Annotated in this window: 32 protein-coding genes; 18 read left to right on the forward strand and 14 right to left on the reverse strand. The window is 69.1% G+C overall.

Translation table 11 applies throughout. From position 1 onward, the window contains the following. Nucleotides 1-342 precede the first annotated feature (342 nt). The 12 genes from ABE488_RS15235 to ABE488_RS15290 all read left to right on the forward strand — a co-directional run bounded on the left by ABE488_RS15235 (nt 343) and on the right by ABE488_RS15290 (nt 16,762). Nucleotides 343-2,313: a serine hydrolase domain-containing protein gene (locus tag ABE488_RS15235; RefSeq protein WP_346442464.1), complete on the forward strand. Its 1,971-nt coding sequence runs from the start codon at nt 343-345 to the stop codon at nt 2,311-2,313. Nucleotides 2,314-2,343: 30 nt separating this feature from the next. Further along, nucleotides 2,344-3,342: a dipeptide epimerase gene (locus tag ABE488_RS15240; protein ID WP_346442462.1), complete on the forward strand. Its 999-nt coding sequence runs from the start codon at nt 2,344-2,346 to the stop codon at nt 3,340-3,342. Then, complete coding sequence (locus ABE488_RS15245) at nt 3,339-5,354, forward strand: serine hydrolase domain-containing protein (protein WP_346449232.1); 2,016 nt, start codon at nt 3,339-3,341, stop codon at nt 5,352-5,354. Before ABE488_RS15240 ends, ABE488_RS15245 begins: the two co-directional genes overlap by 4 nt. A 19-nt stretch (nt 5,355-5,373) precedes the next feature. Then, entirely contained in the window at nt 5,374-6,675 is a 1,302-nt protein-coding gene (locus ABE488_RS15250) for a peptide MFS transporter (protein ID WP_346442459.1), read from the forward strand. Between the two features lie 183 nt (nt 6,676-6,858). Further along, a complete protein-coding gene (locus ABE488_RS15255; protein ID WP_346442458.1) occupies nt 6,859-8,037 on the forward strand; it encodes a membrane dipeptidase in 1,179 nt (392 codons plus the stop codon). A gap of 23 nt (nt 8,038-8,060) precedes the next feature. Next, entirely contained in the window at nt 8,061-10,271 is a 2,211-nt protein-coding gene (locus ABE488_RS15260; protein ID WP_346449233.1) for a TonB-dependent receptor, read from the forward strand. 118 nt (nt 10,272-10,389) lie between these two features. Continuing rightward, nucleotides 10,390-11,433 (forward strand): DUF1611 domain-containing protein, encoded by a 1,044-nt coding sequence (locus ABE488_RS15265; RefSeq protein WP_346449269.1) that lies wholly within the window; start codon nt 10,390-10,392, stop codon nt 11,431-11,433. Then, nucleotides 11,430-12,431, forward strand: coding sequence for a class A beta-lactamase (gene bla, locus ABE488_RS15270; protein ID WP_346449235.1), 1,002 nt, complete (start codon nt 11,430-11,432; stop codon nt 12,429-12,431). The genes ABE488_RS15265 and bla overlap by 4 nt, the downstream gene beginning before the upstream one ends. Next, nucleotides 12,428-13,576, forward strand: a complete 1,149-nt coding sequence (locus ABE488_RS15275; protein WP_346449236.1) for a hypothetical protein — start codon at nt 12,428-12,430, stop codon at nt 13,574-13,576. Before bla ends, ABE488_RS15275 begins: the two co-directional genes overlap by 4 nt. Before the next feature lie 130 nt (nt 13,577-13,706). After that, entirely contained in the window at nt 13,707-14,741 is a 1,035-nt protein-coding gene (gene dgcN, locus ABE488_RS15280; protein WP_346449238.1) for an N-acetyltransferase DgcN, read from the forward strand. Further along, nucleotides 14,726-15,799 carry an N-acetyl-D-Glu racemase DgcA gene (gene dgcA / locus ABE488_RS15285; protein WP_346449240.1) on the forward strand — a complete coding sequence of 358 codons (1,074 nt, stop codon included), beginning with the start codon at nt 14,726-14,728 and terminating at the stop codon, nt 15,797-15,799. The genes dgcN and dgcA overlap by 16 nt, the downstream gene beginning before the upstream one ends. A 60-nt stretch (nt 15,800-15,859) precedes the next feature. Continuing rightward, nucleotides 15,860-16,762 carry a LysR substrate-binding domain-containing protein gene (locus ABE488_RS15290; RefSeq protein WP_346449241.1) on the forward strand — a complete coding sequence of 301 codons (903 nt, stop codon included), beginning with the start codon at nt 15,860-15,862 and terminating at the stop codon, nt 16,760-16,762. Here the strand turns inward: ABE488_RS15290 and ABE488_RS15295 are convergent. The 4 genes from ABE488_RS15295 to ABE488_RS15310 form a co-directional block, all read right to left on the reverse strand. Then, the gene (locus ABE488_RS15295) at nt 16,688-17,686 is read right to left on the reverse strand and encodes an alpha/beta fold hydrolase (RefSeq protein ID WP_346449243.1); all 999 of its coding nucleotides are present in this window, start codon (nt 17,684-17,686) and stop codon (nt 16,688-16,690) included. The two genes, ABE488_RS15290 and ABE488_RS15295, sit on opposite strands and share 75 nt — an antisense overlap. Next, on the reverse strand, nt 17,686-19,083 hold the full coding sequence (locus ABE488_RS15300) for a serine hydrolase domain-containing protein (protein WP_346449245.1): 1,398 nt from the start codon (nt 19,081-19,083) through the stop codon (nt 17,686-17,688). Before ABE488_RS15300 ends, ABE488_RS15295 begins: the two co-directional genes overlap by 1 nt. A gap of 4 nt (nt 19,084-19,087) precedes the next feature. After that, nucleotides 19,088-21,313, reverse strand: a complete 2,226-nt coding sequence (locus tag ABE488_RS15305; RefSeq protein ID WP_346449246.1) for a TonB-dependent receptor — start codon at nt 21,311-21,313, stop codon at nt 19,088-19,090. Nucleotides 21,314-21,726: 413 nt separating this feature from the next. Further along, nucleotides 21,727-22,638, reverse strand: a complete 912-nt coding sequence (locus ABE488_RS15310) for a LysR family transcriptional regulator (RefSeq protein ID WP_346449248.1) — start codon at nt 22,636-22,638, stop codon at nt 21,727-21,729. A gap of 314 nt (nt 22,639-22,952) precedes the next feature. On the opposite strand from ABE488_RS15310, the gene ABE488_RS15315 reads away from it, so the two are divergent. The 5 genes from ABE488_RS15315 to ABE488_RS15335 are packed head-to-tail and all read left to right on the forward strand — an operon-like array spanning nt 22,953 to nt 29,112. Further along, nucleotides 22,953-24,203, forward strand: coding sequence for a 3-methyl-2-oxobutanoate dehydrogenase (2-methylpropanoyl-transferring) subunit alpha (locus ABE488_RS15315; protein ID WP_346449250.1), 1,251 nt, complete (start codon nt 22,953-22,955; stop codon nt 24,201-24,203). A 1-nt stretch (nt 24,204) separates the two neighbouring features. Then, nucleotides 24,205-25,248, forward strand: coding sequence for an alpha-ketoacid dehydrogenase subunit beta (locus ABE488_RS15320; protein WP_346442446.1), 1,044 nt, complete (start codon nt 24,205-24,207; stop codon nt 25,246-25,248). Between the two features lie 3 nt (nt 25,249-25,251). Next, a complete protein-coding gene (locus tag ABE488_RS15325; protein WP_346449251.1) occupies nt 25,252-26,592 on the forward strand; it encodes a dihydrolipoamide acetyltransferase family protein in 1,341 nt (446 codons plus the stop codon). Nucleotides 26,593-26,599: 7 nt separating this feature from the next. After that, a complete protein-coding gene (lpdA, locus tag ABE488_RS15330; protein ID WP_346442444.1) occupies nt 26,600-28,006 on the forward strand; it encodes a dihydrolipoyl dehydrogenase in 1,407 nt (468 codons plus the stop codon). Nucleotides 28,007-28,014: 8 nt separating this feature from the next. Further along, the gene (locus tag ABE488_RS15335) at nt 28,015-29,112 is read left to right on the forward strand and encodes a branched-chain amino acid aminotransferase (protein ID WP_346449253.1); all 1,098 of its coding nucleotides are present in this window, start codon (nt 28,015-28,017) and stop codon (nt 29,110-29,112) included. A 184-nt stretch (nt 29,113-29,296) separates the two neighbouring features. Here ABE488_RS15335 and ABE488_RS15340 read toward each other — a convergent pair whose 3' ends face one another. From ABE488_RS15340 to ABE488_RS15365, 6 genes are all read right to left on the reverse strand, one after another. Beyond that, a complete protein-coding gene (locus ABE488_RS15340) occupies nt 29,297-31,735 on the reverse strand; it encodes a M20/M25/M40 family metallo-hydrolase (protein ID WP_346449254.1) in 2,439 nt (812 codons plus the stop codon). Nucleotides 31,736-31,978: 243 nt separating this feature from the next. Further along, complete coding sequence (locus ABE488_RS15345) at nt 31,979-32,884, reverse strand: hydroxymethylglutaryl-CoA lyase (protein WP_346449255.1); 906 nt, start codon at nt 32,882-32,884, stop codon at nt 31,979-31,981. Continuing rightward, on the reverse strand, nt 32,884-34,923 hold the full coding sequence (locus tag ABE488_RS15350; protein WP_346449257.1) for an acetyl/propionyl/methylcrotonyl-CoA carboxylase subunit alpha: 2,040 nt from the start codon (nt 34,921-34,923) through the stop codon (nt 32,884-32,886). The genes ABE488_RS15345 and ABE488_RS15350 overlap by 1 nt, the downstream gene beginning before the upstream one ends. Continuing rightward, the gene (locus ABE488_RS15355; protein ID WP_346442439.1) at nt 34,920-35,708 is read right to left on the reverse strand and encodes an enoyl-CoA hydratase-related protein; all 789 of its coding nucleotides are present in this window, start codon (nt 35,706-35,708) and stop codon (nt 34,920-34,922) included. The genes ABE488_RS15350 and ABE488_RS15355 overlap by 4 nt, the downstream gene beginning before the upstream one ends. A 22-nt stretch (nt 35,709-35,730) precedes the next feature. Then, nucleotides 35,731-37,338, reverse strand: coding sequence for a carboxyl transferase domain-containing protein (locus tag ABE488_RS15360; protein WP_346449259.1), 1,608 nt, complete (start codon nt 37,336-37,338; stop codon nt 35,731-35,733). A gap of 13 nt (nt 37,339-37,351) precedes the next feature. Continuing rightward, nucleotides 37,352-38,515, reverse strand: coding sequence for an isovaleryl-CoA dehydrogenase (locus tag ABE488_RS15365; RefSeq protein WP_346449260.1), 1,164 nt, complete (start codon nt 38,513-38,515; stop codon nt 37,352-37,354). 131 nt (nt 38,516-38,646) lie between these two features. On the opposite strand from ABE488_RS15365, the gene ABE488_RS15370 reads away from it, so the two are divergent. After that, nucleotides 38,647-39,282: a TetR/AcrR family transcriptional regulator gene (locus ABE488_RS15370; RefSeq protein ID WP_346442436.1), complete on the forward strand. Its 636-nt coding sequence runs from the start codon at nt 38,647-38,649 to the stop codon at nt 39,280-39,282. 19 nt (nt 39,283-39,301) lie between these two features. On the opposite strand, the gene ABE488_RS15375 is transcribed toward ABE488_RS15370, so the two are convergent. The 4 genes from ABE488_RS15375 to ABE488_RS15390 form a co-directional block, all read right to left on the reverse strand. Continuing rightward, nucleotides 39,302-40,714 (reverse strand): efflux transporter outer membrane subunit, encoded by a 1,413-nt coding sequence (locus ABE488_RS15375; protein ID WP_346449262.1) that lies wholly within the window; start codon nt 40,712-40,714, stop codon nt 39,302-39,304. 65 nt (nt 40,715-40,779) lie between these two features. Further along, entirely contained in the window at nt 40,780-41,709 is a 930-nt protein-coding gene (locus ABE488_RS15380; protein ID WP_346449264.1) for an HlyD family secretion protein, read from the reverse strand. Further along, complete coding sequence (locus ABE488_RS15385; protein ID WP_346449266.1) at nt 41,702-41,896, reverse strand: DUF1656 domain-containing protein; 195 nt, start codon at nt 41,894-41,896, stop codon at nt 41,702-41,704. The genes ABE488_RS15380 and ABE488_RS15385 overlap by 8 nt, the downstream gene beginning before the upstream one ends. Continuing rightward, on the reverse strand, nt 41,886-42,069 hold a 184-nt coding region (locus ABE488_RS15390; RefSeq protein WP_346449267.1), incomplete at its 5' end, for a hypothetical protein. The genes ABE488_RS15390 and ABE488_RS15385, both read right to left, overlap by 11 nt.

The raw sequence follows: 42,069 nt of genomic DNA on the forward strand, positions 1-42,069 counted from the left end.
CAGCCTCTTGATCGTCTTCCGGTCGAACATCCCCTCACCCTTGCGCCCTGGAATCAGGCATCAAGCGTAACGGTGGCTGGCAAAGGACTCCCCGCTAATCTGCGAAGAACCGTTTTTTTTGCGACACGGCGCGCGGCGAGGGCCTTGTGCCCGCCCAACGTGCGTTGACCGGGCGGCGGCCGGCTCGGCGACGGATCGCGTTGGAAGCGGCCGTTCCGGACATCCCGCGACGCAAGGTTTGACATTTTTCCGATCAGGAATAATGTAGCCTGATTGAGATAATTTCGGCGGTGTCGGGCTGACCTGCATCGCCTCCGGATTTCCTGCGTCGAGGGTCATCGCATGCGTCTGTGGACGTGGCTTGTCGTGTTGTGCTGCGCCATCGCGGCGAGCTTCCCGGCCTTCGCACGGCAATCGGGGGGCGTGGCGAACGCGTCCCCGGCGGGCGCATCGTCATTGACCGAGGCCGATGTTGGCACTTGGCTGGACGGCTTCATGCCGTATGCGATCGAGCGCGGCGATATCGCCGGCGCGGTCGTCACGGTGGTCAAGGACGGCCGGATTCTGGTGCGCCGCGGCTACGGGTTCGCCGATGTCGAGCAGCGGATCCCGGTCGATCCCGACACCACCCTGTTCCGGGTGGCATCGGTCTCCAAGCTGTTCACCTGGACGGCGGTGATGCAGCTGGTCGAGGCAGGACAGCTGGACCTGGACGCGGACATCAACCGCTATCTGGACTTCGACGTGCCCGGACGCGGCGCACCGATCACGATGCGGCACCTGATGACGCATACGGCCGGGTTCGAAGCCAACATCAAGACCATGTGGACCAGCGAGGCCATCGCGCAGGCCGACGGGCTCGCGCTTGGCCCCTACCTCGCGCAGTGGGTTCCCAAGCGGATCTTCGCCCCCGGCACCGTGCCGGCGTACTCGAACTACGGCACCAGCCTGGCGGGCTACATTGTCGAGCGCATCTCAGGCCTGCCCTTCCCCGAGTACATCGAGCGCAGGATCTATGCGCCGCTGCGGATGGAGCACGCCAGCTTCCGGCAGCCGCTGCCGCCGGCGCTGCGCGCACGCGTGTCGCAGGGATACGCACGCGGCTCGGGCGCCGCGCGCGCATTCGAGGTCACGCCGTCCGTTCCAGCCGGCGGCATGTCGGCGAGCGGCGCGGACATGGCGCGTTTCATGATCGCCCACCTGTCGGCGGCCGGCGGCCACGACTCGCCGATCCTCCGGGCGTCGACCAGCGCGCAAATGCTGACCCCGCAGACGCGCTTCGCGCCGCCGTTGCACACGATGGCGCTGGGGTTCTACGAGATCGACGTCAACGGCCAACGCGTGGTCTCGCACGCCGGCGACACCTTCTCGTTCCACTCGCAGTTGTTCCTGTTCCGCGACCACGACGTGGGCCTGTTCGTGTCGCTCAACAGTGCAGGCGTCGGTGGCGTCACCGGTCCGATCCGCCGTGAACTGCTGGAGCGTTTCGCCGACCGCTACTTCCCCGCCGTCGCATCCGCGCCGGCGCCTGCCGTCGATGCGGCCGTGGCCGCCGACCAGGCGCGTCGCCTGGCGACGCCCGCCTATCGCGAATCCCGACGCAATGAGACAGGACTGGGACGGATCAGCGTCCTGTCGCAGCCGCGCCTGCAGGCGCTCGACGATGGCAGCCTGCGGTTCGAGCGCATGAAGCAGCCCAACGGGCAGCCGACGACGTTCAAGCCGGTCGGCCCCTGGCTGTGGCAGGCGACGCACAGCGAGGTGCGTCTGGCGGCGATCCTCGAGGACGGCCAGCCGGTCGGCTTCGCGGTCGACTCGGCGGCGCCATTCAATGTCTTCCTGCAGGTCGAAGGCTACCGCTCGGCGACCTGGCTCAAGCCGTTGCTGATCGGCGCGGTCGTCGTGCTGGTGCTGACCGTGCTGGCCTGGCCGATCGCGGCCATCGTCCGACGCCGCAATGGACGTCGCCTGGACTGGTCGCCGACGGCGTTGCACGCGTATCGCCTGAGCCGCGTGGCCTGCATCTGGATGCTGCTGATGCCGGCCGCCGGCCTGGCCGTGATGAGCTGGGGGGCGGCGGATTTCGCACGCTTCGACGACCGCCTCGACCCGGTCGTGATCCTGCTGGGCATCGGCAGCGTCATCGCCATCGTCGGCGGCATCGCCGCGACGGCCTGGCACCTGCTGCAGACCCTGCGCAGCCGACGCGGCGTGTTCGCAGTCCTTCGGGCCGCTCTGCTGCTGGTATCGGCCTGTGTGCTCGCCTACGTCCTGGTCCTGATGGGCCTGGCCGACTTCGCCCTCGATTACTGACCCCTCGCCGCACGACGGCTGGAGACCTCGATGAAACTGACCCTGCAGATCGACAAGCTGCGCATGCTCGCCCCGTTCCGGATCAGCGGCTATGTCTTCGAGCATGCGCCGGTACTGCGCGTGGAACTGGAAGACCAGGGCCACCGCGGCCGTGGCGAGGCCAGTGGCGTCTACTACCTCGACGACGCGCCCGAGCAAATGCTGGCGACGCTCGAAGGCCTGCGCAGCCAGATCGAGGCCGGCATCACCCGCGCCGACCTGCAGCAACTGCTGCCGCGCGGCGGCGCCCGCAATGCGCTCGACTGCGCCTTGTGGGATCTGGAGGCCAGCCGCGCAGGCAAGCCGGCATGGGCGCTGGCGGGCCTGCCGCAGGTCCGTCCGCTGCTCACCACCTGGACGCTCGGTGCCGACGATCCGGCGACGATGCAGTCGATCGCGATCAATCGGTATGCACCGGCCAAGGCGCTCAAGCTCAAACTCAGCGGCGAACTGGATATCGACAGCGAACGCGTCCGCGTGGTGCGTCAGGCGCGGCCGGATGTCTGGATCGGCGTGGACGCCAATCAGGGCTACACGATCGACGTGCTCGATGCGCTGATTCCTGTGCTGATGGACAACGACGTCAGTCTGCTCGAACAGCCGCTGCGACGCGGTCGCGAGGCCGATCTCAAGGGTTTCGCCAGGCCGCTGCCGTTCGCCGCCGACGAAAGCGTGCAGGACGTGTCCGAGATCGGAGCGCTCGAAGGCCTGTTCGACGTCATCAACATCAAGCTCGACAAGTCCGGTGGCCTGACCGAAGGCCTGGCGATGGTCGACAAGGCCCGCACGCTGGGTATGCAGGTGATGGTCGGCAACATGATGGGCAGCAGCTGGGCGATGGCGCCGGCCTTCATCGTCGGCCAGCACTGCGACGTGGTCGATCTCGACGGACCGCTGGTGCTGGCCGAAGACCGCGTGCCCGGCGTCCGCTACGACGACGGCCTGGTCCATTGCGACGACAGCGTCTGGGGAACAGGAGTCCAGGCATGACGGTGTCCAAACCCGGCCCCCGCCGCTGGCAGCGTGTCGCGTCCGGCCTGCTGCTCGCGAGCGCTGCACTGTGCATTCCGCTGCAGGCGCAGGTACCTGCGCCGGCGCAGGGATCGCCCGTTGCCGAAGCGCCCGCCGTCGCGCAGGACGCGTCCCCCGCAGGCGACGCCCCGCTCGATGCATCGCGCGTCGATACCTTCCTCGACGGCCTGGTGCCCTATCTGATGGCGCAGGGCGATCTCGCCGGCGCGGTGGTGACCGTGGTCGAGAACGGTCGCGTCGTCACCGAGCGCGGGTTCGGCTTCTCCGATGTCGACACGCGCACGCCGGTCGATCCGCGGACCACGCTGTTCCGCCCCGGTTCGATCTCCAAGCTGTTCGTCTGGACCGCAGTGATGCAGCTCGTCGAGCAGGGTCGTCTCGATCTCGACACCGACATCAACACCTATCTCGACTTCGAGGTCCCGTCCAAGGGCCAGCCGATCACGCTGCGCCAGGTGATGACGCATACCACGGGCCTGGAAGAACGCCTGCGCTATCTCATCGTGCTGGGGCCCGATCATCCGGCCACCGGCGAGCAGTACCTCAAAGAATGGGTGCCCGAGCAGATCTTCGCGCCCGGCACCAAGCCGGCGTACTCCAACTACGCCACCGGCGTTGCCGCCTACATCGTGGCCCGCATCAGCGGCCAGTCGTTCGAGGACTACGCCCAGGCGCACATTCTCGGCCCGTTGGGCATGCAGTACGCCAGCTTTCATCAACAACTGCCGGCCGCGCTGCTGCCACATGTCGCCAATGGCTACCGGCTCGGTTCCGGCAAGTCCTGGCCGGCAGAGAAGACCACTGCGCCCGGCATCGGTGGCCTGTACGCGTCGGGCGGGTCGATGGCGCGCTTCATGCTGGCGATGCTCAACCAGGGCGAACTCGACGGCCAGCGCATCCTGCGCTCCGACACCGTCGCGCAGATGCTGGCGCCGCAGCCGGCCTACCTGCCGCATCTGCCGCGGATGGCGCTGGGCTGGATGACCTCCGATACGGCCGGCTATGACACCCGTTCGCACGGTGGCACCACGCTGTTCTTCTATTCGTGGCTGTATCTGGTGCCCGAGCGCAACATGGGCCTGTTCGTGTCCACCAACAGCGCCGGCCGCGATGCCGCGGGTTCGGCGCTGCGTGCGCAGGTCTGGGAGCGTTTCGTCGCCGAGTTCCTGCCCCCGCGCCCGATCGTGGCGGCCGGTCCGGGCGTCGATGCCGACACCGCCCGCACGCACGCGGCCGCGCTGGCGGCTGTGAACTGGCAGAGCACGCGCCGCTCCGACAGCTCCTATCTGCGCGTGATGAACCTGTTGTCGCCGGTGCGGGTGCATCCGCAGGACGACGGCACGATCACCGTCGATGGCCAGAAGGGGCTCAATGGCCAGTTGCTGCGGTGGCGGGAAGTGGCGCCGTGGCTGTGGCAGGAAGAGAACGGCCGCGGCCTGCTCGAAGTGAAGCTCGAGGACGACAAGCCGGTCTACTTCTCGGCCGGTCCTTTCGCCTCGGTGTTCGGCTACGAGCCTTTCCCGGCCTGGCGCTCGCCCGGCTGGCTGCGCCCTGCACTGCTGGTGTCGCTGGCGCTGCTGCTGCTCTCGGCGGTCCTGCGCGTCGGTGGCGTGTTCGTGCGGCGTCATTACGGCGTAGCGGCACCTGTCCAAGCCCGTGGCCTGCGCTGGACGCAGACACTGTCGATCACCGTGCTGCTGGCAGGCGTCCTCGCATGGGGGCTGTATGCCACAGCGATATCGGCACCGGGCGGCGTGGCGGACTATCGCGACCTGCCACTGCTGCTGGTGCAAGCGCTGTCGTGGCTGGGTGTGGTGGCCGCGCTGGCCCTGGTCTGGGTCGCGGTCCGCAAGCCCGCGACGTGGCCGCGCGTGCGTCGCTTCGGCAGTTGGGTCGTGGCGCTGGCCGGGCTGGCCGTGGCCTTCGCCAGCTGGACGCAGGGTCTGCTGACCACCGGCGTGCAGTTGTAGGCGGCAGCGGGGATCGACCATGCGCAGCGGCAGCGAGTCCCCGCGGTCCTGGTTCGGGCAACCGCCCGGCCTGACCATCCTGTTCTTGACCGAAATGTGGGAGAAGTTCTCCTACTTCGGGATGCGGGCGCTGCTGGTTTACTACATGACCAAGCAGCTGCTGTTCTCCCAGCAGCAGGCCTCGCTGGTCTACGGCCTGTACACCGCGCTGGCGTATCTGACGCCCGTCTTCGGCGGGCTGATCGCGGACCGCTGGCTGGGCAAGCGACGTGCGGTGATCGTGGGCGGCGCGGTGATGGCGTTGGGCCACTTCCTGATGGCCTTCGACGCCCTGCTGTATCCGGCGCTATTGGCGATCGTGCTCGGCAACGGCCTGTTCCTGCCGACCCTGCCCGGCCAGGTCGGCGACCTGTATCGGCGCGAGGACCCGCGCCGCGGCTCGGCGTTCAACGTCTACTACGTCGGCATCAACCTGGGGGCGTTTCTCGCCCCGCTGGTCTGCGGCACCCTCGGCGAGGTCTACGGCTGGCATGTGGGCTTCGCCGCGGCCGGCATCGGCATGCTGCTCGGCCTGGCGATCTACATTGGCGGGCGCCGGCATCTGCCGCCCGATCCGCCGCGCAGTGTCGGCACGGCCTTGCCGCTGTCGGCGCTGTGGCAGCCGGCGTATCGCCCGTTGTTGCAACTGATGGGGATGATCGCCGGGCTGGTGGTGGTGTTCCGGCTGGCCTACGAGCAGATCGGCAACACCATCGCGATCTGGCTCGACACCGGCGTCGACCGCGCGGTGACCGCGGACTTCACCGTTCCGATGACCTGGTTCTTCTCGCTCAATCCGCTGCTGGTGTTCCTGATCACGCCGTGGCTGGTGCGGGCTTGGACCCGGCAGGCCCGTCTGGGGCGCGAACCGCCGCCCTTGACCAAGATGGCGATTGGCGCTGCCATGGTCGGTGGCGCGTTCGCGCTTGTCGCGGTGCTGGGCGGCACCCCGGCCACTCAGGTCGGCTGGCTGTGGGCCGCCCTGTTCTTTGTGATGTTCACGCTCGGTGAGCTGTTCATCCTGCCCGTCGGGCTGGGCCTGTTCGCACGTCTGGCGCCAGCCGGCTTCGGCGCGACGATCATCGCCGCATGGTTCCTCGCATCGTTCGGCGGCAATCTGCTGGCGGGCGCGGCCGGCACGCTGTGGTCGCGCCTGTCGGTCCATGCCTTCTTCGCGGCGATGGCGGGCGTCTGCGTTGTCGTCGCGCTCTCGCTATGGCGTCTGGAACGGCGCGCGCGCCCGCTGCTCGCCGCTGACGCCAACGACGACGCGCGGGTCTAGCCCCCCGCGGTCCTTGCCCCCCACCGCACCGCGTCGGCGTGCTGTGCGCCGTGCGGTCGCCCCCGGATGGCGACGCGCCTGATGCTGCAATGCAGCGCATTTTCGGGACAATGCGTCCGATATTCCTTGACAATTCTCTGATCAGGATAAATATTGCCGTAACGGGATTCTCGGAAGATGGCCATGTCCACCACACCGCACGCCCCTGTCCTGACCCGCCGACGTCTGCTCGGTGGCGTGGCCGCCCTGGCTGCGGGCGCGATCGCGTTTCCCGCCATCGCGCGCGGCCGCCATGCGGTCATCCCCGGCGTGGCGACCGACTACTCCACCCGAGCAGTCGATCTCGTCCGCGAGTCCCTGGTCATCGACATGCTCGGCGTGATCAAGATCGATTTTCGCCCCGAGTATCCGGCCATCCGCATCAGCGACCAGGACGCAGCCGACATGCGGGCCAGCGGCATCACCGCCCTGCATCACGCCATCGGCCTCGGCGGTCCGGACGCGTTCCAGGAGACGCTCGCCTACATGGCCGCATGGAACGGCTTCGTCGGCCGGAACGGGCACGTCTTCACGCTGGTCGGCGAGGCGGAAGACCTCGACCGTGCCAAGGCCGACGGCAAGGTGGCGGTGATGATCGGTGTCCAGAACGCCGAACACTTCCGCACCCCGGACGATGTCGCCCTGTTCTACCGCCTGGGCATGCGCTGCGCCCAGCTCACCTACAACGCGCAGAACCTGCTCGGGTCGGGCGCCACCGACCGGGTCGATGGCGGCGTCAGCGATTTCGGCGTGCAGATCATCGAAGCGATGAACGCGTCCGGCATGCTGATCGACGTCTCCCATTGCGGCGATCGCACCACGCTCGACGCGATCGAGCTGTCGCCGCGCCCGGTCGCGATCACCCATTCCAATTGCCGGGCGCTCAACGACCATCCGCGGGTCAAGACCGACGAGGCGATCCGCAAGCTCGCCGCCAAGGGCGGGGTCATGGGCATCACCGGTGTGCGCATGTTCGTGCGTGACCGCGAGCCCACGACGATCGAACACATGGTCGATCACATCGACCATGTCGTGAAGCTGGTGGGCATCGACCATGTCGGCATCGGGTCGGATGCCGACCTGCACGGCTACGACGACATGCCCAGCGACCAGTTGGCGGCGCTGCGCGCCAGCTACAAGGCCAGCTACGCGTTTCGCGAGCGTATCGACACCGACGGCTTCGACCATCCCCGCAAGACCTACGACCTCGTCGAGGTCCTGATCCGTCGCGGCTACAGCGACGGGCACATCCGCCAGATCCTCGGCGGCAACTTCCGGCGTCTGCTCGGCCAGACCTGGAAACCGATCGTTCTTCCCACCTGATCACGTCCATTGCGGAGCCCGGCATGCGCACGATGAAACGTTCGATTCTCGCCTCCACGCTGGCCATGTGTTGTGCCGGCCAGATCCCCCAGGCGTTCGCGCAGGACGCCGACAGCGACACCGGCCGCAAGGCGCCCGACGCCGTGGAACTCGACCGCGTGGTCGCCACCGCGCAAAAGCGCAGCGAGAACGTCATGGAGGTGGCCTCGGGGGTCAGCGTGATCAGCGAGGAACGCCTCGAAGCGTTCGGCGCGACGCGGCTCAACGACTTCGCGGCCTATGTGCCGGGCTTCCAGGTCGACAGCGGCGGCGCGCCCGGGCAGACCGCGATGGCCCTGCGCGGCGTGGCCCCGCTGGGCGGCGGCTCGATCATCGGGACCTACATCGACGACACGCCCATCGGCCCCAGCACCAACAAGCAGCGTGCGACGACCTACGCGCTCGACCTGCTGCCCTACGACATCCAGAGCGTGGAGGTGCTCCGCGGTCCGCAGGGCACACTGTATGGCGCCGGGGCGATGGGCGGGTTGTTCAAGTACATCACCAAGGCGGCCGATCCGGATGCGATCGAGTTCCGCGCCGGCATGGACGTCAACACCACCAGCGAAGCCGGTGACCTGGGCACGGGCCTGCGCGCGGCGATCAACGCGCCGATCGTCGAGGGGCGGGTCGGCCTGCGCGCCAGCTTCTCCAGGCAGGTGACGCCGGGCTACGTGGACCAGCCCGATCTCACCGGCGACGACGCCAAGGACAGCAACGGTTATTCGCAGCTCGCCTCGCGCGTGGCGCTGACCTGGCGCCTCACCGACCACGTGAACCTGCGCCTGCAGACGCTGCACCAGTTGGTCGACGCCGACAACACCGGGCAGGTCGGTCTCACCCCTACGACGCTGGCGCCGTTGCGCGGCGAGCTCGACGGCATCCTGTTCCGTCCCACGCCCTATCGCATGGAGACCAACTACCACTCCGCGATCCTGGACTGGGACCTGGGCAACCTCGACTTCGTGTCGGCGACCAGTTTCTCCGAGACCCGGATGGACGAGACCCAGGACGCCACGCTGGTCTACGGCGTTGCCTGGCCGCTGCTGACCGGGGGCGCGGTGCCGGCCGGTCAGGCGCAATTCGACGTGTTCCTGGGCAACCGCAAGTGGACCCAGGAGTTCCGGCTCAGTTCCAAGGCCGACGACCGCTTCGAATGGCTGGTCGGCACCTTCCTCACCGGCGAGAAGCACGGCAACCGTCAGAAAGTCAGCCCCTACGACAGCAACGGCAATCCGCTGCCGTTCGAGGCCGCGTCGGGCACCCTGCCCGGCCGTTACGATGAGCAGGCGCTGTTCGCCGATGCGACCTACAAGTTCAGTCCGCGCTTCGACGTGTCGGCCGGCGTGCGCTACGCCCGCAACGAACAGGACTTCGAGCAGCACACCACCGGTGCGCTCTATGGCGGCACGCTCGACCTGGTCGATTCGATCGACGAGAACGTGTTCACCTGGAAACTCGCCTCCCGCTGGCATCTCGACGACCGGTCGATGCTCTATGCGCGCTATGCGACGGGCTACCGGCCCGGCGGCCCGAACGTCTCGGTGACGGGCTCGGTGCCGATGACGCGCTCCGACACGCTGGGCAACTTCGAGCTGGGCTACAAGTCGCACTTCTGGGACCGGCGCGCGATGCTCGACGTGGCGGTGTTCCGTATCGACTGGGACGACATCCAGTTGCGCGAGACCGTCAACGGCATTTCGCGGATGGGCAACGCCGGCAGCGCGAAAAGCCAGGGCCTGGAACTTGCGGCGCTGGTCCGCGCGACCGAGCGGATCACCGTCGGGTTGAACGCCGCCTACACCGATTCCGAACTGGGCGACGTGCCGCCCGCCAGCGGCCTGACCTCGGGCAGCCGCATGCCGCTGACGCCGCGCCTGAGCTGGTCGAGCACCATCGACTACGACTTCGAGGCCGGGCCGCATTGGCACGGGCGCGTCGGCGGCGGCTTCCGCTTCACCGGCAACCGGGTCGGCATCGGCGGCTACGAGATCGAGAGCTACCGCGCCGTCGACCTCCACGCCGAGCTGACCAATCTGCGTTGGACCGCGCGTCTGTACGCCCGCAATCTGACCGACGAGCGCTCCTACGTGTCCACCGGACTCGTGCGCGATGTGTTCAACCGCGACGTTGCGGTGGTCGGCGTGCCGCTGCAACCGCGCACGGTCGGCGTGTCGATCGACTACCGCTTCTGAGGTCCGCTGCGCGCTAGGTCCCACCGATGCGTGCAGCCCCTCCCCCCTCCTGCCTCTACAGGCGCGTCCTCGTGCCTGCTCTCCCCTGCTGTCCACGCCCCACTGGAGCTTGACCTTGATGACACCTTCTTCGAACGGCGCGGCGCACGCGGTCATCGCGTTGCCGCAGCCGTACCTGCTGTTTCTCGGCGATGTGACCGAACCGGGCTTTGCCAAGACCGCGATCGGTCTGCGCGACTGGGCGCCGGAACACTGCGTCGGCGAGTGGGCCCTGCCCGCAGCAACCGTCAGTACCGGCCTGCCGTCGATGACGCCTGCACAGGCCTACGCCGCCGGTGCACGCGCGCTGGTGATCGGTATCGCCAACCAGGGCGGCACGATCCTGCCGAGCTGGATCCCGTCGCTGCTCGAGGCCATGGAGCAGGGCCTGGACCTGGTCAGCGGCATGCACCAGGTGCTCGCCCACATTCCGGAACTGGCCGAGGCCGCGGTCCGGCTCGACCGCCGCCTGATCAGCGTGCGCGTGCCGCCGCCGGGCATTCCGGTCGCCAATGGCCGCAAGCGCAGCGGCAAGCGGGTGCTGACGGTCGGCACCGACTGCGCCCTGGGCAAGAAGTACACCGCGCTGGGGCTGGTCAAGGGCCTGCGCGCGCGCGGCGTCGATGCCGATTTCCGCGCCACCGGGCAGACCGGCATCCTGATCGCCGGGGGCGGCTTGCCGATGGATGCGATGGTCGCGGACTTCTCGGCCGGCGCCGCCGAACAGCTCAGTCCAGACGCCGCGCATGACCATTGGGACGTGATCGAAGGACAGGGTTCGTTGTTTCATCCCGCCTATGCCGGCGTGACCCTGGGACTGCTGCATGGCAGTCAGCCAGACGTGTTCGTCGTCTGCCACCAACCCGGGCGTGCCCACGTGCTCGGGTACCCCGACTATCCCCTGCCCTCGATCGAGGACGTGATCGACCTGACGGTGCGTCTGGGCAGCCGCACCAACCCGGCGATCCGCTGTGTGGGGGTCAGTCTGAACACGCATGGCATGAGTCCGGAGGCCGCATTGGCGGCCTGCGCTGAAGTGACCTCGCGTCTGGGTCTGCCTGCGGGCGATCCGATGCGCGCTGAAACCGGTTTTGAACACGTCGTAGAGGCTTGCATCGCATGAAGAGTCTGAAGAACACCCTCGTCCTCGGTCTGGCCTTCGCGCTGGGCGCCGTCCCGCTGTCGGCATCGGCCGACAGCCGCGTGGTCGAGAAGGAAATCGAACGTCTGGCCTCGTCCATCGATGGCACCGTCGGCGTCTCGGCATGGCGACTGGACGGGACCGGCACGCCGGTGCACCTCAACGCCGATCAGCGCTACCCGATGGCGAGCACGTTCAAGATCGCGGTCGCTGCGGCGATCCTGGCCAAGGTCGATGCTGGCGAGCTGGCACTGGACACGCTGGTCGCTGTGGAACCGGAGAAGTACGTCGATTCGCTGGTGATCGCCGAGCATTTCATCCATCCCGGCGTCAGCCTGTCGATCCATAACCTGATCGAAGTGATGATGACCAACAGCGACAACACTGCGACCGACGTGTTGGTCGAGCAGGCCGGCGGGCCCGCGGCGGTGACTGCCTGGTTGCGGGGTCAGGGCATCGAAGACCAGCGTCTGGATCGCGACACCCGCACGCTGCTCAGGGAGTTCTACGGCGTCGACACCCGCGGTCTGAGCAAGGCCGACGTGGTGGAACTGGTCAAGGCCAACCCCGAACTGGCCACGCGCGGCGCGGGTGCGTATGCCCCCTACGACAACGACCCGCGCGACACCTCCACACCGCCGGCGATGGCCACGCTGCTGCAGCGCATCTTCAGCGGCCAGGCACTGAGCGAAGCGAGCACACGCGTGCTGACCAGCGTGATGGAACGCTGCCGGACCTGCGATGCGCGTCTGCGCGGCCGCATGCCACCAGGCACCGTGGTCGCCGACAAAAGCGGCACCGTCGGCGGCACGGTCAACGACGTCGGCGTGGTCACCCTGCCGGACGGCAACCAGTTCGTCATCGCCGCGTTCGTCAAGGCCAGCAACGCGCCCCGGCCGGAACGCGAACGCGTGATTGCCGAAATCGCACGCACCGTCCGCGACTTCTACCTGTTCGAATCGGCGGACGCCGCACGATGACGACGCAGGCCAGCCGGTTCCAGCGCTATCTGTTACCGGGCCTGGCCTTCAAGTCGGCGGTCATCGGCGGCGGCTACGCCACCGGGCGCGAACTGGCGGAGTTCTTCCTGCCTTCGGGCCCATGGGGCGGGCTGGCCGCCATGACCCTGTCGATGGTCGTGTGGAGCGTCGTATGCATATTGACCTTCCTTCTGGCGCGGGAGATCCGCGCCTACGACTACCGCAGTTTCTTCCGGCATCTGCTCGGCCGTGGTTGGTGGACGTTCGAAGTCGCCTATCTGGCTCTGATCGTCGTCGTGCTGGCGGTGTTCGGGGCGGCGGCCGGTGAACTGGCCGCCACCATGTTCGACTGGCCGCGCCTGGTCGGCACGCTGCTGCTGGTGGTGGTGATCACGGCCGTCGTGCAGGCCGGCACGACGGCCGTCGAGCGGCTGTTCAAGCTGATGTCGCTGTTCATGTACGTGGTCTACGCGCTGGCGGCGTGTCTGATCCTGTTGCGCTTCGGCGATGGTTCGATGGCACGCATGTCCGGCAGCAGTGGCCTCGGCCCGCATTGGGCACTCGATGGGCTGACCTACGCCGGGTACAACGTGTTCGCAGCGGTCTCGACCCTGATCGTCGTCAGGCACCTGCTGCGTCGGCGCGATGCCGTCGTTGCCGGTGCACTCGCCGGACCGCTGGCGATCGTGCCGGCGATGGTGTTCTACGTCTGCATGCTGGCCTTCCTGCCCGACATCGCCGACGCGCCGCTGCCGTCGGACATGATGCTCGGCAAGCTGGAGTTGCCGTGGTTCCAGTGGCTGTTCCGTCTGATGATTCTGGTCGCCCTGGTGGAGACGGGTGTGGCGTTGATGGCATCGGTCGATGCGCGCTTGCGTATCAACTGGCGCGAGCGCACCGGCACCGAACCCGGCCCGGGCCTGCGCACGGCGATCATCGCCGCGATCCTGCTCGGCGCGGTGTTCATGGCCGACGCGATCGGACTCGTCGCGCTCATTGCGCAGGGCTACCGCCTGCTGGCCTACGCGATTCTGGCGACCTATGTCGTGCCCCTGCTGCTGTACGCGTTGACGCAGCTCTGGAGGCGTCGCGGCGATGCATTCGAGCCATCTGCCGCGCCGCCGACCGCGCCGGATGCGGGCTGATCGGGATGGCCCGTCGTCACCAACCCATAATCCCTGGCTATAGACCGGCGGCGTGAATTCAATAGCCCGGCCAGGACGCGCCATCGAAGATGGAGGCCGTCCGGTGTTGGCCAGCAAGCCCAGGTCCCGCATGTCGCCCGATCCCGAAGCCCCCGCGCTGTGGCCGCCGCCCTTCCTGCTCTATCTGGGCGATGCGCAGGATGCACTCGCGGCCAAGACCGCGCGCGGCCTGGCCCAGTTCCGTCCGCAGTGGTGCCGGGCCCAGTTCCGCGGACCGCAATGCCGCACCAGCGTGGACCTGCCGGACATGGGCGTCGTCGCCGCCCGGGCCGCCGGCATCAACACCATGGTCGTGGGCGTCGCCAATGCCGGCGGCCGGCTCGGACCGGCGATCGTCGCCGATGTCATTGCCGCGCTGGATGCCGGCCTCAACGTGGCATCGGGCCTGCACGAGCGGCTCACCGCGCATCCGTCGATCGTCGAAGCCGCGCGGCGCAACGGCCGTCATCTGTTCGATGCACGCACGCCGCCCGCGGTCCCGGTCGGCACCGGTCTGAGACGCGCGGGCCTGCGTCTGCTGACGGTCGGCACCGATTGCTCCAGCGGCAAGATGTACACCGCGCTCGCGCTCGCACAGGCGCTGCGCGCACGCGGTAGGCGCGCCGACTTCCGCGCGACCGGCCAAACCGGCATCTTCATCGCCGGTGGCGGATTGCCGCTCGATGCACTGGTCGCGGACTTCATCTCCGGTGGCGTCGAGTGGCTGTCCCCGGCACGCACCGATGGGGGCTGGGACGTCATCGAGGGCCAGGGGTCGCTGTTCCACGCGTCCTTTGCCGGTGTGTCGCTGGGGCTGCTCCATGGCGCCCAGGCCGACGCCCTCGTGCTGTGCCACGCACCGGGGCGCACGCATATGCGCGGGCTGCCGCATTACCCGCTGCCCGACCTGCGCACCACGTTGGACGCGAACCTCGCAGCCGCACGCCTGACCAATCCCGCTGTGCAGGCGGTCGGGATCGCCCTCAATACCTGCGACCTGCCCGATGCCGACGCGCTGCGTCTGTGCCGAGAGATCGAGCAGGCGTTCGGACTTCCCACGCAGGACCCCCTGCGCCACGGCACTGACGCCATCATCGACAGGATCCACGCATGCTTCCCTGGTTGAGCGCCGTCCCGCGCTCGTGGCCGCTGGCCACACCGTTCCGCATCTCGCGCGGCTTGCGCACCACGGCCGAGGTGGTCGAAGTCCATATCCGCGACGGCGGCCGCATCGGACGCGGCGAATCGACGCCCTATGCACGCTATGGCGAGACGATCGACTCGGTGATCGCGCAGGTCGAAACACTCGCCCGCCTCCCATCGGCCGCGCTCGACCGTGCGCAGTTGCAGCGGATGCTACCGGCCGGTGCGGCGCGCAATGCCGTCGATAGCGCGTTGTGGGATCTGGAATCGCAGCGCCGCGGTGTGCCGGTCTCGACGCTGCTCGGGCAGACCGATCTGCCCTGCCTGCCGACCGCCCAGACCATCGGTCTGGACACGGCCGAGCGCATGGCCGAAGCGGCGCGCGGCCATGCGCATCTCGACCTGCTCAAGATCAAGGTCGGTGCAGACGATCCGGCGCGCTTGATCCAGGCCGTCCGCGATGCCGCGCCGCAGGCCCGCCTGATGGTCGACCCCAACGAAAGCTGGACGATCGACCTGCTGCAGGCCATGCAGCCGCTGCTGGCGGCCACGCGCGTGGAACTGGTCGAACAGCCCTTGCCGGCAGGCGAGGACGAACGCCTGCGTGGCTTCCAGTCGGCAACCCTGCTGTGCGCGGACGAGTCGTGCCATGTCGCCGAGGACCTGCCGCGCCTGCAGGACCTCTATGGCGTGGTCAACATCAAGCTCGACAAGACCGGCGGCCTGACCGGTGCGCTGACGCTGCTGGATGCCGCGCGCGCGCAGGGCTTCGAGATCATGGTCGGTTGCATGGGCTGTTCGTCGCTGGCGATCGCACCGGCGCTGCATGTCGGCCGGCACGCGCATTTCGTGGACCTGGACGGCCCGCTGTGGTTGCGCGACGATCACCCCGGTGGCGTGCACCTGGTCGGCGGCCTGCTGCAGCCACCCGCGTCCATGTTGTGGGGCGGCGGCGGCCGCATCGAGGTCGAGGACCGGACGCCCACGCCGATCGCCCCGGCGCAGCCGCCCAGGGTGGCGCCCTCCCCGCTGACCGCCTGAGCCGCCACGGCCGGCCGCACCGATCCGAACGGTGGGCCGATCGCAATCCCGGAGCCGACCATGCGTTTCCGCCAGATCGAAGTCTTCCATGCGATCTACACCACCGGTTCGATCAGCGGCGCCGCGCGCACCCTGCACGTCTCGCAGCCGGCGCTGAGCAAGGTGCTGGCGCACACCGAGCAGCAGCTCGGCATGGCGCTGTTCCGGCGTGTGCGCGGCCGTCTGGTGCCGACCGATGAAGCGCATGCGCTGGCCAACGAAGCGGCGGAAGTCTTCCGGCGCCTGACCTCGCTGCAGAAGACCGCCAGCAACCTGCGCTTCATGACCGATGGCCACATCCGCCTTGCGGTGGTGCCATCGCTTGGCCTGCAGGTGGCACCGTTGGCGATTGCCCGATTCCGCACGCGCTATCCGCACACCACCTTCGAAGTGCAGACCCTGCACCACGACGACCTGTTCCGTGCGCTCTACGAGCGCAGTTGCGACATCGCCATCGGCTACGACGCGCCCACCCATCCACGGCTCAAGCGTCGCGACCTCACCGACGGCGAGCTGGTGCTGATGTTCCGCGAGGCGGACATGCCCGACGTCGGCGCGCGGATTGCATTGCAAGCCCTGCAGGACCGCGAGCTGCTCGGCATGACGACCGGCGGCCCGCTGGGCGATCTGTTCAATCGCGAGCTGCAGCGCCTGCAGGTGCGCGTGCGCGAAGTCGTCTCCAACCAGACCTTCTACATCGCCGCCGGGCTGACCCGGTGCGGCGCGGGCATGTCGATCGTCGACGAGTTCACCGCCCAGGCCTTCGCCGCCCCCGGGCTTGCATGGCGGCCGCTGTCTCCGGCCCTCGGCTTCAAGGTGCAGTGCATGTTCCTCGAAGAGCGTCCGCCATCACGGCTGATCGAGGGGTTCCTCAAGCAGTTCTCGATCGCGCTGGAGGGGCGCGGCCCTCCGCCCGGCCTCTGAGTCGCCGTGCGGCGCCCCGGCGCCGTCCTGCGCAGGCAAGGCATCGACGAATGCGCCGACCAGCCTGACGAAGCGCGCGGGGTCCTGCGTATGCAGGAAGTGCGAGCTGCCTTCGAAGGTGATCTGCTGGGCGCCATAGCGCGACGCCAGCCCACGTTGGCTGTCGAGCCAGACCTCCAGGACATCGTCGCCGAGCCGCAGCACGCCGGCCGACAACACCAGTGCGGGGACACCGGAGACAGGTTCGAGGCTGCGCACCTGCGCCTCGCTGGCCTGCAGCGCGGTGAATTCGCGCGCCTGGATCGGCGCGAGCTTGAGCAGGGGCGCCACCCACCACGGATCGGCACACCGCGACTCGCCCAGTGCATCCAGGCAGCGCAGCATGAAATCGGCGGCGCGGGCATCGTCGAACACCAGACCGGCGATCTGATCGGGATAGCGCGCGGCGTAGGCCTCGGCCACCAGGCCACCGAGCGAATGGCCGACCAGCACATACGGCGGCGCGATCTGCGTCGTCTCGAGCAGCCCGTGCAGTTCGTCGGCCATCGTCACCACATCGCGCGGTCCCGGCGGTGCGGCATCGCTCTCGCAGTAGCCCAGTCTGTCGTAGGTGAACACACGACCATGTCGCAGCAGTCCCTCGAGCACCGACGCCCAAGTTGCCTGGCCGCTGCCCAGACCCGTGATCATGACCAGCGTCGGACGTCGGTCGTCCGGATCGCCGCTGATGGACCAGCGCATGCGCAGACCATCGACATCGGCGTTGCGCAACGTCGCCGCGAACGGCAGCGAGGCACTGCAGCTGCCTTTGCGGATCTGCAGGTGCAAGGTGAGCACCGCGCCGACCAGCAGCAAGGCCCCGACCGCCAGCAGGATCCGCAGCCAACGCCGGCGACGGCGCGGGGGCTTGGGGGGATTGGTCATCAGTGAGGACTCCGCTGCAGGGACAGTGTGCTGCTGTTGATCGAGACCTCGAGCGTGGCGCCGCCAGGCGGGATGCGCAGGCGGATCGGCCGCACCGGGTCCTCGGCGATGAAGCCGCCACTGCTGTCGCGCCGGAACATCTGCATCGTGCCGTCGGCAGGCGTCAGCGCCGAGAAGATCCGCACCGCAAGCCGATCGCCTTCGGGTGCGGGCACGCGGTAGCGCAGGCCGAGCGCAGCATCGACGTACTCGCCCGGATGCACCGCGGCCACTGCCGGTTCGGTCCACAGACCGGCGGGCACAAGCGCCGCAGCAATCGCATCGGCACGCGGAATCGGGTCTTGGTCGCCGCGGTTGCACAGCACCGCGACGCCCAGCCTGTGCTCGGGCAGCCGCAGGTACTGCAGGCGGAAGGCTTCGGCCGCGCCCGCGTGCTCGATGACGCGCTGGCCGTTGCGCTCGCCCACGCGCAGCCCCCCCGCATAGCCCAGCCCGTCCGGGACGCCGGCAAAGCCACCGTCGGACAGCTGCGCCGGCGTCCACATGATCTCGCGCACCGCATCGGTCCACACTCGATGGCCGACCTCGATGTCGTACTCGTAGCGGGCCAGATCCTTCGCAGTGAGCATCAGCCCGCCCGAGCCGCCGATCAGCGGATAGGTGTCGCGCACCTGGAACCCGCCCTTGGCAGGCACGTATCCGTGGGCGACGGCGGCACCCGTCGGGCGTTGCCCGGCGAGGAAGAACGCATCGCGCATGCCCAGCGGCTCGAAGATGTGCCTGCGGACATACTCGGCGAAGGGCAAGCCGGTGGTGCGCGCCACGATCTCGGCCAGCAGCAGGTAGCCGCCGTTGGAGTACTCGAAGCGTGTCCCCGGCGCGAACGCGGTGTCCGGGCGCGCGGTCACCAGCCCGACCGCGCCTGCCTGGTCGAGGACGCCCCAGTCCGAGACGCCGGCCATCGCCGCGAGCATCAGCCAGTCCGGCAGGCCGGACGTGTGATGCATCAGCATCCGCGGCGTGATCGTGCCCCACTGGCCCGGAAGTTCGGGGATGTATTGCCGCACATCCCCGTCCAACTCGATCGTGCCGGCCGCCGCCAGTTGCGCGACCGCCAGTGCGGTGAACTGCTTGGACACCGAGGCCGCGTAGAACAGCGTGTCACCGTCGATCGGGCGACCGCGATCGAGATCGGCCAGACCCGCGGACGCCGCCAGGATCACCTGCCCTGCGCGCGAGGCGGTGATCGCACACCCGGGCCCGTCCGCCGCGATGCCGTCGACGGCCACTGCCGTCGCCGGCGATGGCTCGGCCGACTGCACCTGGCATACCAACAGCAGCCAGGGCAGCGACCACGACAAGGACTTCAGGACCCGCGCGCGCGATGGAACGGGCATGGCATCAGAACCGGTAATCGAAGGACACGCCGATGGTACGCGGTTGCAGCATCACGCCGTTCCAGCGCGTCAGACGCGCCGATCCCAACAGGGTCCGACTGGCCGCGGTGAAGGTATCTTCGTTGGTCACGTTGTTGACGAAGAAGCGGAACGAGGCGTCGGTGCTGCCCAGTTCGGCGCTCAGATCGAGCAGGCTGTAGCTGGACAGATCGATCGACTGCGACGCCGCCACCGACAGCGGACGGCGGCCGTAGTAACGCAAGGCGCCGGCCAGGCTCCAGGCCCACTCGCCCCGGGTCGGGAACTGGTAGTGCGCCTGCACGCTGCCGCTCCACTCGGGGACCTGCGGCAGCGGCGTGCCCGCCGGCGCCTGACCCGGAATCGACGCCGTCAGTTCGGCATCGGTATAGGTCAGCGTCCCGCTCAGGCGCAGGCCGTCGCTCGCCGCGATCGAGCCGCTGAACTCGACACCCTGGCTGCGTGCGCTGCCACCGTTGAGGCCATAGGAAATGCCGCTGGGCGTTGCCAGGTTGAGACGGATGTCGTCCCAGTCGATGCGAAACACCGCAGCTTCGACCAGGGCACGCCGGTCCCACAGATGACTTTTGATCCCCAGTTCGTAGTTGACCAGCGTATCGGCGTCGACCTGTCGCGGCACATCGGGCGCATTGGCGATCAGCGGGTTGGGACTGCCGGCGCGATAGCCGCTGGCGGCCCGCAGATAGGCCATGCTGTCCTCGCCAAAGAACAGGCGCGGACTGACGCTCCAGGTGGTCACACTTTCCGAGGAGGTGCCGTTATAAGCCTGTCCGCCGCCCAGCAGGCCGCCCAGGCTCTGGTCGAACACCTGGTCGTTCTGTGCATGGCGCAGGCCCAGGGCCAGGTCGAAGCGGTCGCTGAACTTCCAGGTCGTATTGCCGAACAGCGCCTTCTCGCGATACGTGGTCAGCACATCCGCGGTGAACAGCGAGGCCACCGGCGTCATGGTCGCGCTCATGACGTCGCCGAACTCGATGTAGTCGGCGTCCTCGTCGGTGTAGAACGCGCCGATCTGCCACGCCAGCCTGCTGGTGTCCTTGGAAGTCAGGCGGACTTCCTGGGTGAACTTGCGCAGACCGATCTTGGTGTCGAGCGCCGCGTAGGCCAGCGGGCCACGACCGGGCGTGCCCCCGAGCAGCGGCACGTACTCGGCCGACAGGTCCTGCACGCGCCAGGTGCGCGAGTCGAGCCAACTGCTCGATGCATTGAAATCGGCCCAGCCCAGATCCCAGTCGACGCTCAGCCCGTAGACATCGGCATCGATGGTGCTCGGCTGCAGCAGCAGATAGTCGCTGGCGTAGCCCGGCAGCGAGCGCTCGAGCGTCACCGGATCGAGCGAGACCACGCCAAGGTTGTCGGCCCGGTTCTGCTGGGTGATCGCGCTGAGCACCACCTCGAGCGTGTCGATCGGCTGCCACAGCAGCGACAGGCGCCCGGCCTTCTGGCGCACGTCGTTGGTGTCGCGGCGCTGGAGCACGGTGTTGTCGATCCAGCCCGGCGTCGCCTGCTCGGCGTAGCTGGCGCGCATCGCCAGCTTGCTCTCGGCCAGCGGCGCGTTGATCGAGACGCGTCCGGCGTAGCCCACGTGCCCCCCGTCGTCGATGACGCTGACCGTGCCACCGGCCCGGCCTTCGAAGTAGTCCAGTTCGGGGCGACGGGTGACGTACTTGACCAGACCGCCCAGCGCACTGGCGCCATACAGCGTGCCCTGCGGACCACGCAGCACTTCGACATGCTGCAGGTCGTAGGGCAGCAGATCGAACATGCCCGACGTGCCGCCCGACAGCGACCCGTTGGGGGTCAGCGGGATGTCGTCGACGTAGATCGCGGTCGATGCCGTGTTGCCCATCGGCACGATGCCGCGCAACGACACCTGCGCGCGGCCGGGCCAGCCCAGGTTGTTGACCTGCAGGCCGGGAATCACACCGGCCAGGTTGTTGACGTTGTTGATCTGCAGGCGGTCGAGGGCTTCCTCGCCCAGTACGCTGATCGACATCGGGATTTCAGTGGGCGATTCCACACGCTTTTGTGCGGTGACCTGGATCACATCGAGCGTGCGCGGGGCCGACGGGGACGCCTCGGCGTCTTCGGGCGCGTCCTGCGCCAATGTCTGGAACGTGGTGCCGGATGCCAAGAGCCCGCAGAGGCAGGCCAGTGTCAGCAGGGAGGGACGGAGTGTGTGGTTGCGCATCGTGTTCAGTCTCGACAAGTGGGGAGGCCCCTGAAAGGACGGACAGAACCCGGTTCTTGGGGGAGGAGCGCGGTGGGAAACACACAGTGAGGGGGTCCATCCCGCGGCGGCCGGTTTCACGGCGGACGTCTCGATCCGATCGCGCGAAGAATTGGCCTGATCCGAGAAAATGCAATGAAATTCTCTGATGGGAACTTAACCGGGCCCGATGGCCCGGCTCCATTGCGAATACTTGGGTCATGCATAACCCAAAGCTATGGGCCGATCGGCGTGGCGTCGCAGCCACCGATCGTTCCCCACCCCACCCGCCCCCACACGTGGAAAGGGCCTGGTCCTGCCCGACCTGACGCAAGCCGCCGAAGGCCTACCCCGCGCGGGCGGAGGGCTTGATCAACGCGCACGCAGCAGTGCGCTCAGCCGTCGCAGGCGAAGACCAGGAATTGGTGCAGCGCATGGGCGGGCGCCGACAACGGGGCGTCGGAGCGCCAGACCAGCCCCACTTCCATCGGCGGCACGGCCACCTCGAGCGTACGCACGTCGATCCGGCGGCCGTCCAGCGACCAGGGCCGATAGACCATGTCCGACAGGATGCTGACGCCGAATCCGTAGGCGACCAGGCCGCGCAGGGCTTCGAGCGACGAGGTACGAAACGCCACGTTCGGCGCATGGCCCACCGAGTGCCAATAGCGCATCGCCGAGGCCTCGCCCTCGTCCACTTTCAGCATGATGTAGGGATACGGCGCCACATCGGCCGGCCCGATGGTCGGCAACTGCGCCAGCGGATGCGATTCGGCGATCCACAACTGGCGGCGCGAGCGGATCAGCGCCTGGCGCCGGAGCACATAGGGCTCGACCATGTTGGAGATGATGCACAGTCCCAGATCGAGCGCGCCGTCGGTCACGCCGCGTTCGATCTCGGCGCGGTCCATGTCGATCAGATCGATCTCCACCAGTGGGTAGGAGCGCTTGAAACGCGCCAGCAGGCTGGGCAGGAAGTAGCCCAGCACCGTGTACGACGCGCCGACCCGCACCGTTCCGGTGAGCGCATTGGCCAGCAGCGTCGGCTCGCTGAGCGCGTCCTGCAGCGTGTCCAGCACGTGGCGCACGTGCTGGTGGAAGCGATGGCCTTCCGCGGTCAGCGCGACCCCATGCGGCATCCGGTCGAACAGACGCAGGCCCAGCATCGTCTCGAGCTGGGCGACCGCAGTGGTGATCACCGATTGCGAGACGTGCAGCTTGCGGGCCGCCTGCGAGAACTGGCCCAACTCGGCCGCTTCGGCGAAGTAGCGCAGTTGCCGCAACGACAGGTTGGCCGGAATCTGCATGTCACACTCCGAACAGCGGCAGGCATCGGATTTTACGATACCTCGTAAAGAATTAAACAAATTTACGATAGCCGACCGGCACCGTAGACTTCACGCTTGGCGGAATGCGGCGCGCCGCGCCCGCCTGAGTGCCGCGGGCCGAGCCCGCCCCGACCGGGAGAAGCGTTTCTTGTCCTGTGCCCCGTCCCGGCACGCGCCCCGCGCGTGCCCCCTCGCGTCGATCGCCCGTCCGGGCATCGGCCGCGCCCTCGCCGACGCCCCCCGCCGCCGGCATGTCCGTTCTTCCATGTCCCATGTCCAGCGAGGCTCCTGACATGTCCACGTCCCAGACCCCGGCCACGACCACCCCCTTGCGGCTGCACGTGCCCGAACCCAGTGCCCGCCCGGGCCAGGCCACCGATTTCTCCTATCTGCAGCTCAGCCCGGCCGGCGCGGTCGACAAGCCCGCGCTCGATGTGACCGCCGGCCAGACCGCGCCGCTGACCACGCAACTGGTCCGCGTGCTCGACGACAACGGCGACGCGGTCGGCCCGTGGGCGGCCGACATCGACGACGCCGTGCTGCTGCGCGCGATGCACGCGATGCTCAAGACCCGCGCCTTCGACGCCCGCATGCTGATCGCCCAGCGCCAGAAGAAGACCTCGTTCTACATCCAGTGCCTGGGCGAGGAAGCGATCGCGGTCGGCCAGACCCTGGCGCTGCGCGACGGCGACATGCAGTTCCCGACCTACCGCCAGCAAGGCATCCTGATCACCAAAGAGGTCTCGCTGGTCGAGATGATGTGCCAGGTGCTGTCGAACGCAGCCGACCCGCTCAAGGGCCGCCAGTTGCCGATCATGTACTCGTACAAGGACGCGGGCTTCTTCTCGATTTCCGGCAACCTGACCACGCAGTACATCCAGGCCGTGGGCTGGGCGATGGCCTCGGCGATCAAGGGCGACACCAAGATCGCGACCGCCTGGGTCGGCGACGGCGCGACCGCCGAAGGCGATTTCCACGCCGCCCTGGTGTTCGCCCACGTCTACCGCGCGCCGGTGATCCTCAACGTCGTCAACAACCAGTGGGCGATCTCGACGTTCCAGGCGATCGCCGGCGGCGAGAACACCACCTTCGCCGCACGCGGCGCCGCCTACGGCATTCCGTCGCTGCGCGTGGATGGCAACGATCTGCTGGCCGTCTACGCCGCCTCGCGCTGGGCCGCCGAGCGCGCGCGCAGCAATCTGGGCGCGACGCTGATCGAATGGGTCACCTATCGCGCCGGTCCGCATTCGACCTCCGACGATCCCTCCAAGTACCGCCCCGCTGACGACGCGCAGCATTTCCCGCTCGGCGATCCGATTGAGCGCCTGAAGCGGCATCTGATCAAGCGCGGGCTGTGGAGCGACGAACAGCACGAACAGGTGCGCAGCGAACTCGATGCTGAGATCTCGCGCGCACTCAAGGAAGCCGAGTCCCATGGGTTGCTCGGCAGCGACAACCGTCCCGGCGCGGCCGACATGTTCAACGACGTCTACAAGGACATGCCCGACCACCTTCGCCGCCAGCGCCAGCAGTTGGGAGTGTGAGATGAGCGAAACCGAACTCCAGACCACCGGCAGCGCGCCGATGACGATGATCCAGGCGCTGCGTTCGGCGATGGACGTCATGCTCGAGCGCGACGACACCGTGGTGATCTTCGGCGAGGACGTCGGCTACTTCGGCGGCGTGTTCCGCTGCACCGATGGCCTGCAGGCCAAGTACGGCAAGCAGCGCGTGTTCGACGCGCCGATTTCCGAAAGCGGCATCGCCGGGGCGGCGATCGGCATGGCCGCCTACGGCCTGCGCCCGGTCGCCGAGATCCAGTTCGCCGACTACATCTATCCGGCCTACGACCAGATCGTCTCCGAAGCGGCGCGCCTGCGCTATCGCTCCAACGGCATGTTCACCTCGCCGCTGGTGTTCCGCACGCCCTGCGGCGGCGGCATCTACGGCGGCCAGACCCACAGCCAGAGCCCGGAGGCGATCTTCGCCCACGTCGCCGGCCTGCGCACGGTGATGCCGTCCAACCCCTATGACGCCAAGGGCCTGCTGATCGCCTCGATCGAGAACGACGACCCGGTGATCTTCCTCGAGCCCAAGCGCCTGTACAACGGGCCGTTCGACGGCCATCACGACCGCCCGGTCGTGGCCTGGTCCAAGCATGCCGACAACCAGGTGCCCGAAGGCTACTACTCGGTGCCGCTGGACAAGGCCGCCGTCGTGCGCGAAGGCCAGGCGGTCACCATCCTGACCTACGGCACCACGGTGTGGGTGGCGCAGGCCGCGGCCGAAGACGCCGGCATCGACGCCGAGGTCATCGACCTGCGCAGCCTGTGGCCGCTGGATCTCGACACGATCGTCGCCTCGGTCAAGAAGACCGGCCGCTGCATCGTGCTGCACGAGGCCACCCGCACCTGCGGTTTCGGCGCCGAACTCGTCGCGCTGGTCCAGGAGCACTGCTTCTACCACCTGCAGGCGCCGGTGGAGCGCGTCACCGGCTGGGACACGCCCTACCCGCACGCGCAGGAATGGGACTACTTCCCGGGCCCGGCCCGGGTCATCGACGCGATGCATCGCGTGCTGGAGGACTGAGCGATGGGACACCACGTCATCAAGATGCCGGACATCGGCGAAGGCATCGCCGAAGTCGAGCTGATCGCCTGGAAGGTCGAGGTCGGCGGCACCGTCGCCGAAGACGAAGTCGTGGCGGAGGTCATGACCGACAAGGCGATGGTCGAGATCCCCTCGCCCGTCGCCGGCACCGTGGTCTCGCTGGGCGGCCAGCCCGGCGAGATGATGGCCGTCGGCAGCGAGCTGATCCGGCTCGAAGTCGAAGGCGCCGGCAATGTGAAGGCCGGCGCCGCGGCGCCGGAGGCAGCGGCCGCCAAGCCGGCCGAACCGAAGGTCGACACGCCCAAGGTCGAGGTCGCCAAGCCCGCGCCGGCGGTCGAGTCACCGCGCGCCGACGCCCCTGCCAAGCGTGCCGCGCCCGCGCCGGCGGTGACGTCCGATGCGCGCGGCCCGGTGACCAACGGCGTGCTCGCCGCCGGCGAGCAACCGCTGGCCTCGCCGGCCGTGCGCCGCCGCGCGTGGGACCTGGGCATCGAGCTGCGCTTTGTGCCGGCCAGCGGCCCGGGTGGTCGCATCCTGCAGGCCGACCTCGACGCCTACGCCGCGGCCGGCGGCAAGGCCCAGCCGGTCGGCGGCGCCGCCTCCGGTGGCGGCTATGCGCGCCGCACCGGCGAGCAGCAGATCCCGATCATCGGCCTGCGCCGCAAGATCGCGCAGAAGATGCAGCAGTCGTGGTCGACCATTCCGCATATCACCTATGTCGAGGAAATCGACGTCACCGAGGTCGAGGCCTTGCGCGCCCAGCTCAATACGCGCTGGGGCAAGGAACGCGGCAAGCTGACCCTGCTGCCGCTGCTGGCCCGCGCGGTGATCCTCGCCGCACGTGACTACCCGCAGATGAACGCCCGCTTCGACGACGAGGCCAACATCGTCACGCGCTACGAAGGCGTGCAGCTCGGCATTGCCACGCAAAGCGCAGTGGGCCTGTCGGTCCCGGTGGTCGCGCATGCCGAGTCGCTCGACCTGTGGCAGACCGCCGGCGAGATCGCGCGCCTGGCCACGGCCGTGCGCGAAGGCAAGGCCACCCGCGAGGAACTGTCGGGCTCGACGATCACCATCAGCAGCCTCGGCCCGGTGGGCGGCGTGGTCTCCACGCCGATCATCAACCATCCGGAAGTGGCGATCGTCGGCGTCAACCGCATCATCGAGCGGCCGATGTTCAAGGAGGGCCAGGTGGTCGCGCGCAAGCTGATGAACCTGTCCTCGTCGTTCGACCATCGCATCGTCGACGGCATGGACGCGGCCGAGTTCGTGCAGGCGATCCGACGTCGTCTGGAAACCCCTGCCCTGCTGTTCGTGGAGTGAGCCCTTGATGTCGAAGACCATCGAAACCCAGCTGCTGGTCATCGGCGGCGGCCCGGGCGGCTACGTCGCCGGCATCCGCGCCGGCCAGCTCGGCGTCAAGACCGTTGTCGTCGAAGGCGTGAACCCGGGCGGCACCTGCCTCAACATCGGCTGCATTCCGTCCAAGGCGCTGATCCATGCCGCCGAGGAATTCGCCAAGGTCGCCGCCTTCGCCGCCGGCAACTCGCCGCTCGGCATCACCGTGCAGGCACCGACGATCGACCTGGCCAAGACCGTCGAATGGAAGGCCGGTATCGTCAAGAAGCTCACCGGCGGTGTCGGCGCGCTGCTGAAGAAGAACGGCGCGCAGCTCATCAAGGGCTGGGCGACGATCGTCGACGGCAAGACCGTCGATGTCGCTGGCGCCGGTGACGACGGCGGCAATCTGCGCATCAAGTGCGAGCACCTGCTGCTGGCGACCGGCTCGGTGCCGGTGGAACTGCCGTTCCTGCCGTTCGGCGGCAAGGTGATCTCCTCGACCGAAGCGCTGTCGCCGACCGCGCTGCCCAAGCACCTGATCGTCGTCGGCGGCGGCTACATCGGACTGGAGCTGGGCACCGTCTATCGCAAGCTCGGCTGCGAAGTCACCGTGGTCGAGGCGCAGGACCGCATCCTGCCCGCCTACGACAATGAGCTGACCAAGCCGGTCGCCACCCACCTGCAGAAGTCCGGCGTCCAGGTGCTGACCGGCCACAGCGTGCTGGGACTGTCGGACGACGGCGCACTGCGCGTCCGCGACCCGGACGGCACCGAGCGCACGCTCGACGGCGATCAGATCCTGGTCGCGGTCGGCCGGCGTCCGAAGACCGACGGTTTCAACCTCGAATCGCTGGGCCTCGACCTCGCCGGCAAGGCCATCAAGATCGACGACCAGTGCCGCACCTCGATGCGTCATGTCTGGGCGATCGGCGATGTCGCCGGCGAGCCCATGCTCGCGCACCGCGCGATGGCCCAGGGCGAACTGGTGGCCGAGATCGTCAGCGGCAAGAAGCGCCGGTTCGTGCCGGCCGCGATCCCGGCGGTGTGCTTCACCGATCCGGAAGTCGTCGTCGTCGGCCTGTCGCCGGACGAGGCCAAGGCCCAGGGCATCGACGCCAAGACCGCGCTGTTCCCGTTCGCCGCTAACGGCCGGGCGATGTCGCTTGAGTCCACCGACGGCTTCGTGCGCGTGGTCGCACGGGCAAGCGATCACCGCATCGTCGGCTGGCAGGCCGTCGGCGTACAGGTCTCGGAACTGTCGATCGCCTTCGTGCAGTCCATCGAGATGGGCGCCACGCTCGAGGACATCGCCGGCACCATCCATCCCCACCCGACGCTGGGCGAAGCCGTGCAGGAAGCGGCGCTGCGCGCACTCGGCCACGCTTTGCACATCTGAGTTCGCGCATGACCACCGAGTCGATCCACACCTTCCGCATCGTCCCCTCGCAACAGGTCCGCCAGCAGGCCGACCGAGAAGCGATCCTCGCCGACCCGGGGTTCGGGACCCATTTCACCGACCACATGGTCGCGATCGATTGGACCGTCGAGGACGGCTGGCACGACGCGCATGTGCGGCCCTACGGCCCGCTGACCTTCTCGCCGGCCGCCGCGGTGCTGCACTACGGCCAGGAAATCTTCGAAGGCATGAAGGCGTTCCGTCATGCCGACGGCTCGATCTGGACGTTCCGGCCCGAGGCCAACGGCCGCCGCCTGCAGCACTCGGCGCGCCGCATGGCCCTGCCCGAACTGCCGGTGGACCTGTTCGTCGAGTCGATCCGCCAGCTGGTGCGTACCGATCAGGCCTGGGTGCCGGGCGGCGGCGAATCGAGCCTGTATATCCGGCCCTTCATGATCGCCAATGAGGATTTCCTCGGCGTGCGTCCTGCCCGTCGCGTGGCCTACTACGTGATCGCCAGCCCCGCCGGCGCCTACTTCAAAGGCGGCATCAAGCCGGTCTCGATCTGGCTGTCGCGCGACTACGCCCGCGCCGGCCGCGGCGGCACCGGCTCGGCCAAGTGCGGCGGCAACTACGCCGCCTCGCTGCTGCCCCAGCGCGAGGCCTACGACAACGGCTGCGCGCAGGTGCTGTTCCTGGACGCGGAGACCAACACCTTCGTCGAGGAACTCGGCGGCATGAACGTGTTCCTGGTGCAGCGCGACGGCAGCGTGGTGACGCCGTCGCTGACCGGCAGCATCCTGGAAGGCATCACCCGCGACAGCGTGATCCAGTTGCTGCGCGACCACGGCCACACCGTGACCGAACGCCGGGTCGAGATCGCCGAATGGATCGACGGCGTGCGCTCGGGCGAGATCGCCGAGGTGTTCGCCTGCGGCACCGCCGCCAGCATCTCCCCGATCGGCGTGCTCAAGGGCGCCGACTTCAGCGTCGGCGATGCCGATGCCGGGCCTGGCGCGGTCACGATGGCGATCCGCAAGGACCTGCTCGACATCCAGTACGGCCGCACGCCCGATCGCCACGGTTGGCTGACCCGCCTGGTCTGACCGCGTATCGCGGCACAGCGGGCCTGCGCCGCAGGCCCGCCCGTATCGCCGGCATCCTTCGCGTCGGCAAGCGAAGTCCGCATGATCCGCCGGCCCCGTGGCCGGCGTTCGCATGCCCGCGCACTGCCATGGTGGCCGGCGGGTGGGCGCCGCGGGGGCCGACGCGCCCGCGGCCGCGCGGCCCTCAGGGCTCGACGCGCGTCTGTCCGAGCACCCAGGTCATGTCCGAGGTGGACCAGGGCATCACGTCCGGCGCGCGCGGCGGCAGCGGCTCGGCATCGTGCGGCCAGCCATCGATACCCGCGGCGGCCTGGATCTCGACCGGCCCGGCATCGCCCGGCCAGCGCAATTCGATCCCCTGGGCCCCCGGCGCATGCCAGCGCAGCCGCGACCAGGTATCGGGCGTGTCGAGCAACGGGGCCGGCTCGCCCTGCAGGGTCACGCCGGGCACGGCCGCCGCGCTCTTGAGCAGCACTCGCAGGTCGCGGGTCGCAGCCGGCGCCTGCACGCGCAGCACTGTCTCGCCGGTCGCCGCATCGCGCGACTGCTCGAACCGGATCGGCTCGGCCACCGCGATCGGCGCCGCGGGCGTCGCCCAGACGCTGGCCAGGTCGACCGCCAGCAACGGACGCGGGACCGGCGATTCGCGATCGGCGTGCAGCGCTGCGCGACTCCACGCCGACGACGGTGGCAGTGCGCTGACACGGTGGTACTCGCCCTGCCCCGGATCGGCGACGAACATCACCTGGGACAGCGCCGGGTAGCGTTGCCGGTCCAGCCGGGGAAACGCCGCGGCGACCAACACGCCGCTGGCCAGTAGCACGACGGCGAGCGGCGCAATTGCGGGCGCGCGCCTGCCGTGGTCGACCCGCAGCCAAGGCAACGCCAGCGCCGTCAGCCATACCGCGGGGACGGCCAGCACCTCGGGCGTGCCGAAGCCGACGGCGTCGAAGACCTGCAGCGCCAGGCCGAAGACATGCGCCAGCCCATAGACCGTCGCCAGCCCAGCCACGGCCACGCGCACCGCCTGCAGCGGTGCGTTGGCCGGCAGGCACCACGCGACCACACCCACGCCCAGCAGCGGCCACAGCAGCAACGGCGCCAGTTCCGGCGCGAGCGCCTGCACCACCGCGCCCAGCAGGCCGAAGAAGGCCAGGGTGCCCAGGCGCACCGTCTCGCCACGGCGCAGGGTGCCAGCCACGGTCCAGCCCAGACCGGCCACGACGACGCCGAGCACCAATGCGACCGGATCGAAGCCGCCGCGCAGCGACGCGGCCACACCCACGACCAGCGCGACCAGCGCGAACGTCCGCCGGCCCAGGCTGCCGGCGACCAAGCCGCCCACCGCCAGCACCGTGCCGATCGACAGCAGACCCAGGCCGGTGGCCAGGGTCGGAAACACGGCCAATAGATCGCGGTTGAGCAGCAGTGATGCGTCGCCGCCGCCGAGCAGCCGATAGGCCAGCCGGACCGCCAGTGCGACCGACAGCAGCGTCAGCGGCACGAGCGCCAGGCCGCTGAGGGCGCCGCGCCAGCCGCCGTCGGCCCATGACGCGCGGCGCGCGACGACGCCCATCGGCAACAGTGCCAGCAGCCAGACGACCCAGCCCGACCACGCCGGCAGCGCGATCATCCACCCGCCCGGCAAATCGCTGTAGACCAGGTCAACATCGGCGGCCGGCAAGGTGGGCGACACGGCCAGGGTGCGCACCAGCGGCAGCACCTGCGCGCCCATGTGCTGGACGCTGCCCGGGTCGAGATTGTCGACCGTGGAACTCGCGGCGTGGTAGTCGAACAGGCCGCCGAGGATCGCGAAGTTGAGGCCGGGAATGCCCCGCTCGGCCGGCACCGTGAAATCGGTGCCGTTGGGCATGTAGCGATAGACGAAGCCGGTCAGCGAGTTGCCGGCCGGCAGCGGTGCACCGGCCGCGAACGTGCGGATCAGGCCGGCGTTGCCCGGCCCGGTCTCGAACAACAGGGCACGACCGCGGCTGCCGCGCGCCTCGAGATTGACCACGGTGCCGATCCGCTGCGCCAGCGGGTGTTCGGCAAAGAACGCCCGCGCGCCAAGCAGCCCGGCTTCCTCGGCATCGGTGAACAGGAACACCACGTCGCGCTGCCGCGCGTCGCGCGCGATCGCACGCGAGACCTCCAGCATCACCGCCACGCCCAGGCCGTCGTCGGCCGCGCCCGGCGAATTGGCGACGCTGTCATAGTGCGCCATCATCATCACCGCGGGCAGGCTGCGGTCGCGCCCCGGCAGCACGGCGACGACGTTCTCGACATTGCCGCCGCGCAGGTTGCGCAGCCGCGGGTTGCGGTACTCGGCGAACGCATGCGTGCGTTGCACCTCGACCTCCAGGCCGGCCTGCGCGAGTTGTGCGACCAATCGGTCGCGGACCCGTGCCGCCGCCGCCGAACCGGTGGGATGGGGTTCGGCGGCGATCCAGCGCAGGTCCACCAGCGCACGCGCTGCAGAGAACTCAGCAACCGGGATGTCGGCCGGCCGCGGCGCTGGCGTCTGCGTCGCGCGCCAGGCCGCAACCCCCGCCACCGCGACGCACAGCAGCAGCAACGGCAGCGACCAGCGGGCGAGGCCCGGCATCGGCGCGGGCGCGCTCATGCCAGATCCCGCCCGCATTGCGCGCGCGTCGTTCCAGACGGTGCGGACGCCGACATGCGGCAGACAGCGATCACAGACATGAAGACGCTCCTGGCGGACAAGGCCTGCAGGATTGCAAGCCATTCTCCGATATGTCAAATGATTTTCCGATCAGACAATCAGGCATTGCCGTTCGGTGGCGTACGCCGCGACGAGGGGCTGCCCATTGAGGCCGCGCCGGTCGCCATCCGCATCGCGAATCGCTCAGTCGGCGGCGCGGTTGGCCAGTGCGACTGCCGCGAGCTTGCTCGCCGGCCGCCGCCCCAAGGCCTCGCCGATCCACAGTGCGGTCCGGGTCACCGCGTCGAGATCGACGCCGGTCTGCAGCCCCAGCCCCTCGAGCATGTACAGCAGGTCCTCGGTCGCCAGGTTGCCGCTGGCGCCCTTGGCATACGGGCAACCGCCCAGGCCGCCGACCGCGCTGTCGACCACGCGCACGCCGGCCTCGAGGCAGGCGTGGACGTTGGCCAGCGCCTGTCCGTAAGTGTCGTGGAAATGCACGGCCAACTGCGCCATGGGGACGTCCTGCGCGCAGGCCAGCAGCATCTCGCGGGCCTTGGCCGGCGTGCCGACCCCAATGGTGTCGCCGAGCGAGATTTCATCGCAGCCCATCGCGTGCAGCGCAGCGGCCACGCGCACGACGTCGCGCACCGGCACCGCGCCTTGATAGGGACAGCCGAGCACCGTCGACACATAGCCGCGCACCGACACCCCTGCCGCGCGTGCCTGCTCGACCACGGGCGCCAGGCGCGCCAGCGAGCCGTCGACATCGATGTTGGTGTTCTTGAGATTGAAGGCGTCCGAGGCCGCGGTGAACACCGCGATGTGGCGCTCGCCCGTCGCCAGCGCCCGGGCCAGGCCTTTGTCGTTGGGCACCAGCACCGGATAGGCGACGTCTTCGCGCCGGGTGATCCCGGCCAGCACGTCCTCGGCGTCGGCCAGCTGCGGCACCCACTTCGGGCTGACGAAGCTGGTGGCCTCGACGACCGGGAAGCCACAGGCCGACAAGCGATCGATCAACGCGATCTTGGTCGCCGTCGGCACCATCGCCTTCTCGTTCTGCAGCCCATCGCGCGGGCCCACCTCGACGACACGGACAACATCGCGCATTAGGGCTTCTCTTCGTCAGCGGTCACGAAATCTACCAGCACCGCCCCATCGGCGACCAGATCGCCCGGCTTGGCGAGAAACGCCTCGACCACACCGTCGTGCGGTGCCTGCAGCGTGTGCTCCATCTTCATGGCTTCCATCACCAGCAGCGGCGTGCCCTTGGCGATCGGCGCCCCGACGGGCGCCAGCAGTTCGACGATACGTCCGGGCATCGGCGCGACCACCGCGCCCGCATGGGTCTCGGCGCCGGTGTGCCGATGCAGTGGATCGACGTGCTCGAACACGAACCGCTCGGCGCCGCGGTACAGCACGACCTGCGCCCCCGCCATCCACACATCGACGGCCCCGCGCACGCCGTCCAGGGTGGCGGTGAGCGTCGGCGCAGCCCAGTCGACCGTGGCCGTTAGCATCGGGCCCCCGTCGACGCCGATGTCGACGTGGTCGGCATGCGGGTGCAGCGCAAGCCGGCGGGTCTGGTCGCCTGCCGACAGCTCGATCCACTGCGGCGCGGACGCGCCGAGACGCCAACCGTCGCGCGCCCAGGGCGAGGCGTCTGCGTCCGTCGACGCCGCGCGGCGCTGCGCCCAGACGCCGAGCGCGGCATGCATCCACGCCGCATCGTCGGCTTCGGGCAATGGCGCCAGCAGGCGGTCGATCTCGCGCGCGACCAGGCCGGTCTCCAGGCGTGCCGCAGAGAAATCCGCTTGCCGCGCCAGTCGCCCGAGAAACACCGCATTGGTGGTCACGCCGACGACGCGTACCGCGTCGATCGCCTGGCGCAGGCGCTGCAGCGCTCGCGGCCGATCCTCGTCCCAGACGATGAGCTTGGCGATCATCGGGTCGTACCACGGACTGATGGCGTCGCCCTGCTCCACCCCGGTGTCGATGCGCACGTGGGCGCTGGCCTCCGGGAACTGCATCACCTGCAGGGTCCCGGTCGAGGGCAGGAACCCCTTCAGTGCGTCCTCGGCATAGAGCCGGGCCTCGATCGCATGGCCGCGGTGCCGGATCTGGTCCTGGCGCAGCGGCAGCGGCTGACCGGCCGCCACCCGCAACTGCCATTCGACCAGATCGATGCCGGTGACCAGCTCGGTGACCGGGTGCTCGACCTGCAGACGGGTGTTCATTTCCATGAAATGGAACTCGCCCGTGCCGTCGCCCGACCCGCGGCTCTCGCCGACGATGAATTCGATCGTGCCGGCGCCGACGTAGTCGACCGCACGCGCGGCGGCGATCGCGGCCTGCGCCATCGCCTCGCGCTGCGCCTCGCCCAGCGCCGGTGCGGGGGCTTCTTCCAGCACCTTCTGGTGACGGCGCTGCACCGAGCAGTCGCGCTCGAACAGATGCACGACGTTGCCGTGGCGGTCGCCGAACACCTGGATCTCCACGTGGCGCGGCCGCACGATGTAGCGCTCGATCAGCACACGCGCGTCGCCGAAGGCACTCTCGGCCTCGCGCTGGCACGACAGCAATGCCGCCGCGAAGTCCTCGGGCTTTTCGACCAGGCGCATGCCCTTGCCGCCACCGCCGGCGCTGGCCTTGATCAGCACCGGATAGCCGATACCGTCGGCCTGTCGCTGCAGCAACGCCGGATCCTGGTCCGCGCCGTGATAGCCCGGCGTCACCGGCACGCCGGCCGCCTGCATCAGCGCCTTGGCTTCGCGCTTGTCGCCCATCGCCTGGATCGAGGCAGGGCTGGGGCCGATGAACACCACGCCGGCATCGGCGCAGGCCTGGGCGAACGCGGCGTTCTCGGACAGAAACCCGTAGCCGGGATGGATGGCCTGGGCGCCGGTCCGGCGCGCGGCGTCCAGCAACCGGTCGCCACGCAGATAGCTCTCGCGCGCGGCCGCCGGCCCGATGTGCACGGCCTCGTCGGCCAGGCGCACGTGGCGCGCGGTTCGGTCGGCATCGGAGTACACCGCGACCGTGCGGATCCCCAGACGGCGACAGGTGGCGATGATCCGGCAGGCGATCTCGCCGCGATTGGCGATCAGCACCTTGTCGAACAGCGTGCCTTCGGAGATCTCAGTGCTCATCGAGCGTCCTTTGCGCGGCGTGCAGACAGAAACGCGTCCAAACGGGTGCGCGCTTCGTCGGTGGCACGAATGTCGGCGATGCGTGTTGCAGTGTCGGCGATCAAGGCATCGCCGATGGTCTGGCCGTCGAGGTCGCGGATCAGCCGTTTGGATTCGGCCTGCGCCTTCGGGCCACCCTGGGCCAGCGCCTGCACCAGCGTGTCGACCGCGGCATCGAGCGCGTCGTCGGCGACGACGTCGTGCACCAGCCCGATGTCGCGGGCCTTGGCCGGCTGGATCAGTTCGGCGGTCAGGAAATAGCGAGCCGCCTGCCGCGGGCCGATCGCGCGCAGCACGTACGGCCCGATCGTGGCCGGGATCAGGCCGAACTTGACCTCCGAGGTCGCGAACACGGCCTTGTCGCTGGCGATCGCGATGTCGCAGGCAGCGACCAGGCCCAGCCCGCCGCCGATCGCCGCGCCGTGCACACGTGCGATGGTCGGCTTGGGCAGTTCGGCCAGGCGTCGCAGCATGCGCGCCAGCGCCTCGGCCTCATCGCGGTTGCGGGCGACGTCGTAGTCGGCAGCGCGGCGCATCCAGTCGAGGTCTGCGCCTGCGGAAAAACTGCGGCCCCGGCCGGCCAGCACGACGACGCGCACGTCATCGTCGGCCCCCAGCGTCTGCAGGCCACGATCGATCGCGTCGATCAGGTGTTCGTCGAAGGCGTTGTGGCGCTCGGGGCGATCCATCCACAGGGTCGCCACGGCGCCCTGACGCGCGATCGCGATGTTCGGTGTGTCGGTCATTGCGTGTCCTCGTCGCGCCCGGTTACATCCGGAAGATGCCGAACGTCGTATCTTCGTTCGGGGCGTTCATGGCCGCCGACAGCGCCAGCGCCAGCGCGCGACGGGTCTTGGCCGGATCGATGATGCCGTCGTCCCACAGTCGGGCGCTGGCGTAGTACGGATGCCCCTGCTGCTCGAACTGCGCGCGGATCGGCGCCTTGAACGCCTCTTCATCCTCGGCCGACCAACTGCCCCCCTTGGCCTCGATGCCGTCGCGGCGCACGGTCGCCAGCACGCCGGCAGCCTGCTCGCCGCCCATCACGCCGATCCGCGCGTTGGGCCACATCCACAGAAAGCGCGGCGAATACGCGCGCCCGCTCATGCCGTAGTTGCCGGCGCCGAAGCTGCCGCCGATCACCACGGTGAACTTGGGCACCTTCGCGCAGGCAACCGCAGTCACCAGCTTGGCGCCGTCGCGGGCGATGCCGCCATTCTCGTACTTCTTGCCGACCATGAAGCCGGTGATGTTCTGCAGGAACAGCAGCGGGATGCCACGCTTGGCGCACAGCTCGACGAAGTGCGCGCCTTTGAGCGCGCTCTCGGAGAACAGGATGCCGTTGTTGGCGACGATGCCGATCGGGTGGCCGTGCAGGTGCGCGAAACCGGTCACCAGCGTGGTGCCGTAGCGCGCCTTGAACTCATCGAAGCGCGAGCCGTCGACCAGCCGCGCGATGACCTCGCGCACGTCGTAGGGCTTGCGGGTGTCGGCCGGGATGACGCCGTAGAGCTCCTCGGCCGGATACAGCGGATCCTCGGGCGGCTGCATCCGCAGCTCGCCCTGCTTGTGCCAGTTGAGCGAGGCGACGATGTCGCGCACGCGTGCCAGCGCATCGAGGTCGTCCTCGGCGAAATGATCGGCCACGCCCGACACGCGCGTGTGCACGTCGGCACCCCCCAGCGACTCGGCATCCACTTCCTCGCCGGTCGCGGCCTTCACCAGCGGCGGGCCACCGAGGAAGATCGTCCCCTGCGCCTTGACGATCACCGTCTCGTCGCTCATCGCCGGCACGTAGGCGCCGCCGGCGGTGCACGAGCCCATGACACAGGCGATCTGCGGGATGCCCTGCGCCGACAGATTGGCCTGGTTGTAGAAGATCCGGCCGAAGTGGTCACGGTCGGGGAACACCTCGTCCTGCATCGGCAGGAACGCGCCGCCCGAATCGACCAGATAGATGCACGGCAGGCGATTCTGCTGCGCGATCTCCTGCGCGCGCAGATGCTTCTTCACCGTGACCGGGTAATAGGTGCCGCCCTTCACCGTCGCATCGTTGGCGACGATCATGCATTCCACGCCGCTGACCAGGCCGATACCGGCCACCACGCCGGCGCACGGCACGTCGTCGCCGTACATGCCCAGCGCCGCCAGCGGCGCGACCTCCAGGAACGGCGCGCCCGGATCGATCAGCGCATCAATACGGTCGCGCACCAGGAGCTTGCCGCGCTTGCGGTGCTTTTCGCGTGCCGCCTCGCTGCCGCCTTGCGCGATGCGGGCCTGAGTCGCCCGCAGGTCGTCGAGCGCCGCCTGCATCGCGGCCGCATTGGTCTGGAAATTCTCGCTGGCCGGATCGATCCGGCTCTGCAGGACAGCCATCGACGCGCTCCTCTTAGCTGGTCTGGCGGAACAGTTCGCGGCCGATCAGCATGCGCCGGATCTCCGACGTGCCGGCGCCGATCTCGTAGAGCTTGGCGTCGCGCCACAGCCGGCCGACCGGGTACTCGTTGATATAGCCGTTGCCGCCCAGCACCTGGATCGCCTGTCCGGCCAGCCAGGTGGCCTTCTCGGCGGCGTACAGGATCACGCCCGCGGCGTCCTGGCGGGTGATGCGCCCGGCGTCGGCGGCCTTGGCCACCGCGTAGACATAGGCGCGGCAGGCATTGAAGGCCACGTACATGTCGGCGATCTTGCCCTGCATCAGCTGGAAGTTGCCGATCGCCTCGCCGAACTGGTGGCGCTCGTGCACGTAGGGCAGCACGACATCGAGCCCGGCGGCCATCAGCCCGAGCGGACCGCCCGACAACACCAGGCGCTCGTAATCCAGGCCCGACATCAGCACCTTGGCGCCGCCGCCGACCTCGCCGAGCACGTTCTCCACCGGCACCTCGCAGTCCTCGAACACCAGCTCGCAGGTGTCGGAGGCGCGCATGCCGAGCTTGTCGAGCTTCTGCGCGGTCGAAAACCCCTTGAAGCCCTTCTCGACGATGAAGGCGGTGATGCCCTTCGGGCCGGCCGCAGGGTCGGTCTTGGCGTAGACCACCAACACGTCGGCGGTCGGTCCGTTGGTGATCCACATCTTGTTGCCGTTGAGCACGTAGCGGTCGCCGCGCAGCTCGGCGCGCAACTTCATCGCGACCACGTCCGAGCCCGCGCCCGGCTCGCTCATCGCCAGCGCGCCGACATGCTCGCCGCTGCACAGCTTCGGCAGGTACTGGTGCTTCTGTGCCTCGCTGGCGTTCTTGCGCAGCTGGTTGAGGCACAGGTTGGAGTGCGCGCCGTAGGACAGGCCGATGCCGCCCGAGGCCCGCGAGATTTCCTCCATCGCGACCACATGGGCCAGGTAGCCCAGGCCGGTGCCGCCGTAGGCGTCCTCGACGGTGATGCCCAGCAGCCCCTGCCCACCGAGCTTGCGCCACAGCGCGTGGGGAAACTGATTGGTCTCGTCGGCGTGCGCGGCGAGCGGCGCGATCTCCTGCGCGGCGAAGTCCTGGACGGACTCACGGATCATCTCGATCTCTTCGCCGAGTTGGAAATCGATGGACGGAATACGCATGCTGGACTCCAAGGTTCCCCGGGGCGCGGACCGTGCGGCGAAGCGTCGCAGTTGGGGTCCGAACGCACAGCCTAGCGGGTTCCGGACAAGAATTGAACTAGGATTCACAAATTGAACCAAGGATCACAATTTTGAGCTACCGACGCTCCGATCTGATGGAAGAACGGATGGCCCGCAACCGCGAGCGGATCGTCCAGGCTGCGCGCACCCTGGTGTCGGTCGGCGGCTTCCGCGAGGCGCAGGTCGCCGCAGTCGCGGCCGAGGCCGGGGTCTCGACCGGCCTGATCTATCGCTACTTTCCGTCCAAGGCCGAACTGTTCGTCGAAGTGCTCACCGCCGCGATCGATGCCGAAATCGTGGTCCTGCGCGCGGCGGCCGACGGCCACGCCGACGCCCGCGATCAGTTGGGCGCGGCGATCGAGGCCTTCGTGCGCCGCGCCCTCGCCGGCCCCGCCCTGGCCTACGCCTTCATCGCCGAACCGGTCGATCCGGAAGTCGATGCCGAGCGTATCCGCGGCCGCCGGCGCTTCGGCGACGTGTTCCGCGACATCCTGCGCGCCGGCATCGAACGCCGCGAGTTCCCGGCCCAGGACGCCGACGTCACCGCGGCCTGCATCGTCGGTGCGTTCACCGAGGCGCTGGTCGGGCCGGTCGCGCCGATCCTGCGCGAGAAGACCGCCGGCCCTTCGCAACTGGTCGCCTCGATCCGCCAGGTGTGCCTGCGCGCGGCGGGCGTCTCGGACCCGGCGCCGTCCCCGCGCGCCTGAGCGCAGGACGGCCCGCAACTTATCGCGCTGCCGAGGCCGCCATCGACGCGTCCACCCCGACGGCCGGCGCCCCGGCAACCGCCACCTGCGCTCCCAGCGCCGTGTGCAGCGCAACCGCCGCGCGCAGCTCCGCCCATCGGCCAAGCACCTGCGCGTCACGCGCCTGCTGCACCGTGCGCTGCGCGACGAGCACGGGCAGATAGCCGCGCAGGCCCTGGGCATACAACCGCGTCGCATCGTCCAGCGCCTGTTCGCTGTCGACGACCGCCGACTGCAACGACGCCTGCCGCTCGCGTTCGCTGGTCCAGGCGATCAACGCGTCTTCCACCTCGCGCAGTGCCACCCGGATGTCGCGCTCGTAGATCCGGCGCACCGCGTCGGCATTGGCCTGCGCAGCGGCAGTCGCCCCGCGCGCGCGTCCGGCGTCGTAGAGGACCTGGCGGCCCTGCATACCGGCCGACCATGCCAGCGTCGCCGTCGAGAACAGCTCGCGGATCGTGCCGGCCGTGGTGCCGATGCCCAGCGGAATACGAAACGCAGGGAAGCCTTGGGCTTGGGCCACGCCGATCTGCGCGGTGGCTTGCGCCAGGCGCCGTTCGTCCGCGCGCAGGTCCGGGCGCTGGCGGATCACGTCCGAAGGCAGTGCGCGCGCCGCATACGTGGGGCTGGGCGACATCGGCGCAGGCACCCGCAGCGCGGCCTGCCAGTCGCCGGGAAAGCCACCGGCCAGCACGCCCAGCGCATGGCTGAAGCGCGCGATGTCGGCCTCCAACACCGGCAGCCGTGCCTGCGCCGTGGCGCGCTCGGCCCGGGCCTGGGCCACATCGGCCAGCGTGCCCAGGCCGCTGCGATGCGCCTGCTCGGCCAATCGCGCGCTGTCGATCAGCGTGGCGAGCTCGTCGCGCGCGATCGACAGCCGTATTTGCGTAGCACGCAATCCCACGTAGTCGGTCACCAGTTCGGCCACCAGACTCGCCTGCAGCGCATCGTGATCGTCCGCCAGCGCCTGGATACCGGCATCGGCGGCCTCGACCGCCCGCCGCGTGCCGCCGAACAGGTCCAGCGTCCAACTGGCGTCGATGCCCAACTGCCACGCCTGCGCGCTGCGCCCGTCGCTGTGCGTCGCCCCGCCCGCCCCGCCGATCGAAACTTCGGGCCGTGATGCCGAGGCGATCTGCGCGCGTTCGGCCCGCGCCTGCCGCAGCCGCGCCAGCGCGATGTCGAGATCCTGGTTGTGCGCCAAGGCCTGCGTGACGAGGGATTCGAGCAGCGGGTCCTGGAACGTGCGCCACCACGGACCTGGCGCCTCGCGATCGTCGTCGCGCAGCGCGACGGCGGGCGCGATCCAGTCCGCAGGCACCGCCACGGTCGGCGCGCGATAGTCGGGGCCGACCGTCGTGCAGCCGGACAGGCCAGCCAGCAGCGCGGCCAACCACCCGCCGCGGTGGCGCGCTCGCGCAGATGTACACGACGTGGATGACGTGGGCATCGCGCGCCTCACAGCCAGCGCTGCAGCCAGGCGACCAACCGCCCCCGTGCGGCCGGCGCGCCGTCAGCCGGCAGCACATCGATGCTGCCGGTCATGCCCGCCGCCAACACCACCTCAGGCGGCACCTGCTCGAACTCGACACGCACCGGAATGCGCTGCGCCAGACGCACCCAGCTGAAACTCGGCGCCACGTTCGGCAGGCCCTGCGCATCGGCCTCCTGGTTGGGGTCGGCAATGCCGCGCCCGATGCTCGCCACCCGGCCCCGGAGCTCGACGTCGTACCCCATCAACCGAATCCGCGCCGCGGCGCCGGGACGGATGCCGCGCAGCTTGGTTTCCTCGAAGTAACCGGTGATCCAGAAGCCGCCGGCATCGACCAGCGCGATCGTCGGCTGGCCAGCCGCGGCGTAATCGCCGACGCTCAGCCGCAGGCGGGTGACCACCCCATCCATCGGCGCGCGCAGGACCGTGCGCTCGAGATCCAGCTTCGCCCGGTCGACCGCGACCTGCGCCATCCGCAGATCGGCCCGGGCGAGTGCCAGCGCTTGCTGCGCGCGCTGGATGTCCTCGGCCGGCAGCAGGCGCTCCATGCCCTGGCGCCGCCGGGCCTCCTCGGCCCGCTGGCGCAGCGAGACCGTCGCCGCGGCTGCCTGCGCCTCGGCCTGCGCCAGCGCCAACGCAAACCGCGTCGGGTCGATGCGGTACAGCACTTCGCCTCGGGTCACGACCTGGTCGTCCACGACCGCGACGTCGATGACCGGGCCGGACACGTCCGGCGCAATGCGCACGACCTGAGCCGCGACCCGGCCGTCGCGCGTCCAAGGCGCCAGCACATAGGCGCGCCACAGCGCACCGACCAGCAGGCAGGCCGCGATGACGACACTGAGCGTGAGAGCGACGCGCAGGATGCGCGCAGCGGGATGCGGACGATCAGACATGGAGGATCAACACCGAGACGAGACAGACGGACAATGCGAATTCGAACAGGCCCGGATGCCAGGCCCAGCGCAGCACCCCGCAGCGCACGAGCAGCAGGCGGAGCCCTAAGTAGAACGGCAACGCGGCGCAGGCGTAGACGAAGAATGGCGGCAGGTACAGGCCGCCCACTGCGACCTCATGCAACATGGCCGGCCCCTCGTTCGCGTGGCGGCACACCATCGGCATGGCGCTCGAGCAGCGCCGCGACGTCCAGCAGCGCGCCGGTCAGTCGCTGCATTTTGATCGTCGCCGTGCCCGAGGACGCGGCGGCGCGCGACAGCGCCGCGGCCGCGCGTCGCGCGTGCCGGGCCGCCACCGCC

The sequence above is a fragment of the Luteimonas sp. TWI662 genome (assembly GCF_039673825.1).
Taxonomy (GTDB): Bacteria; Pseudomonadota; Gammaproteobacteria; order Xanthomonadales; family Xanthomonadaceae; genus Luteimonas.

Excerpts from the sequence above, each read along its gene's own strand:
- ABE488_RS15235 (WP_346442464.1), top strand. The coding sequence starts at position 343 with ATGCGTCTGTGGACGTGGCTTGTCGTGTTGTGCTGCGCCATCGCGGCG.
- ABE488_RS15240 (WP_346442462.1), top strand. The coding sequence starts at position 2,344 with ATGAAACTGACCCTGCAGATCGACAAGCTGCGCATGCTCGCCCCGTTC.
- ABE488_RS15245 (WP_346449232.1), top strand. The coding sequence starts at position 3,339 with ATGACGGTGTCCAAACCCGGCCCCCGCCGCTGGCAGCGTGTCGCGTCC.
- ABE488_RS15250 (WP_346442459.1), top strand. The coding sequence starts at position 5,374 with ATGCGCAGCGGCAGCGAGTCCCCGCGGTCCTGGTTCGGGCAACCGCCC.
- ABE488_RS15255 (WP_346442458.1), top strand. The coding sequence starts at position 6,859 with ATGTCCACCACACCGCACGCCCCTGTCCTGACCCGCCGACGTCTGCTC.
- ABE488_RS15260 (WP_346449233.1), top strand. The coding sequence starts at position 8,061 with ATGCGCACGATGAAACGTTCGATTCTCGCCTCCACGCTGGCCATGTGT.
- ABE488_RS15265 (WP_346449269.1), top strand. The coding sequence starts at position 10,390 with ATGACACCTTCTTCGAACGGCGCGGCGCACGCGGTCATCGCGTTGCCG.
- bla (WP_346449235.1), top strand. The coding sequence starts at position 11,430 with ATGAAGAGTCTGAAGAACACCCTCGTCCTCGGTCTGGCCTTCGCGCTG.
- ABE488_RS15275 (WP_346449236.1), top strand. The coding sequence starts at position 12,428 with ATGACGACGCAGGCCAGCCGGTTCCAGCGCTATCTGTTACCGGGCCTG.
- dgcN (WP_346449238.1), top strand. The coding sequence starts at position 13,707 with ATGTCGCCCGATCCCGAAGCCCCCGCGCTGTGGCCGCCGCCCTTCCTG.
- dgcA (WP_346449240.1), top strand. The coding sequence starts at position 14,726 with ATGCTTCCCTGGTTGAGCGCCGTCCCGCGCTCGTGGCCGCTGGCCACA.
- ABE488_RS15290 (WP_346449241.1), top strand. The coding sequence starts at position 15,860 with ATGCGTTTCCGCCAGATCGAAGTCTTCCATGCGATCTACACCACCGGT.
- ABE488_RS15295 (WP_346449243.1), bottom strand. The coding sequence starts at position 17,686 with ATGACCAATCCCCCCAAGCCCCCGCGCCGTCGCCGGCGTTGGCTGCGG.
- ABE488_RS15300 (WP_346449245.1), bottom strand. The coding sequence starts at position 19,083 with ATGCCCGTTCCATCGCGCGCGCGGGTCCTGAAGTCCTTGTCGTGGTCG.
- ABE488_RS15305 (WP_346449246.1), bottom strand. The coding sequence starts at position 21,313 with ATGCGCAACCACACACTCCGTCCCTCCCTGCTGACACTGGCCTGCCTC.
- ABE488_RS15310 (WP_346449248.1), bottom strand. The coding sequence starts at position 22,638 with ATGCAGATTCCGGCCAACCTGTCGTTGCGGCAACTGCGCTACTTCGCC.
- ABE488_RS15315 (WP_346449250.1), top strand. The coding sequence starts at position 22,953 with ATGTCCACGTCCCAGACCCCGGCCACGACCACCCCCTTGCGGCTGCAC.
- ABE488_RS15320 (WP_346442446.1), top strand. The coding sequence starts at position 24,205 with ATGAGCGAAACCGAACTCCAGACCACCGGCAGCGCGCCGATGACGATG.
- ABE488_RS15325 (WP_346449251.1), top strand. The coding sequence starts at position 25,252 with ATGGGACACCACGTCATCAAGATGCCGGACATCGGCGAAGGCATCGCC.
- lpdA (WP_346442444.1), top strand. The coding sequence starts at position 26,600 with ATGTCGAAGACCATCGAAACCCAGCTGCTGGTCATCGGCGGCGGCCCG.
- ABE488_RS15335 (WP_346449253.1), top strand. The coding sequence starts at position 28,015 with ATGACCACCGAGTCGATCCACACCTTCCGCATCGTCCCCTCGCAACAG.
- ABE488_RS15340 (WP_346449254.1), bottom strand. The coding sequence starts at position 31,735 with ATGAGCGCGCCCGCGCCGATGCCGGGCCTCGCCCGCTGGTCGCTGCCG.
- ABE488_RS15345 (WP_346449255.1), bottom strand. The coding sequence starts at position 32,884 with ATGCGCGATGTTGTCCGTGTCGTCGAGGTGGGCCCGCGCGATGGGCTG.
- ABE488_RS15350 (WP_346449257.1), bottom strand. The coding sequence starts at position 34,923 with ATGAGCACTGAGATCTCCGAAGGCACGCTGTTCGACAAGGTGCTGATC.
- ABE488_RS15355 (WP_346442439.1), bottom strand. The coding sequence starts at position 35,708 with ATGACCGACACACCGAACATCGCGATCGCGCGTCAGGGCGCCGTGGCG.
- ABE488_RS15360 (WP_346449259.1), bottom strand. The coding sequence starts at position 37,338 with ATGGCTGTCCTGCAGAGCCGGATCGATCCGGCCAGCGAGAATTTCCAG.
- ABE488_RS15365 (WP_346449260.1), bottom strand. The coding sequence starts at position 38,515 with ATGCGTATTCCGTCCATCGATTTCCAACTCGGCGAAGAGATCGAGATG.
- ABE488_RS15380 (WP_346449264.1), bottom strand. The coding sequence starts at position 41,709 with ATGTCTGATCGTCCGCATCCCGCTGCGCGCATCCTGCGCGTCGCTCTC.
- ABE488_RS15385 (WP_346449266.1), bottom strand. The coding sequence starts at position 41,896 with ATGTTGCATGAGGTCGCAGTGGGCGGCCTGTACCTGCCGCCATTCTTC.